At 48.0% G+C, this 57,671-nt stretch carries 46 protein-coding genes and 4 pseudogenes (2 of these 50 only partly in view); 19 read left to right on the top strand and 31 right to left on the bottom strand.

The features are described from left to right. The 3 genes in view from OK023_RS08735 to OK023_RS08725 are tightly spaced (at most 47 nt apart) and all read right to left on the bottom strand, a layout consistent with a single transcriptional unit that may run on beyond the window. On the bottom strand, positions 1-151 hold the beginning of the coding sequence (locus OK023_RS08735) for a DNA-binding transcriptional regulator YciT (RefSeq protein WP_317696991.1). 596 nt of this gene lie to the left of the window's left edge; 151 of the gene's 747 nt are visible here — the first part of the coding sequence; it begins with the start codon at positions 149-151; the stop codon falls past the left edge of the window. A gap of 47 nt (positions 152-198) precedes the next feature. Then, entirely contained in the window at positions 199-2,631 is a 2,433-nt protein-coding gene (locus OK023_RS08730) for a formate C-acetyltransferase/glycerol dehydratase family glycyl radical enzyme (protein WP_317696989.1), read from the bottom strand. Between the two features lie 4 nt (positions 2,632-2,635). After that, positions 2,636-3,538 (bottom strand): glycyl-radical enzyme activating protein, encoded by a 903-nt coding sequence (locus OK023_RS08725; RefSeq protein WP_317696987.1) that lies wholly within the window; start codon positions 3,536-3,538, stop codon positions 2,636-2,638. Between the two features lie 192 nt (positions 3,539-3,730). On the opposite strand from OK023_RS08725, the gene fsa reads away from it, so the two are divergent. Next, positions 3,731-4,396, top strand: coding sequence for a fructose-6-phosphate aldolase (gene fsa / locus OK023_RS08720; protein ID WP_317696985.1), 666 nt, complete (start codon positions 3,731-3,733; stop codon positions 4,394-4,396). 65 nt (positions 4,397-4,461) lie between these two features. Here fsa and OK023_RS08715 read toward each other — a convergent pair. The 9 genes and pseudogenes from OK023_RS08715 to pspF form a co-directional block, all read right to left on the bottom strand. Then, positions 4,462-4,980: pseudogene (locus OK023_RS08715) on the bottom strand (IS1 family transposase); the annotation flags it as partial. A gap of 130 nt (positions 4,981-5,110) precedes the next feature. Beyond that, entirely contained in the window at positions 5,111-7,045 is a 1,935-nt protein-coding gene (locus OK023_RS08710) for an exoribonuclease II (RefSeq protein ID WP_317696983.1), read from the bottom strand. A 182-nt stretch (positions 7,046-7,227) separates the two neighbouring features. Continuing rightward, entirely contained in the window at positions 7,228-9,534 is a 2,307-nt protein-coding gene (locus tag OK023_RS08705) for an FdhF/YdeP family oxidoreductase (RefSeq protein ID WP_317696981.1), read from the bottom strand. Between the two features lie 423 nt (positions 9,535-9,957). Continuing rightward, entirely contained in the window at positions 9,958-10,770 is an 813-nt protein-coding gene (gene sapF, locus OK023_RS08700) for a putrescine export ABC transporter ATP-binding protein SapF (protein ID WP_317696978.1), read from the bottom strand. A gap of 1 nt (position 10,771) precedes the next feature. After that, positions 10,772-11,764, bottom strand: coding sequence for a putrescine export ABC transporter ATP-binding protein SapD (gene sapD, locus OK023_RS08695; protein WP_317696976.1), 993 nt, complete (start codon positions 11,762-11,764; stop codon positions 10,772-10,774). Continuing rightward, positions 11,764-12,654 (bottom strand): putrescine export ABC transporter permease SapC, encoded by an 891-nt coding sequence (gene sapC, locus OK023_RS08690; protein ID WP_317696973.1) that lies wholly within the window; start codon positions 12,652-12,654, stop codon positions 11,764-11,766. Before sapC ends, sapD begins: the two co-directional genes overlap by 1 nt. Continuing rightward, on the bottom strand, positions 12,641-13,606 hold the full coding sequence (sapB, locus tag OK023_RS08685) for a putrescine export ABC transporter permease SapB (RefSeq protein ID WP_317696971.1): 966 nt from the start codon (positions 13,604-13,606) through the stop codon (positions 12,641-12,643). Before sapB ends, sapC begins: the two co-directional genes overlap by 14 nt. Beyond that, complete coding sequence (sapA, locus tag OK023_RS08680) at positions 13,603-15,255, bottom strand: ABC transporter substrate-binding protein SapA (RefSeq protein WP_317696968.1); 1,653 nt, start codon at positions 15,253-15,255, stop codon at positions 13,603-13,605. The genes sapB and sapA overlap by 4 nt, the downstream gene beginning before the upstream one ends. 118 nt (positions 15,256-15,373) lie before the next feature. Then, positions 15,374-16,372, bottom strand: a complete 999-nt coding sequence (gene pspF, locus OK023_RS08675; RefSeq protein ID WP_317696966.1) for a phage shock protein operon transcriptional activator — start codon at positions 16,370-16,372, stop codon at positions 15,374-15,376. Positions 16,373-16,557: 185 nt separating this feature from the next. Here pspF and pspA point away from each other — a divergent pair, with 185 nt between their 5' ends. The 7 genes from pspA to tyrR all read left to right on the top strand — a co-directional run bounded on the left by pspA (position 16,558) and on the right by tyrR (position 22,505). Beyond that, entirely contained in the window at positions 16,558-17,223 is a 666-nt protein-coding gene (gene pspA, locus OK023_RS08670; protein WP_317696963.1) for a phage shock protein PspA, read from the top strand. Between the two features lie 58 nt (positions 17,224-17,281). Then, positions 17,282-17,509 carry an envelope stress response membrane protein PspB gene (gene pspB, locus OK023_RS08665; protein ID WP_317696961.1) on the top strand — a complete coding sequence of 76 codons (228 nt, stop codon included), beginning with the start codon at positions 17,282-17,284 and terminating at the stop codon, positions 17,507-17,509. Beyond that, a complete protein-coding gene (gene pspC / locus OK023_RS08660; protein WP_317697584.1) occupies positions 17,509-17,946 on the top strand; it encodes an envelope stress response membrane protein PspC in 438 nt (145 codons plus the stop codon). The genes pspB and pspC overlap by 1 nt, the downstream gene beginning before the upstream one ends. Positions 17,947-18,028: 82 nt before the next feature. Next, positions 18,029-18,271: a phage shock protein PspD gene (locus OK023_RS08655; protein ID WP_317696959.1), complete on the top strand. Its 243-nt coding sequence runs from the start codon at positions 18,029-18,031 to the stop codon at positions 18,269-18,271. After that, positions 18,252-19,649 carry a YcjX family protein gene (locus OK023_RS08650; protein WP_317696957.1) on the top strand — a complete coding sequence of 466 codons (1,398 nt, stop codon included), beginning with the start codon at positions 18,252-18,254 and terminating at the stop codon, positions 19,647-19,649. Before OK023_RS08655 ends, OK023_RS08650 begins: the two co-directional genes overlap by 20 nt. Then, complete coding sequence (locus OK023_RS08645) at positions 19,646-20,710, top strand: YcjF family protein (protein WP_317696954.1); 1,065 nt, start codon at positions 19,646-19,648, stop codon at positions 20,708-20,710. The genes OK023_RS08650 and OK023_RS08645 overlap by 4 nt, the downstream gene beginning before the upstream one ends. Before the next feature lie 226 nt (positions 20,711-20,936). Beyond that, a complete protein-coding gene (gene tyrR, locus OK023_RS08640; RefSeq protein WP_317696952.1) occupies positions 20,937-22,505 on the top strand; it encodes a transcriptional regulator TyrR in 1,569 nt (522 codons plus the stop codon). Positions 22,506-22,593: 88 nt separating this feature from the next. Here the strand turns inward: tyrR and tpx are convergent, their stop codons facing one another. After that, positions 22,594-23,097 (bottom strand): thiol peroxidase, encoded by a 504-nt coding sequence (tpx, locus tag OK023_RS08635; protein WP_317696950.1) that lies wholly within the window; start codon positions 23,095-23,097, stop codon positions 22,594-22,596. A 329-nt stretch (positions 23,098-23,426) separates the two neighbouring features. Between tpx and ycjG the strand changes: the two genes are divergently transcribed. Beyond that, a complete protein-coding gene (gene ycjG / locus OK023_RS08630) occupies positions 23,427-24,392 on the top strand; it encodes an L-Ala-D/L-Glu epimerase (RefSeq protein WP_317696949.1) in 966 nt (321 codons plus the stop codon). 23 nt (positions 24,393-24,415) lie between these two features. Here ycjG and mpaA read toward each other — a convergent pair whose 3' ends face one another. Continuing rightward, entirely contained in the window at positions 24,416-25,123 is a 708-nt protein-coding gene (gene mpaA, locus OK023_RS08625; RefSeq protein ID WP_317696948.1) for a murein tripeptide amidase MpaA, read from the bottom strand. Between the two features lie 152 nt (positions 25,124-25,275). On the opposite strand from mpaA, the gene OK023_RS08620 reads away from it, so the two are divergent. Together OK023_RS08620 and OK023_RS08615 are read left to right on the top strand one after the other, a co-directional pair. Next, on the top strand, positions 25,276-25,626 hold the full coding sequence (locus OK023_RS08620) for a hypothetical protein (RefSeq protein WP_317696946.1): 351 nt from the start codon (positions 25,276-25,278) through the stop codon (positions 25,624-25,626). Positions 25,627-26,307: 681 nt separating this feature from the next. After that, positions 26,308-27,942 carry an ABC transporter substrate-binding protein gene (locus OK023_RS08615; RefSeq protein WP_317696944.1) on the top strand — a complete coding sequence of 545 codons (1,635 nt, stop codon included), beginning with the start codon at positions 26,308-26,310 and terminating at the stop codon, positions 27,940-27,942. A gap of 64 nt (positions 27,943-28,006) precedes the next feature. Here OK023_RS08615 and OK023_RS08610 read toward each other — a convergent pair. From OK023_RS08610 to nifJ, 6 genes and pseudogenes are all read right to left on the bottom strand, one after another. Further along, positions 28,007-28,202: pseudogene (locus tag OK023_RS08610) on the bottom strand (IS4/IS5 family transposase); the annotation flags it as partial. Between the two features lie 42 nt (positions 28,203-28,244). Then, positions 28,245-28,643 (bottom strand): VOC family protein, encoded by a 399-nt coding sequence (locus OK023_RS08605; RefSeq protein ID WP_317696942.1) that lies wholly within the window; start codon positions 28,641-28,643, stop codon positions 28,245-28,247. A 141-nt stretch (positions 28,644-28,784) separates the two neighbouring features. Beyond that, positions 28,785-29,726: a tRNA 2-thiocytidine(32) synthetase TtcA gene (gene ttcA, locus OK023_RS08600; protein WP_317696940.1), complete on the bottom strand. Its 942-nt coding sequence runs from the start codon at positions 29,724-29,726 to the stop codon at positions 28,785-28,787. Between the two features lie 48 nt (positions 29,727-29,774). After that, a pseudogene (locus OK023_RS08595) lies at positions 29,775-30,125 on the bottom strand (tyrosine-type recombinase/integrase); the annotation flags it as partial. A gap of 311 nt (positions 30,126-30,436) precedes the next feature. Then, a pseudogene (locus tag OK023_RS08590) lies at positions 30,437-30,535 on the bottom strand (DUF1493 family protein); the annotation flags it as partial. 258 nt (positions 30,536-30,793) lie between these two features. Beyond that, a complete protein-coding gene (nifJ, locus tag OK023_RS08585) occupies positions 30,794-34,327 on the bottom strand; it encodes a pyruvate:ferredoxin (flavodoxin) oxidoreductase (protein WP_317696938.1) in 3,534 nt (1,177 codons plus the stop codon). A gap of 241 nt (positions 34,328-34,568) precedes the next feature. Between nifJ and OK023_RS08580 the strand changes: the two genes are divergently transcribed. Further along, positions 34,569-34,901 (top strand): SMR family transporter, encoded by a 333-nt coding sequence (locus OK023_RS08580; RefSeq protein ID WP_317696936.1) that lies wholly within the window; start codon positions 34,569-34,571, stop codon positions 34,899-34,901. Between the two features lie 82 nt (positions 34,902-34,983). On the opposite strand, the gene OK023_RS08575 is transcribed toward OK023_RS08580, so the two are convergent. After that, positions 34,984-35,640: an MgtC/SapB family protein gene (locus tag OK023_RS08575; protein WP_317696934.1), complete on the bottom strand. Its 657-nt coding sequence runs from the start codon at positions 35,638-35,640 to the stop codon at positions 34,984-34,986. 203 nt (positions 35,641-35,843) lie between these two features. Between OK023_RS08575 and OK023_RS08570 the strand changes: the two genes are divergently transcribed. Continuing rightward, the gene (locus tag OK023_RS08570) at positions 35,844-36,107 is read left to right on the top strand and encodes a DUF333 domain-containing protein (protein ID WP_317696931.1); all 264 of its coding nucleotides are present in this window, start codon (positions 35,844-35,846) and stop codon (positions 36,105-36,107) included. A gap of 124 nt (positions 36,108-36,231) precedes the next feature. Here OK023_RS08570 and OK023_RS08565 read toward each other — a convergent pair whose 3' ends face one another. Further along, positions 36,232-37,218: a 2-hydroxyacid dehydrogenase gene (locus OK023_RS08565; RefSeq protein ID WP_317696929.1), complete on the bottom strand. Its 987-nt coding sequence runs from the start codon at positions 37,216-37,218 to the stop codon at positions 36,232-36,234. A 269-nt stretch (positions 37,219-37,487) separates the two neighbouring features. Between OK023_RS08565 and OK023_RS08560 the strand changes: the two genes are divergently transcribed. From OK023_RS08560 to OK023_RS08550, 3 genes are read left to right on the top strand one after another with little or no spacing between them, the layout of a single operon-like run. Continuing rightward, positions 37,488-40,097 carry a YdbH family protein gene (locus OK023_RS08560; RefSeq protein ID WP_317696926.1) on the top strand — a complete coding sequence of 870 codons (2,610 nt, stop codon included), beginning with the start codon at positions 37,488-37,490 and terminating at the stop codon, positions 40,095-40,097. Continuing rightward, complete coding sequence (locus OK023_RS08555) at positions 40,094-40,291, top strand: YnbE family lipoprotein (protein WP_411569398.1); 198 nt, start codon at positions 40,094-40,096, stop codon at positions 40,289-40,291. The genes OK023_RS08560 and OK023_RS08555 overlap by 4 nt, the downstream gene beginning before the upstream one ends. 8 nt (positions 40,292-40,299) lie before the next feature. Next, a complete protein-coding gene (locus tag OK023_RS08550; protein ID WP_317696924.1) occupies positions 40,300-40,638 on the top strand; it encodes a YdbL family protein in 339 nt (112 codons plus the stop codon). A gap of 75 nt (positions 40,639-40,713) precedes the next feature. On the opposite strand, the gene OK023_RS08545 is transcribed toward OK023_RS08550, so the two are convergent. Beyond that, complete coding sequence (locus OK023_RS08545; RefSeq protein WP_317696921.1) at positions 40,714-41,319, bottom strand: FMN-dependent NADH-azoreductase; 606 nt, start codon at positions 41,317-41,319, stop codon at positions 40,714-40,716. Between the two features lie 277 nt (positions 41,320-41,596). Here OK023_RS08545 and hrpA point away from each other — a divergent pair, with 277 nt between their 5' ends. Further along, positions 41,597-45,484 carry an ATP-dependent RNA helicase HrpA gene (gene hrpA, locus OK023_RS08540; protein WP_317696919.1) on the top strand — a complete coding sequence of 1,296 codons (3,888 nt, stop codon included), beginning with the start codon at positions 41,597-41,599 and terminating at the stop codon, positions 45,482-45,484. Positions 45,485-45,927: 443 nt separating this feature from the next. Beyond that, on the top strand, positions 45,928-47,058 hold the full coding sequence (locus OK023_RS08535; RefSeq protein ID WP_317696917.1) for a pectate lyase: 1,131 nt from the start codon (positions 45,928-45,930) through the stop codon (positions 47,056-47,058). 189 nt (positions 47,059-47,247) lie between these two features. Here OK023_RS08535 and OK023_RS08530 read toward each other — a convergent pair whose 3' ends face one another. The 8 genes from OK023_RS08530 to ydgH all read right to left on the bottom strand — a co-directional run bounded on the left by OK023_RS08530 (position 47,248) and on the right by ydgH (position 56,317). Continuing rightward, positions 47,248-48,078 (bottom strand): serine protease, encoded by an 831-nt coding sequence (locus tag OK023_RS08530; protein WP_317696915.1) that lies wholly within the window; start codon positions 48,076-48,078, stop codon positions 47,248-47,250. Positions 48,079-48,494: 416 nt separating this feature from the next. Beyond that, the gene (gene asr / locus OK023_RS08525) at positions 48,495-48,731 is read right to left on the bottom strand and encodes an acid resistance repetitive basic protein Asr (RefSeq protein ID WP_411569397.1); all 237 of its coding nucleotides are present in this window, start codon (positions 48,729-48,731) and stop codon (positions 48,495-48,497) included. Positions 48,732-49,174: 443 nt separating this feature from the next. After that, positions 49,175-50,671, bottom strand: coding sequence for a carboxypeptidase M32 (locus OK023_RS08520; protein WP_317696913.1), 1,497 nt, complete (start codon positions 50,669-50,671; stop codon positions 49,175-49,177). 101 nt (positions 50,672-50,772) lie between these two features. Beyond that, positions 50,773-52,068 carry a two-component system sensor histidine kinase RstB gene (gene rstB, locus OK023_RS08515; RefSeq protein WP_317696911.1) on the bottom strand — a complete coding sequence of 432 codons (1,296 nt, stop codon included), beginning with the start codon at positions 52,066-52,068 and terminating at the stop codon, positions 50,773-50,775. Then, entirely contained in the window at positions 52,068-52,790 is a 723-nt protein-coding gene (gene rstA, locus OK023_RS08510; protein ID WP_317696909.1) for a two-component system response regulator RstA, read from the bottom strand. Before rstA ends, rstB begins: the two co-directional genes overlap by 1 nt. Before the next feature lie 70 nt (positions 52,791-52,860). After that, a complete protein-coding gene (folM, locus tag OK023_RS08505) occupies positions 52,861-53,583 on the bottom strand; it encodes a dihydromonapterin reductase (RefSeq protein ID WP_317696907.1) in 723 nt (240 codons plus the stop codon). 144 nt (positions 53,584-53,727) lie between these two features. Continuing rightward, a complete protein-coding gene (locus tag OK023_RS08500; protein ID WP_317696905.1) occupies positions 53,728-55,125 on the bottom strand; it encodes an amino acid permease in 1,398 nt (465 codons plus the stop codon). A gap of 241 nt (positions 55,126-55,366) precedes the next feature. Then, positions 55,367-56,317, bottom strand: coding sequence for a DUF1471 family protein YdgH (ydgH, locus tag OK023_RS08495; RefSeq protein WP_317696903.1), 951 nt, complete (start codon positions 56,315-56,317; stop codon positions 55,367-55,369). A 539-nt stretch (positions 56,318-56,856) separates the two neighbouring features. Here ydgH and pntA point away from each other — a divergent pair. Beyond that, on the top strand, positions 56,857-57,671 hold the 5' portion of the coding sequence (gene pntA, locus OK023_RS08490; protein ID WP_317696901.1) for a Re/Si-specific NAD(P)(+) transhydrogenase subunit alpha. It continues 715 nt past the right edge of the window; 815 of the gene's 1,530 nt are visible here — the first part of the coding sequence; its start codon is at positions 56,857-56,859; the stop codon falls past the right edge of the window.

Here is a 57,671-nt window from a genome sequence, read left to right as displayed (position 1 = left end):
GGACACGCTTGAGATAGTTGCGTTTCTCCAACAGATTGAGGTCTTGACGGATCGTGACCTCAGAAACCCCAGAGGCGCGAGCCAGTTCGCCTACGCTAATGCGGCGACGCTCATTAACCAACTGCAGAATGGTTTGTTGTCTTGAATTCATAAAGGCCTGATAGACGACCACCGAATGGTGGCCGCCATTTTTACTGATTAAAGAGTATGTTCGGTTCGCGCGATAATATCATCCTGCGCATCTGGGGATAATGCGGTAAAGAAGGCAGAATATCCAGCAACGCGTACCACTAAATCGCGATATTGGTCAGGATGTTGTTTTGCTGCCAGTAATGTTTCCCTAGAGACAATGTTGTACTGCACGTGCCAGCCATGGTAAGTCTCAAAAAACGTGCGCAGCATCAGCATCAGTTTTTCTCGGTCGTGTGGATTTTCCAGCGTTGAGGGATTCAGTTTCTGATTGAGCAACACACCACCAAGAATCGACTCGGTGGGCAGTTTGGCCAGAGAGTTGAAGACTGCCGTCGGTCCTAGGTGGTCGGTACCAGAGGCGGGGCTGGCACCTTCAGCCAATGGTGTATTGGCTTTGCGGCCATCTGGCGTTGCCATAGTAGCAGCACCGAATGGGACGTTGGCAGAGATGGAAGACGTCCCGGCATAGTAGGTTCCCCCTATCGGGCCACGGCCAAAACGCGTGTTATGGTATTTCTTCAGTTCATCAATATAGGTTTGGTAAGCGCGAACCAGCAATTGGTCGACATCGTCGACGTCATTGCCATACTTGGGCGCAGTGTTGATCAGACGTTGACGTAGTTGCTCACCCTCTAATCCGGCAAAGTCATTCGCCAAGGCTTGTGCTAACTGTCGCTGTCCGATCGCTCCCTGCTCGAAAACCAGTTTGCGCACGGCCTCGAGGCTATTACCCAAGTTGGCAATCCCGACTTGCAGGCCGGAAACCCAGTCATATTTCGCACCGCCTTGTTTGATACTCTTACCGCGCTCAATACAGTCATCCACCAATGCTGAGCATATGATATCGTAGGCATTCTCTTCCAGAACGGTATCCACCACGCATTCAATTTCAATTGACTTACGGGTGTAATAACGGATCTGTGTGTCCCAGGCATCCAGCACTTGGTCGAAGTGACTAAAGTTACCTTCGGATAAGGCCAACTCCTGTGGCAGGAAAATCTTGCCGGAGGAGGCGTCTCGTCCTTGTTCCAGCGCAGCGAGCATCACACGGGCAAAGTTGATGAAACTCATGCCGGTGCAACGATAGCCCCACTTGCCGCCTACAGCGGTTTCGATACAGCCGATTGCGGCGTAATCGTAAGCATCCTGCGGTTCGACTCCCAACTTGATAAACTCAGGGATAACAATCTCATCGTTGTTGAAGGCTGGCATGCCGAAACCACAGCGGATAACCTGCACGCAGGCATCAAGGAAATCGTTACTGACGCCGGCATGATAACGCACGCTGAGGTTTGGCTGTGTGGAACGCAAGCGGCCACAGGATTCCAGGATTGTGTAAGAGAGTGGGTTAACTGCGTCATTTATTTCGCCATTCACCCACTTTTGGCCACCGATAGTCACGTTCTGATAGAGTGGGCTACCCGCTGAGGCTTTAGAGTGTGATCCAGAGCGGATCTTGTTGACTTCAAGAAGTTTTAACCAGCAGCTATGCAGCATCTCAATGGCTTTTTCACGCGGCAGGTTCGGTTCCAGTTCAACGTCACGACGGTACCAAGGGTAGAGATATTGATCGAGACGGCCAAAAGAAACTGAGTGTCCGTTGGACTCAATCTGCAGGAATAGCTGAATAAAATAACACAGCTGCAGTGCCTGCCAGAAAGTTTGCGGTGGCTGATGGGCGATCCACTCACAGTTGTCAGTCATTGTCAGTAGTTCTTCGCGACGCCAGACTCGCGTCTCTGCCTGCGCCATTTCTCTTGCCAGTTGGGCAAAACGCAAAATATGTTCGCTCAGGGCAGCCAACGAGATGTCGATGGCTTTAAGGAGTTGCTCTTTGTGCAGGTCTTCCCAATCGGTCAGTTGCAGACGTCCACGGCGTTCAGACACTTTTGCTCGCAGGCCATCCAACCCTTTCTCCAGTAACAATGCATAATTGACCGCCAGGTGAGCATCGCCGGAGGTCATATTGCCTTCGGCCTTGATAATCCCGGTGGCTAACAGCGCCTTTTGTTCGTCGGTAAACATGCCGTAACAGCGATCCTGCACTGTTTGGCCGCGCCACCATGGACAAAGGCCGTGTAATACCGCTTTGTCTTCTTCGCTGATTGAGAAACCCGCACCGGGGCGATCTGCCAGTTCGTCAATTTCACTCTCTATCCAACTGACGGTGTACTCGGGGAAAATAGGGGCGGCACGTAACTGACTGGCCTGGTTGCCGATGATCAGCTCATCGTTCTTGATCCAGATCGTCCGTTTGGCCAGATGATTTGCGAGGGCTAAAGCGCGTCTTATCGGCAGAGGTTTGTCCTGATGTTGCTGGTAGGTTTCGGTGTAGTGCTGAGCTCGCTCGGTACAGATAGGAGGCTTAACGATGTGAATTAGCGTGTTTTTGTGTGTCTGTGTACGTTCGGTTAGGGTTGTCAGATCCAGCATTGTCATTATGTTATCCTCGCAAAATAGCGGTAAGACCTTTAGCGCTGGCATAATCTTCTGCATAAGCCAGCAATTCAGGATCATTCAGTGAGGTATGGGAAGCGAAATAAGGAATGTCAAGCAGGTTGTACTTATTGATCCCCAGCGTGTGATAAGGCAAAAAGTGGATTTCTTTTACGCCGATTTCATCAGCAGCAAAGTCGACAATGCTATTAATCGAAGCGTGGTCGGCATTGAATCCAGGGATCAAGGGAACGCGTACCGTGATCGGTATGTCAGCGATTGCCAAACGGCGGAAGTTATCCATCACACGTTTGGCAGAACCGCCGGTCCATTCTTTGAAACGAACCTTATCGACATGTTTGAGGTCCGCCAGCATTAAATCCAGCCAAGGTAAAGACGGTTCAATGTAGGACCAGGGTGTATGCAGACAGGATTCCACTGCAGTGTGGATGCCCGTTTCACGCCCGCGCCTAAGCAACTCTGCGGCGATCTCCGGCTGCATGAAGGGCTCGCCACCTGAAAGTGTCAAACCGCCACCGCTGCGCAGATAAAAGGGTTTATCGCGCATCACTTCGGCCATAACACTATCAATATCGATAGCCGTACCACAAACGCTGAGTGCGCCGGTTGGGCAATAGCCGGTTAATACCTCATAATCGGCGTCAGTGAGCAGTGTGCGCTGCAATTTCAGTGTGGAGTCGTCAATGCGAGTAATAGCATGCGGGCAACGTTCACTACACAGGTTACAACCCGTCAGGCAAAGGCGACCATCAAACAACATATCTTTTTGACGGGAACGGCTTTCTGGATTTTGACACCAACGGCAGCTAAGTGAGCATCCCTTTAGGAACACTACACTGCGTATACCTGGTCCGTCATGTGTTGAGTAGCGCTGCAGATTAAAAAGCATTTTGTCACCCGTGAGATTTTCCTTACGAAAACTAAATAACTTTCGAATGAAATTTGATTTGATTGTGATCAAAAAATAGCAATTTAAATGATCTATTATTGTTCACATTGCAACCTTGCTGATGCTCAAACGTTACAATTGCTGTAGCTTGAAAGACAAAGTATATCCACCGATAAAAATAAGGAGAATAATATGGAACTTTATCTCGATACTGCAGATGTTTCTGCTGTAAAACGTCTGGCACGTGTATTGCCGCTACATGGTATTACTACCAACCCAAGCATCGTTGCAAAAGAAGGAAAGCCAATCTGGGAAGTCCTCCCGGCGTTGCGTGATGCATTAGGCGGAACCGGTAAACTGTTTGCGCAGGTGATGGCCAGCAATGCTGAAGGCATGATTGCGGAAGCTGTACTGCTGAATCAGCGTATACCGGGTCTTGTGGTGAAGATCCCTGCCACAGCAGAAGGGCTGGCGGCCATCAAAAAGTTGAAATCCATGTCGATCCCAACGTTGGGTACCGCTGTCTATGGTGCAGGCCAGGGATTGATTGCCGCATTGGCAGGGGCTGAATATGTTGCACCCTATGTTAATCGTCTTGACGCTCAAGGCGGTGACGGAATTGAAATGGTACATGAATTGCAACAATTGCTGATGTTGCATGCACCGCACGCCAAAGTGTTGGCAGCCAGCTTCAAAACGCCACGTCAGGTCTTGGAATGCCTGCTGGCCGGTTGCCAATCGATCACCTTACCGGTTGATGTGGCAGAACAGTTTGTTGCAACGCCAGCGGTGCAGGCGGCGATAGAGAAGTTTGAACAGGACTGGCAAGGCGCTTTTGGTACTAAACTGCTGGGTTGATGTTCGAAGTAGTACTTGGGGCAATATACGCGTGTTCCGGTCGTGTATTCAATGTGTAGATTTGGTCATTGCAGGTAATACTCACGCTCGATGAATATACCGATAATTTTGTCATGTATTTCTACTGATTTTGAGTCTCCGAGAGTCTTATAATTTAGCCGTTTTAATCGGTTGCGAAGATTCAGATTTTCACGCTCAATTCGTTGTGTATAAAGCGCACCTATGATGTGCTTTTCATTCGGCAGCATGTCGTAAGCGCTGACGTTATCTGTGCACCAGAAGGCAACATTAAAACCCACTGACAGCGTCAATAACTTACGAAAAGTCTTTTTACTTCGGCAACCCAAAGCATGGGCAACAATACGTTTGAGACGGGGTTCCCATGCATACGACAACCAGCGCTGTTGCTTCTTGCTGCCTACAAATGCCCCCATCTCATCCACTTCGCAGATGAGCTGGATTTACAGGTTGTCCAGTGGCAGCGTAGTTACACATCGCGGCGAGAGTTTTTTTAAGGCGCGCAGAACAGCATTGATACTGATATGCAACGTCCGTGCGGTATCGCGGATAGCTGAGTTGTTCATAAGTTGTTCATAGAAAGGTCAACGATTTGCTCTAGTAAGCAAAAAGACGATACCCAGAAAATTGCAAAGGGTATCGCCTTGGTGGGCTGTGTTTACCTGAAATGTAAGGTATACGGCATACGAGCAGAGTTTATGCCACCGGTTTGGCGATCACGCTGCGGGTCTCCATACGGACTTCGGTAATGTTCACTTGCAAGCTATCGCTCTGGCGATAAACCACTTCACCTTTAATCTGAACGGTGCCTGTTTCTTGGCTACATACCAACTCATCGCGCACCGCATGAATGAACGGTGCAGGGATAAACGCGACCGCACCGTTATCCAGTAGCCGTACACGCAGGCCACCACGTGTCACATCAATGATCTCAGCGTCGAAACGCGCGTCTGTACCGGCTTTATCTTTTAGGAACTGTGCATACAACCAATCACCAACATCGCGTTCTGCCATACGATTCAGGCGACGTCGTTCGGCCAACTGTAGTGTTATCTCATCCTGTGGTTTTTCGGCAGATTGTTCATAGATGATGCTTTTCAGCAAACGATGATTGACCATGTCGCTGTATTTGCGAATAGGCGAGGTCCAGGTGGCGTAAGCTTCTAACCCCAGACCAAAATGTGGGCCTGGAACAGTGCTAATTTCAGCAAAGGTCTGGAAACGACGGATGCGACCATCCAAAAATTGAGTAGGCTGAGCATCAAGATGGCGGCGTAGTTCGCAGAATCCTTGTAGCGTTAGCAGTTTTTCAGCCTCAGCCTCGACATTGTTGGCTTGTAACACGCTGATTGTTTGCTCTATCAGTGCAGGATCAAAACCGTTGTGAACGTTGTAGATGCCAAAGCCTAGACGATCGCGCAGTACGATAGCAGCACACACATTGGCAGCTATCATGCATTCTTCAACGATGCGGTTGGCGATACGGCGTTGCTCAGTAACGATATCCAGCACATCGCCTTTTTCCCCAAGCACGAAACGATAGTCAGGACGTTCCTTAAACACAAGCGCATGTTGATGACGCCAGGCATTGCGCACATCACAAACCTGCTTAAGCAAGGTGATCTGCTGGGCGATGGCTTCACTGGGGGGTTGCCAGCCAGTAACCCCTTCCAACCAGTCAGATACCTCATCATAAACCAGCTTGGCTTTGGACTCGATCTCTGCAGTGAAGAAATGAATGTCATTCCCTAACGCACCGTCTGCGGTTACAGTGACTCGGCAGGCGAGGGCGGGTCTACGTTCATTAGGGCGAAGGGAACACAGATTGTCGGATAAATCGCGTGGCAACATGGGAATGTTAAAACCGGGCAGGTAATTGGTGAAAGCGCGTTTGCGTGCGATATCATCCAGATTACTGCCTTGTTCCACGTAAGTCGTCGGGTCGGCAATGGCGATGGTCAACTGTATTGACCCGTCGCCGTTATCCTGAACATGTAGCGCATCATCCATATCTTCAGTACTCGCGCTATCAATAGTCACAAAGTCGAACGCAGTAAGGTCAACACGGGTGAGTGAGGTATCATGTTCGGTAACGGGCACCATTTCTGGCGCTTCTTTTTCAAGATTATGACGTGCCAGCGTTACCCACCATGGTGCGAAATGATCGTCACCATCAGTAATGAACTGAGTTAAATCGGCATAGAAAGCACGATCGCCTTTCAGCGGATGACGACGCATTTCTGCTACCGCCCAATCACCGTTTTGGAAGGCATGGTTCAGTTCACGCGCAGGACGACATTGGATAGCTTCTTTTAATAAGGGGTGGTCGGGGACGATAGACAGACGATCATCTTTCTTTTGTACGCGGCCAACAAAACGTGACAGAAAAGGCTCAACCAGAGTTTCCGGCTCAGCGATTTCACGCTCTTTTTCCGTATGCAGGGTGGCGACGATACGATCTCCGTGCATGACTTTTTTCATGTATGGCGGAGGAATGAAATAGCTCTTTTGACCGTCGACCTCTAAAAAGCCAAAACCTTTCTCAGTCCCTTTGACTACGCCTTCAACACGTGGGGTTTGAGAGTGAAGTTGCTGTTTAAGCTGCGCCAGCAGCGGGTTATCTTGAAACATATCGTCCAGTGAATGGGTTGTGAGTGGCAAGATTTGCGGCAGACAGTTTTACGCGAATCACCTGCTGCGAGCAAGCCTAACCTCACACTTTTGACACGCAGGCTGGTGATCAGCACTTTCAACGAACAATAAATGATTAACAAGCCAGGGCTAAAGCAGCAATGGTTTGTTAATCGCCAGCCTCAGACTATGCGCTGTGTCGGCTTAAGAGCACAGCGCCTAATCGCCACAGGAATAGACTTGGAAGTAGGGGTACCCGTGCCATCGCCAAAGCTGGCCAGCGGAACCAACGGGTTGGTTTCCGGATAATAGGCAGCCAGATTTCCGCGCGGAATGGCGTAGCTGACCAGCTTGAATCCAGAAACCTTCCTGATCACACCGTCGTTCCATAGGGTTTCAATTTCTACCAGCTCACCCTCCTGTAGGCCAAGATCGGCTAGATCCTGCGGGTGGATAAATAGTACCTCACGTTGGCCGTAAACACCGCGATAGCGATCGTCGAGCCCGTAAATCGTGGTGTTGTACTGATCGTGTGAGCGCAGTGTCTGTAGCACGAATGGGGGGGATTCAGACGTACTCTGCGGGAATAATGACTCAGGTAACCGGGCAGCACTAAAATGCGCCTTGCCGCTTGGCGTAGCAAAACGGAGTTCTGCAGCTGCATTACCCAGATAAAATCCCCCCGGTTGTTCGCAACGTTGGTTAAAATCGTCAAAACCCGGGATGGTGGCCTGAATGTGCCGCCTAATCAGGGAATAGTCATCTGCCAGAGCCAACCAATCCAGTTTTTTGTTACCCAACACTGAATGAGCAATACCGCAAACAATGGCTGTTTCTGAACGTTGTGTAGTCGCCAAGGGTTTGGCGATACCTTCAGAAGCATGCACCATGCTAAAAGAATCCTCCACCGTAATATATTGAGGGCCAGTAGCTTGTATATCCAATTCTGTACGCCCCAATGTTGGCAGGATTAATGCGTCTTTGCCGGTGATCAGATGACTGCGGTTCAACTTGGTGCTGATATGAACCGTTAAATCACAGCAACGCAGTGCTTGAGCCGTTCGTTCAGTGTCCGGGGCCGCTGCTGCCAGATTTCCCCCAAGCGCGATCAGCACCTTGACCTCGCCACGCAGCATTGCTTCTATCGCTTCAACCGTGTTATGGCCAATAGTGCGGTTTGGCGTAAACCCAAAGTGTTGTTCTAGGTTGTCAAGCAACGCTTTGGGTGCTTTTTCGTCGATGCCCATCGTACGATTGCCTTGTACATTACTATGACCTCGAACTGGACATAGCCCAGCACCTGGTTTACCTAACTGACCGAACAGGAGTTGCAGGTTGGTAATTTCGCGGACTGTTGCCACTGAGTGCTTGTGCTGCGTGATCCCCATGGCCCAAGTGCAGATAATCCGGTTTGCGTCTTGATAGATTTTAGCCGCATGGCGTAATTGGGCTTCCGTTAAACCTGATTGTGTGGTGATTTGTCGCCAAGAAGTGGCATCGACCTGAGCCAGGTACTCATCAATGTCCACACAGTATTCATCGATAAATCGTTGGTTAAATATACCCGCTTTGTTGGCAGCCAATCGTAGGCGGTGGTTTTCTAATAGGGCTTTTACCATCCCGCGAACCGCCGCCATATCTCCACCGAGATTAGGTTGGAAGTAAGCAGAGCTGATAGGCGATGATTTTGGTGTCAACATATGGATTGGGCTTTGCGGATCGGCAAATCGTTCCAACCCTGGTTCACGTAGGGTGTTGAAACTGACGATGTGCGCGCCGCGACTAGCGGCCTGCCTCAGGCTGTGTAACATCCGAGGATGATTGGTACCGGGGTTTTGACCAAAAACAAAAATAGCATCGGCTTTTTCAAAATCCGCCATACGTACTGTGCCTTTACCCACGCCAATACTTTGCTTGAGTCCTATACCGCTTGCTTCATGACACATATTGGAACAATCAGGAAAATTACTGGTGCCCAGCATGCGACCAAACAGTTGATAAAGATAGGAGGCTTCATTGCTGGTTCTGCCTGAAGTATAAAGTTCAATCTGGTTAGGGTTATCCATGTTATGGATGTGATGAGCAATGAGCGCCAAGGCATCTGGCCAATCGATCGGACGGTAACGGTCCGTTTTGGCATCATAACGCATTGGATGCGTCAGGCGACCCTGGTATTCCAGAAAATAATCACTTTGTTCGCGTAGACTGCTGATGCTATGGCTAGCAAAGAAAGCCGGTTCGACGGCATGACGAGTGGCTTCCCAACTGACCGCTTTAGCACCGTTTTCACAGAAGCTGAAAATACTCTGGTTGTCATCGCCCCATGCGCACCCTGGGCAATCGAAACCGCGTGTTTTATTCGTGTGCATCAGGTTGCGCAGATTTATCAGGGCTTGCTTGCTGTCGAGCACATAGCGGGTGGTAGCTTCTAAAGAGCCCCATCCGCCAGCTGCTCCGCGATAGGGTCTGATTGACGGTTTGAATTTCATGGTTTTTTTCGCAAAGGATAGTTGTAGCTAAAAAGTAAGTGATTTTTTAGGCAGTTTGAGTGCTTACGTTACAAGTCTAGGAGTGAAGAGGTTTGGCGTCTAATCGAATAGAGCGATGGTTCATGAAAAGAGTTTATCGTCTGTATCTGTGTGAATGCGTCTACCCGACGTAACAATCATTCTGCTGATTTATCCCCATGGCTGTTCAAGGTACAGCGGTTATTGACGAGCAGTATTGCGTTAATGCTTGAAATAACGGCTTTTGCCGCCTCTCAGAGGCCGTTTTGGACATTTTGCCCGCACAATAGAAAGGTGGTTTTAGCAAAAAAGATGGTGAAAAGGTCATTGACGCGCATGGACAGCGAATAGCTAAGTCTCAGTAGCCGCGTTTGCCAGGCAATGATCTGCCTGACTTGTTCTGCTCTAGTTCCTGCTACCATCACGCCGCCAGGCATCAGCAGTCAGTGCTTCACCAAAATGACTGTTAATCAAGCGTTTAGTAAGATCATGCAGTGGGGCAGCCAAAACTTCAGCCGTGCTGCCGCGTTCGACGATTTTACCTTCATGCATCACCATTACCTGATCGCTGATGTGCTTCATCATGCCCAAATGTTGCGTCACATAGATATAGGAGATGCCATGCTTTTCCTGCAGCTCTAGCATCAGATTAATGATCTGCGAGCGCATCGACATATCCAGTGAAGCGAGTGCTTCATCTGCAATAATCACTTTAGGCTGTAGTATCAGCGCTCGTGCCAACGCTACGCGCTGCTTTTGACCTGAAGCCAGCATGTGCGGGTAATAATTGGCATGATCCGGCAACATACCCACTTGGCGCAAGGTCTGGTTAATTCGCTCCTCTCGGGCTGCAGTTTCAAGTTCAGTATTCAACCTTAACGGCGCATCAAGCAACTGACCGATGCGTTGACGTGGGTTGAGTGAAGTGCTGGGATCTTGAAATATCATGCGGATTAGCTGACTACGGTAGCGGTAATCACCAAACTCCAGTGGGTGATCATCAATCAGTATTTCACCGGATGAAGGTTCGACCATGCCGGAGAGCATCTTTGCCAAGGTTGATTTTCCAGAGCCGTTTTCACCGATGATCGCCAGCGTTTGCCGCTCACGTAGGGTAAAGCTGACGGGGTGAACTGCTTCGATATGTTGTCTGCGAAACAGCCCGGTTCGGTAGCGGTAGGTCTTGGTCAGGTTGCGCACTTCCAACAGTGTTTCCATGTTATTGCTCCTCCATGTTTAACGGGAAATGGCAGGCGAACAAGCGATTCTTCACCGCTCTTAGGAGTGGGGTTTCAATACATTTTTTCTGTGCGTAAGGGCAACGTGGACCCAGACGGCAACCTATTGGTAAATGTTCCAGTGATGGAATGGCACCCGGTAACGTATTCAAGCGGCTCTTATGCGGTAGTGAACGGCCAAAATCAGGCATGGCACGGATCAGCGCTTGGGTATAAGGGTGATGAGGTGCGGCGAGCAGATCTTCACATTGTGCGCTTTCAACCGTTTGGCCACAGTAGAGCACGTTGACCTTGTCCGCCCACTTGCTCATCATCTGCAAATCATGGCTGATCAGCAGGATAGTGGTGTTATTGTTCTGATTCAGACGTGCCAACAGCCGGAAAATCTGCGCTTGTGTGGTTGGCTCCATGGCGTTGGTCGGCTCATCAGCAATCAACAACCTTGGCTGGTTGGCCAAAGCGATGGCGATCATCACTTTTTGACATTCACCTTCGGTTAACTCATAAGGGAAACTGCCCATGGCATCCTTATGATCTTTGATCCCCACGCGGTGTAAAAGCTCAATAGCTCGGCGTTTACGCCAGTTAAAACGTTGCCACCAACGGCCTTTGAAGGTCGAGCCAGGGATAGCCTGTGCCAACTGGCGCCCAATGTTTTCAGAAGGATCTAAACAGGATTGTGGTTCCTGAAAAATCATCGATACGTTTTGGCCAACTAGCCTGCGTCGTTCGCGCGGCGTCAGTTGCAACAGATCGATATCATCAAAACGGAAGCGGTCAGCGGTAACGCGCCAGTTATCTTTGGTCACGCCACAAATGGCTTTGGCGATCAGACTTTTTCCTGAACCAGATTCTCCCACTAAACCACGTACTTCACCTTCGGTTAGTGTCATACTGACGCGGTCAACGGCTTTGACGGGACCTTCAGCAGTCATAAATTCAATTGTCAGATTGCGGATATCGAGTAACGGCATTATTCCACCCCCGCATTAATTGCACGGCGCATTCCATCACCCAAAAGGTTAACCAGTAATACGCTGAGCAAAATGGCCACGCCGGGCAGCATCACTGCCCAAGGTGCGACATACACCAGCTCTAGCGAATCACCCAACATTGCACCCCATTCAGGTGAGGGCAGTTGCGCACCCAAATCGAGGAAGCCCAGTGCGGCGATATCGAGGATCGCCATCGATAGCGCTCGCGTGAACTCGGTGACCAGCACTGCGGCAATATTGGGCATCACTGCGTACCACAGGATTTGTAGCGTTGAAGCACCATCTAGGCGAACAGCGACGACATACTCTTTTTCTAACTCATCATGTACGGCGCTATAGATGGTGCGCACCATACGGGGTAAAAGCGCTAACCAGACGGCCAACATGGCATGTTCGAGTTTTGGCCCGAGAAACGCCACAACAATAATCGCCAGCAGCAATGAGGGAATGGAAAGCAGGGTATCCAGAATATGGTTCAACACCGCGGAAAGCAGACCATGAGTGACCCCGGCAAATACGCCAAGGATCACACCACAGGCAGCGGCAGCCAAGGTGACGATCAGCGCTGAACCAAAGGTAGCAGCGGTGCCGCTTAGCAGGCGGCTGAGGATGTCCCGGCCCAGATCATCAGTTCCCAGAAAGAATGACACATTCCCGTAATGTGACCAGGAAGGTGGTAGTAGTTGATAACCAAGAAATTGCTGATCCAGAGCGTAAGGTGCCAGCAGGCTGCCAAACAGAGAAAGCAGGACCAGAGCCAAAACGCCATAAAATCCGACCATAGCGAGTGTATCAGCGTAAAAGATCCGCCAAGTATAAAGTAGAGGACTTGGCATTTTCTTTTCGCGGTATACGTTATCGAAGTGCATACCATTCCTTATGCTTCAGCGGGCTCATTGCGGCACCGAGAATATCTGCAAGGACGTTGATGGTGATCACCAACGTGCCGATGACCATCACTCCGGCAGAAATCGCCGCATAATCTTGCTGTCGGATGGCGTTAATCAGCCAGCGTCCCAGTCCCGGCCAGCTGAATACCACCTCGGTGATCATCGCCAGCGTGAGCATGGTGGAAAACTGCAACCCGAGTTTCGGGATGATCGGTGGCAACGCATTATGCAACACGTGTCGGCGGATAATGGTGAACCGCGAAAGACCGCGGGTAGCGGCCGCTTTTATGTAGTTCTGCTCAAATACATCGTCTGTGCTGATACGCATCAAGCGGATCACTTCGGTGATAGGGGCGACAGCCAGTGCAGCGATGGGTAATACCATATGGCGTAACGCGCTGCTAATCATCTCGGTGCGATAAGGTGAGTCAGAGAGCCAAGCGTCGATCAAGGCAAAGCCTGTCACGGGTTTGACCTCATACAACAAGTCGAAGCGGCCTGAAACCGGTAGCCATCCTAAATAGAGTGAAAAATAGAGCATTAATAGCAATGCCAGCCAGAATACTGGCATTGAGAAACCCAGCAATGCAAAGGTGCTGATGGCTGTATCCTGCCATTTTCCACGCATCACTCCAGCAATAATGCCTAACGGTATACCGATGAACAGCGCTAGAGAGAATGTCAGAATGCAAAGTTCCATGGTGGCCGGGAACACTTCACGCAGCTGTTCGCTGATAGCCTGACCATTAATGCTGGAGACGCCGAAATCCCCATGCAGCAGGCTGAAAAAATAGAACCGATAGGCATCCAGTAAGGCAGCTCCGTTTAGCGGGGCTCTCGGGGTAAAATAGTTCAGACTGAAGCTGACCAGTGTGAGGAAGAACAGCGTAATCAGCAGTAACAGCATACGGCGCAGGGTAAAGATAATCACTTTTTCACCTCTTCTGCCGGTTCACGGTACACGCCAGCAAACGACGCATTACCAAAGGGGCTTAATACCAGCCCTTTGATATCATAACGATAGGCTTGCAGACGAAGGGATGATGCTAATGGCAGTAATGGCAGTTGTTCTGCAAGAATTTTCTGCGCCTGTTGATATTTATCGATACGTTGTGACAGTTGTTGGGATATTAGTGCATCCTGCAACAACTCATCGAATTCAGGATCACACCAGTGAGCATAATTCGTTTGAGAACGGATAGCCGCACAGCTCAACAGAGGTCGGAAAAAACTGTCTGGATCGTTACTGTCCGTTGACCAGCCGGTGAGTGTTAAATCGTGGTTCATTTCCATCAGGCGAGCTTCCTGGAAACGGCCTTCTACCGGAACAATAGTGAGGTTGATACCCACCTGTGCTAAGTCAGCCTGCAGCAATTCTGCCATTTTCAAGGGACTTGGGTTGTATGATTGCGATGCTGTCGGTACCCAAAGCTTCAGATTCAGGGATTCAATACCTGCTTCGCGGAGTAGTTCACGCGCTTTGGCTGGGTTGTACTCCGTTACACGAGCATCACTATCATATGCCCAGGAGGCTCGTGGCAGGATAGACGCGGCTGTTTCTGCCGTACCGTAATAAATCGATTGCATCAAACGCTGATTATTAATCGATAGCGCAATAGCCTGGCGGACTTTCAGATTATCGAGTGGGGGTTTGCGGGTATTCAAGGCCAGATAGGCAACATTCATCCCGGGCCGCAGCGTTAGACGTAATCGTGGATCGTCGCGTAGGATCGAGAGTTGGCTGGCGGCAGGATATGCCAGCACATCGCACTCACCGGTCAGTAACTTGGACAGCCTGCCTGTACCACCGGCACTCATATCGATCACCACTTGTGGCATGCGTGGTTTCCCTTTCCAGTAAGCTTCATTACGCGCCAGACGAATATATTGCCCAGAACGATATTCACTTAAGAGGAATGGGCCGGTGCCCACGGGTTCGCGATCGATCATTTCTGGTGAACCGCTCTGTTTCAGGTTAGCCGCGTACTCTGCCGATAATATCGGGGCGTAATGTGTTGCCAGATGCCACAGAAACGACGCATCCGGTGCTTGAAGACGGAATTCCACAGTGAAATCGTCCAGTTTCTTCACACTTTGTACCGATTCTGCGAACTGTAAACTGTCGAAATATGGGTATTGACCACCGTTTACATCGTGAAACGGATGTTGTGGGTTAAAAACCCGCTCAAAACTGAATACGACATCATCAGCATTCATTTTGCGTGTGGGTTGAAACCAGGCCGTAGTCTGAAAAGGCACATCACGGCGCAGATGGAAACGGTAGGTGGCACCGTTATCCAAAACCTCCCAGCGTTGCGCCAGCTCAGGCATAAGACGGTAAGTATAAGGATCAACGTCCAGCAACCGATCATACAGCTGGGCTGCGAGGGTATCGACAATTAGACCACGGCTGGCCATCTGTGGATTAAAAGTATTCAGGATGCCACTGACACAATAAACAAAACCGCTCTGCCGGATATCCGTTGGCGGAGGAGGTGTGTTTGATGTAGTCGGTGTTGAAGCCAAAGCAGAGTTTGCCAGGCAATACAGTGACATTATCCAAAGGGGGAAACCACGCATAGACGCTTCATGGGTTATTAAGCAATAACATTAGTGTATCGCACTCTGGCGAACAGCCCAATCTCTTGAACAAAATGACTGAAATTTTAGTGTTGTGGCTGAATTTTGCTCAATAAGGTCAGTCCTGCTCATTCGCTGGTAATAGCGCATGCTTTTTTAACATGCCGCGCAATTGATGATAGGTCAGTCCCAGTTGCGCTGCCGCTTTGCGCTGGTTGAATCGGCTCTGTTGCAATGCCTTTTCCAGTAAGGCTTTTTCCTGCTGGTGTTGCCAGTGTTTAAAATCTAATGGCAATGTAGGCAAATCACTGGTTTTCTCTGGCACCTTATCGTCTGGTATTGAGCGCTGTAAAAATGGGTTAATGATGATGTTATCCAGCATATCGTCGCTTGTACCGTGCCGGTAAACAGAGCGCTCCACTACATTTTTCAGCTCACGCACGTTGCCAGGCCAGCTATAACTGAGCAATGTGGCTTGGGCATGTTCGCTAAAACCGGGAAACAGTGGCAACAACAGTTCGCGGCACATGCCGATGGCGAAATGTTCTGCCAGCAACATGATGTCTTGCTGGCGTTGCCGTAACGGAGGCAATTGCACAACGTCGAAGGCCAGGCGGTCCAACAAATCGGCGCGGAATTTACCGGTTGCAGCCAACGCAGGAAGATTGTCGTTAGTGGCACAGACCAACCGGACATCTACTTGTAACGGTTGGCTACCGCCAACACGTTCCAGATGGCCATATTCGATCACCCGTAACAGTTTCTCTTGCACCAGCATCGGCGCAGTCGCTAATTCATCCAGAAATAAAGTGCCGCCATCTGCGCGTTCAAAGCGACCAAGATGGCGTTTCTGTGCACCGGTGAATGCCCCTGCCTCATGACCAAACAATTCTGAATCCAGCAGGTTTTCGTTCAACGCTGCGCAGTTAAGGGAAATAAACGGACCTTGCCAACGATTGGAAAGGTAGTGCAAACGGTGTGCTATCAGTTCTTTACCGGTCCCGCGTTCGCCGAGCACCAGCACTGGTTTGTTCAGCTTCGCCAATTGTGAAACCTGCTCTAATACCTCAACAAAGGTATTCGCTTCGCCCAACAGGTTCTCTAACGGTCCGCTCATGATGAAATTCGCCAATGTTTGGTGAAAACACTCACTCTACAGTAAGCGCAGCGAGAGTCAAAAAATAAATAGTCTTTATTTTTCAATCAAATAAAACTTGGCATGCTTCTTGATATAGGTTCTACGACAAGCAGTATCACTAACGCGGCGCTTCATACGCCATCATAATCAAGAGGAAGTAAATTATGGGCATTTTTTCTCGTTTTGCCGACATCGTGAACGCCAATATCAATACTCTGTTGGATAAGGCAGAAGACCCCCAAAAGCTGGTACGTTTGATGATCCAGGAAATGGAGGACACGCTGGTAGAAGTACGTTCTACGTCAGCTAGAGCCCTAGCAGAAAAAAAACAGTTATTACGCCGTATTGAACAAGGTGAAAACCAGATCAATGATTGGCAAGATAAAGCCGAACTGGCATTACGCAAAGACAAAGAGGATCTGGCGCGTGCTGCGTTGATTGAAAAACAGAAAGTGGCCGATCTTATCGCAACATTGAGTCATGAGGTTGCTACGGTAGAAGAAACCCTGGCCCGCATGAAGAGTGAAATTGGCGAATTGGAAAACAAACTGACTGAAACCCGTGCGCGTCAGCAGGCGTTAACGCTACGTCATCAAGCGGCTTCTTCTTCACGCGATGTTCGTCGTCAACTGGATAGCGGTAAACTGGATGAGGCAATGGCGCGTTTTGAGCATTTCGAGCGCCGGATCGACCATATGGAGGCGGAAGCTGAGAGTATTAGCATTGGCAAAAATAAAAGCCTAGACCAGGAATTTGCTGAACTGAAAGCGGACGATGCTATCAGTGAGCAAATTGCAGCATTGAAGGCCAAAATGAACCGCTCAGAATAATGCACACGCGGCCACCCAAGTGTGGTCGCCATATCACGGTTAATATGAAGGAATTAAAATGAGTGCTCTATTACTTGCCATCCCATTGACCATCTTTGTGCTGTTTGTCGCGCCGATTTGGCTTTGGCTGCATTATAGCAACCGGCAACAGAATGGTATCCAACTAAGTCATCATGAAATGCAACGGTTGACTCAGTTGACCGAGGAAGCAGTGCGTATGCGTGAGCGCATACAGGCACTGGAAGATATTCTTGATGCGGAACATCCTAACTGGAGGCAATCGTGATGAGAAAGCACCAGGAAAGAGAGAACTATGGCGAGCGTAACGATCACTCATACAACAGCAATGGAAACGATTCTTTCAAGGGCAATACGTTAGCGAATAAAAAGCTGTATCGCGTTCCTGAAGAAGGGATGCTGAAAGGCGTCTGTGCTGGTCTTGCCCACTATTTTGACGTGCCGGTACGTTTGATCCGGGTGATTGCCGTACTATCATTGTTCTTCGGGCTGTTTTTCTTCACGATAATCGCTTATATCGCGCTGGTTTTCATGCTGGATGAAGTCCCTGCAAGCCGTTATCGGGATGAACATCAAGCGACACCGCGTCAATTGTTGGATCAACTGGAATTCGAACTGGGTCGTGGTGAACAGCAACTGCGTCAAGTCGAACGCTACGTTACGTCCGATACTTTTGGCGTACAAAGCCGTTTTCGCCAGTTATGAACTATTTGAATGCGGTACTGGCCTGCGTGTTCCGCAGGTCATGTACTGCACCTACCGTCTTTTCCCCATTAGGACGTTTGTCATGACCAAATCCTCCGCATTCAAACAAGGCGCAGGTAAAGTATTGAAAAAATTACCCAACGTGATCATCATTGCGTTGATGAGTTATGGTCCTACCAGAGCAACATCGTGGCTACTAAAAGCGGTCAGCCGTAAGCCACTTCGCTTTGTGTTAGCCATGTTGCTGGAACCGCTGTTCCGCAAAGGGTTGGGCAGAGTCTTTGGGCGATATGCCAAGGAGAGTAATGAAAAGACTGAAAAATGAGTTTACTTCGCTGGTCAACCGCGGAATGGATCGCAATTTGCGTCTGGCGGTAACCGGCCTGAGCCGAAGCGGTAAGACCGCATTCATCACTGCGTTGGTCAATCAGTTGCTTCATGTTAACAGCGGTGCGCGCATGCCGCTGTTTTCGCCTGTGCGTGAAGATCGCCTACTGGGCGTGAAGCGTATTCCACAACGTGATCTCGGGGTTGCGCGTTTTACTTATGATGAAGGGTTAACGCAACTTTATGGCAACCCACCAAACTGGCCAACACCAACGCGTGGTGTCAGTGAAATCCGCCTTGCCATCCGCTATCGTTCTAACGACTCCCTATTACGTCACTTCAAAGAGACCTCTACTCTCTATCTAGAGATCGTGGATTATCCCGGCGAGTGGTTGCTTGATTTACCTATGCTGGAGCAGGATTACCTGAGCTGGTCGCGCCAAATGACCGGTTTATTAAAGGGCGATCGTGCCAAATGGGCTGAACCCTGGTTATCTCTATGCCGCGATCTCGATCCGTTGGCTGTTGCAGATGAAAACAAACTGGCCGCTATTGCCCAGGCCTACACGGATTATCTGCTACGTTGTAAAGCGGAAGGGTTGCACTTTATTCAACCTGGGCGCTTTGTATTGCCCGGCGAGATGGCCGGAGCGCCTGCGTTGCAGTTTTTCCCATGGCCAAATGCAGAGACCTTGGGGGAGTCGTATCTTGCCCAAGCAGACAAACAGAGCAATATCGGCATGCTGCGAGACCGCTTTACTTATTACTGCCACGCTGTTGTCAAAGCCTTCTATAAAGAGCATTTCGTCCGTTTCGACCGCCAGATTGTGCTGGTGGATTGCTTACAACCCCTTAACCGTGGGCCGCATGCGTTCAATGATATGCGGCTTGCCCTGACCCAACTGATGCAAAGTTTCCACTATGGCAAGCGAACGCTATTCCGTCGCTTGTTCTCACCCACAATTGACAAGCTGATGTTCGCGGCAACCAAAGCGGATCACATTACCGCCGATCAGCACGCTAATCTGGTGTCCCTTTTACAACAACTGGTGCAGGAAGCCTGGCAGAATGCGGCGTTTGAAGGCATCAGTATGGACTGTGTCGGTTTGGCTTCGGTACAGGCAACGGAGAGCGGGATGGTTGAACACAATGGACAGCGTATTCATGCACTGAAAGGCCAACGTTTGAATGATGGAACACCTCTGACCGTATTTCCAGGTGAGGTACCGGCACGTTTGCCAAGTCAAGCATTCTGGCAGCAACAAGGGTTCCATTTTGAAGATTTTCGCCCAAGGACAATGAGCGTTGATACGCCGTTGCCACATATCCGGCTTGACGCGGTGATGGAGTTTTTACTGGGAGACAAATTACGATGAGCGAGCCGCTAAAACCGCGTATCGACTTTGAGGAACCTCTACAGACGCCGCAAGAACCAGTGTTGCGTGCTGGGGTAGCGTTTAATGAACGACAGGCTGAGACATTTTATCCGGCGGTTCCTGAAGCAGAGCGGGAAGAAGAAGAGGAAGGGCGTGCCGAAGGGATCATTCACGCCGCGCTAAAGCCGCAGCTAAGCCTATGGCGCAAGATGGTTAATACCGGATTGGCTCTGTTTGGTATTAGCATCGTTGCTCAAGGTATCCAGTGGGTACATACCTCTTGGGTACAGCAGGATTGGATAGCGCTGGGCGGCGGGGTCGCTAGTGGATTGATTATTTTTGCCGGTATTGGCTCAGTGGTGGGTGAGTGGCGGCGACTGCATCGTTTGCGGCAGCGTGCGCAAGAGCGCGACGACGCCCGAGAGTTGTTGCATAGTCACGGTTTAGGAAAAGGGCGTGAGTTCTGTGAAAAACTGGCGCGTCAGGCCGGTATGGATCAGGGACATCCGGCGCTGCAACGCTGGCGGGCTTCATTACATGAAACGCAAAACGATCGCGAGGTCGTGGCCCTTTATGCCAAGCTGGTTCAGACGGTATTGGATAACCAGGCTAGACGGGAAATCAGTCGCTCAGCCGCGGAATCTGCTTTGATGATCGCCGTCAGCCCTTTGGCATTGGTGGATATGGCATTTATCGCCTGGCGAAATATTCGTCTGATTAATCGCATTGCGGCATTGTATGGCATAGAGCTGGGCTATTTCAGTCGTATTCGTCTGTTCCGGTTGGTATTGCTGAACATCGCCTTTGCTGGTGCTTCAGAACTGGTGCGGGAAGTGGGTATGGACTGGATGTCGCAAGATATCGCTGCACGGCTCTCAGCACGCGCTGCTCAAGGTATTGGTGCCGGTCTGTTGACGGCTCGTTTGGGTATTAAAGCGATGGAGCTTTGCCGTCCGCTGCCTTGGTTAGAGGGCGATAAGCCCAGACTGAGTGATTTCCGTGGCCAACTTGTCGGTCAGTTGAAAGACGCGATGAAGAAGAGTGAAAGCCAGGCTAAGTAGAACGTAATCCGCGTAGCCCTGCAGATTAGAGGGGCTACGTTACTCTGCTTCACTGCGTCAACCAGCACGGGTACAGATATGCGTCATGTGACGGTGTTTAAATTCATCAAACACAATGCAAAAACATAATTTTGTCAACTTTTACTGACAGATAGCTTCTTCCATTCGGCAGGAGAGAGTATCATCAGCAGTCATCCCTGAACCCGCAGAGATAAGGCTAATACTGATGCGTTTGGAAGTATTTTGCGAAGACCGTCTCGGTCTCACCCGAGAACTACTCGATCTCTTGGTATCGCGCGGCATCGATCTGCGTGGCATTGAAATTGCCCCTACCAGCCGTATTTACCTGAATTTTTCCCAGTTGGACTTTGATACATTCCGGGCCTTGATGGCTGAAATCAGACGGATTAATGGTGTCACCGACGTTCGCACGGTCAGCTTTATGCCGTCAGAACGTGAACATCGGGCATTGCGTGCATTGCTGGAATCGATGCCGGAACCGGTATTTTCTATCGATATGAAAGGCAGAGTAGAGTTGGCCAACCCAGCTGCTCAGGCATTGTTCAATTTCACTGAAGATAAACTACGTAATCAAACGGCTGCTCAGCTTATTGGTGGCTATAACTTTGGCCGCTGGCTAGAAAATGAAAATGCGATACCACATGCCGAACGAGTGGTGATCCGTGGTCAGGATTTTCTGTTGGATATCACGCCGATCTATCTTGAGGATGAACAGCAGATGCAGGCAACGGTGGGGGCTGTCGTGATGCTTAAATCTACCGCGCGTATAGGACGGCAACTGCAGGAACTATCGATAAATGACGATGCCGAATTTGACCATATTGTTGCAGTGAGTTCTAAGATGCGTCATGTGCTTGAGCAGGCACGCAAGCTGGCAATGCTTGATGCACCGTTGCTCATTGTGGGCGAAACTGGCACGGGAAAAGATATTTTAGCCCGTGCTTGTCATCTGCGTAGCCCGCGTGGCAAACAGACTTTCTTGGCACTGAACTGTGCTGCGTTACCAGACGATGTGGTTGAGAGCGAACTTTTTGGTCACGCAGCAGGTGCCTATCCGAACGCGTTGGAAGGCAAGAAAGGCTTTTTTGAACAGGCTAATGGCGGTTCGGTACTATTGGATGAGATTGGCGAGATGTCACCGCGTATGCAAACTAAACTGCTGCGTTTTCTCAATGATGGTACGTTCCGACGGGTTGGAGAAGAGCATGAAGTTCATGTGGATGTGCGGGTGATTTGTGCCACCCAGAAAAACCTGACTGAACTGGTACAGCGCGGCGAATTCCGTGAAGATCTTTATTATCGCCTTAACGTGTTGACGATCACAATTCCGCCGTTACGCGAGCGCCCACAGGATATCCTGCCACTTGCAGAATTGTTTGTGGCACGTTTTGCCGATGAACAGGGTGTTGCGAGACCAAAGTTAGCTAACGATCTCAATAGTTTTCTCTGCAAGTATGGGTGGCCAGGTAACGTACGTCAGTTAAAAAATGCTATTTATCGTGCACTGACCCAAACTAACGGTTATGAACTGCGTCCGCAGGACATCATTCTGCCGGAGTTCGAGGTAGAACTATCGCTGGGGGATGAAGTGTTGGAGGGGTCACTGGATGAGATTAGTAAGCGTTTTGAACGCTCAATTTTGACACGTCTTTACCGAACTTATCCAAGCACACGTAAATTGGCCAAGCGCTTAGGGGTTTCCCATACGGCAATTGCCAATAAACTGCGTGAGTACGGTTTGAGTAATCGTAAATCTCTAAAAGAAACAGAATAATAACGCTATCCAATGGATAAACAGCCCGGTGCAAAAAGACCGGGCTACTGCGATTGGCATTGAGCTGTGTGGCCTAATGCCAACAAGCTTACTTCAGTGCTTCCAGCGCAGCGTCGTAATCTGGTTCATTAGTGATTTCGTTCACCAACTCGCTATATAGCACTTTATCTTGGCCGTCAAGCACAACGACGGCGCGAGCTGTCAGACCGGCTAGTGGCCCTTCAGCAATCTCTACGCCATAGGCCTGTTTAAATTCGGTGCCACGAAGAGTTGAAAGCGTGACCACGTTGTTTAGGCCCTCTGCACCGCAAAAGCGAGACTGCGCGAATGGCAGGTCAGAAGAGATACATAACACCACGGTATTATCAAGGCTTCCTACCAGTTGGTTAAATTTACGAACTGATGCTGCGCATACACCGGTATCAATACTTGGAAAAATGTTCAAGACTTTACGCTTACCAACGAAGCTGCTCAATGCAACGTCTGAAAGGTCTTTAGCCACCAAGGTGAAGTGTTTTGCCTGTTCCCCTTGTTGCGGTAGTTGGCCCGCGACAGTGACAGGATTGCCTTGAAAGTGTACGGTCTGAGTCATTGTTAGGTTCCTTTCAACGATGTTTATATAAAGACGTATACCCAGTTTCGTCCAAATTGCAGGTAGGTGACGATTATGTAGTCTACAAGCTTGATCAACACCGCTGCAGTTTGAAGGGTGATGGGTATAAACCTGATTAACATAAGATTCACATCAGCGGCCAGTTTAAGTCAACAATCGTTCCTTGGATATAAAGTTTGTTAATTAATTGGTTACGCAAGGCTGGTTCCTTAATTGCCCGTGATGCCGTTGTCGCTGAAAAAGATCATCATTAAAGCGAGAGGAACGGGTTTCAAGCACGAAATATGTTTTCTTGTTCAGGAGCCGTTATGCGAAGCATGCATTTTTACGCTGAAGCCTGGCCGTTGCATACGGCATTTGTGATCGCTCGTGGTAGCAGGACCGAGGCGAAAGTGGTGGTCGTGAAGATCGAACAGCAGGGTATGTATGGCGTCGGGGAATGCACACCGTATGCACGTTACGGTGAGAGTGAGGCCTCTGTCATGCAACAGCTTGCTGAAGTGTTGCCTGCAGTATTACAAGGTGCCACTCGACAGGATTTACAGCGATTAATGCCCGCTGGCGCGGCACGCAATGCTGTCGACTCGGCTTTGTGGAACTTGGAATGCCACCTGAATGGTCAGGATCTGTGGCAACTTAGCGGTATTCAAGCGCCTCAACGTGTCGTTATGGCACAAACGATCGCCATTGGCACTCCAGAAGCCATGGCATTCGCCGCCAGGGAGCAGGAAATTAAGGGGGCGACGCTGCTTAAAATCAAGCTCGATGATCGTTTTATCCGTGAGAGACTGGTCGCGATCCGTGCCGCTGTACCTCGGATGAGCTTAATTGTTGACGCCAATGAATCGTGGCAAGCGAAAGGGCTGGAGGAGCGCTGTCAACTGTTGACAGATTTAGGCGTAGCTATGCTTGAGCAACCGCTGCCAGCAACAGACGACAGTGCGCTGGAAAATTTTGTCCATCCATTGCCGATTTGCGCCGACGAAAGCTGCCATACCAGTGATGATTTGGTCAGATTGTCCAGGCGTTACCAAATGGTCAATATCAAGCTGGATAAAACAGGTGGCCTGACGGAAGGGCTGAAACTAGCCGAACAAGCCCGTTTGCAAGGATTCGATATCATGCTTGGTTGCATGCTTTGTACTTCAAGGGCTATTGCGGCAGCATTGCCGTTAGTCCCAGGAGCCCGTTTCGTCGATCTTGATGGTCCAACCTGGTTGGCTAACGATATCAAACTCGGTTTGGCCTTCGCATGCGGTGCAATAAATCTTTAATGGCACTGCACGTTGGCTAATGTTCAGTCAGAATAGGTAAGCAATCTTACCATGGCATTCAGATATTTCTCACTCGCTGCGTCGGCGGAGATCGGTGGAAATTCGGCTGTAATACAGGGTAAAGACAAGTCTGCACACCAACTACCAAAAGATCCAGGAGTTTCATAGCCAACGCTGGTGACTAATGGTAGGGCGAAGCGGTGTGCTAACCAAACGCCTAACCTGGAATTATCTGGGTCCTCAATACAGGCCAGAGGTTCATGGAATGAGACCACCCAGTTTGGTTTTACGCGATGGATTAGATGGCATAAAGCTTGGGTTTCTGGTTCGGAACCCGGCCTGCCACCGGTGGATAGCTTGACATCGCGAGTTTCTGACGCACAGTTCCAACGATAGATTGTGTCGCCAGCGCGCCAGTTGGCAGACGGGAAATTGCGATTTAGATCGACTCCATTGGCGTTAGAGCGTAATCCCAGCTGGCAACCATCGGGATTGATTGCCAAGATCACGTCGTGTAGTAACTGCTCGTGGGCAATACTGCGTAATGCGCAGGACAATGTCACTAGGGTGGCATTTTCGTCCCCATGGGTACCTGCAATCACTAATCCAGTTTCGGCGCTACGGGTTGCTGCCGGGAAATAGAGCAGTGGTGCTCCCAGGTGCGATTTACCGTAACTTTCAGCGGTCATTGCCAGTTGGCCACGTTCACTACGCGGTTTGTATTGGATCATGGTATGAGTTCCGTTATGCCAAGCGATCGTCGATTGCTATTTTATTCAGTGTATTACGCTTTAACCTTTCTTTCCCAATCCATTGAGAGAGTAAAGCAACGGCTGTTGTTATACTATCAACAGAAGTTAACGAACGATAAAGAGGATTTGACATGCCAGTTGCTAGAGTTGTTGCACGTTACAGCGAAAATGAAAAAGACACTATCACGTTACTGTGCGGCGTTGATTCTGAAAATCAGATCCGCCAAGGGGAATGGTTTGGTGTGGTGAAAAACGACGACGGGCGTGGTGATGAATCTAACTACCCGTTTACGTTGCATATAGATCATCAAAAAGGTAGGTTTTTCCTTGATTATGGCTATGACGATGTTGACTCACGTCAGTTGCAGAAAACGGATATTCAGCTCAATCCATTGGCTGAAAAAAGTTTTTTCACCATTTTTGATGAAGAGGAAAATGAAGAGTTCAGCTATCAGATCGTCAGTATTCATCTTTACGATTGATTAAAATGGGTTGGTAAAGCCCACATTGCCCACAAGGCTATGGGGGTTTTTTATTTTCGCCGGGCAGCAGGGGAGCGTTATCACCCGGAGAACAATTTTATCTATTGGCTGCGCAATTGTTGCTAATTTGCCTACGTTAGGATACTTGAGCATTATCGAAGAGAAAACTCAGCGCTAAAAAACTTGTTAAATTTAATTAAGGTACATCATTGAATTTATGGGTTTCGTTAATGTCGCAATTAAATTCTGAGGGTGGCTTTCAGTATTTTATTTTAATAGTGATATTTCCGGCGTCTGATGTGTGGTTTTATATTTTCCCTTTTATTTTTCAGTAATAGATTTAACGAATAATTTCGATTTTAAGTGTTAGCCAATAAATATTTTCTGTTTTAAATAATAATTAACTGATTGGCGTTAGATAATGATGATTTAAATTCTATTGAGTAAAAATAAAGCAACATTCAAGGGGGGAGATAAAAAAATAGCCTCAGCCCGAAAGGACGAGCCCCAAAATCCGTCCTCTGTTTTCGGGTTTGAACAGAGGCTCACTGTGTGCCCTCAGCGCTCCGTCTTGAATGACGATTTTTTGGGCTGCGGCTGAACGACGAGCAATTAAGGAACACAGCTAGGGGCTTGTGCTATATAATAAAAAATTCAGATAAGTAACTGGGGTATTTAATAATGGCGAAAAGAAAAATTCATCAGGGTTTTCGTTTAGCGCTTTGCACAATAGCAATTGTTACATCTATGAATTGTGCAATGGCTGCTCAGGTTCCCCCAGGTACTCCACTGGCGGAAAAGCAAGAGATTGTTCGTCATATTAAAGATGAACCCGCTTCTCTTGACCCTATAAAGGTCGTTGGGCTGCCAGAAGCGCAAGTAGCAAGGGATCTGTTTGAAGGACTGGTTAATCAAGATCCTCATGGCAAATCGATTCCGGGTGTCGCTTCGCGTTGGCAGACCAACGATAACCAAACCTATCTTTTTACTTTGCGCAAAGACGCGCGTTGGTCAAACGGTGACCCTGTCACGGCAAATGATTTCGTCTATAGCTGGCAGCGTTTGGTCGACCCGAAAAATGTGTCCCCTTTTGCCTGGTTTGCTCAATTAGCAGGTATTCAGAATGCTGAAGAAATTATTACCGGTAAATTACCCGCAGATAAACTCGGTGTTGTGGCTGTAGATGACTATACTCTGAAAGTTAAGTTAAATAAGCCTGTGCCCTATTTTGTCAGCCTGACAGCCAATTTTAGTTTATTTCCGGTACCCAAAAACACAATCGAGAAATTTGGTAACGATTGGACCAAGGTGGGTAACCTGGTTGGCAATGGCGCATTCAAATTGAACGATCGCGTAATAAACGAAAAATTGGTATTGGTTCCGAATAAACACTATTGGGATCATGCACATACTGTTCTGACTAAAGTCACCTTCGTGCCAATTAATCAGGAGTCCAATGCGACCAAACGTTATCTGGCTGGTGATATCGATATTACAGAGTCCTTCCCTAAACCTCTGTATAAGAAGTTACTGAAGGATATTCCTGGGCAGGTATATACCCCAGATCAACTAGGGACTTACTATTACGCTTTCAATACCCAGCGTGCACCAACTAATGACGTACGTGTGCGTAAGGCTTTGTCGTATGCGATCGATCGCGAGGTTATTGCAGTTAAAGTGTTGGGTACTGGTGAGAAACCTGCCTATCATTTTACACCGGACGTTACGGCCGGGTTTAAACCGCAAACCAGTCTATTGCAGCAACATTCTCAAGAAGAGTTGAATATGCAAGCAAAGGCACTGATGCAGGTCGCGGGTTATGGTCCTAATAATCCACTTAAATTAACCTTGTTGTATAACACTTCTGAGAGTCATCAAAAAATCGCTATTGCCATCGCATCTATGTGGAAGAAAACTCTGGGTGTAGACGTTAAGTTACAAAATCAAGAGTGGAAGACCTATATCGACAGCCGTAATACCGGCAATTTTGATGTAGTGCGTGCATCTTGGGTAGGCGATTATAATGAGGCATCGACCTTCCTTTCGCTGCTGATATCATCACACAGTGGCAACATCGCTAAATTCAAAAGTCCAGAATACGATCGTTTGTTGGTGGATGCCAGCCGTGAAACTGACCTAACCGCGTTGAATGCCTATTACAATAAGGCCGAGCAGATGATTACGGACCAAGCACCGATAGCACCGATTTATCAATATACCAATGGTCGTTTGATTAAGCCGTGGGTGAAAGGGTACCCTATTACTAACCCTGAGGACGTTGCCTACAGTCAGGAAATCTATATCCTGAAACATTGACTTTCAGGACTGCGTTATCCCTGATAACCCCGTTGATGCACTGAGGTATTCCCATAAATCAGCGCTAATAAACCAGCACCATATTCCGGTAGGTTTTGGCGAGGTGATTAAGAACGGTGCTCAGCACCGTTCGCTTTAATAGTCGCGGCGAGTGTCGAAGGACATATCTCAGCTAACGTCATAGACGAGATTTCCCGCCTCGATTTAATACTGTTGGCCTGGTATCTCAGATGTCATTCTCGGTTTTCAGCATGATAGCTAATAAAAGAACTCATAATTACTCCCTATGTTGATAAACGTTTTTAAGCTGCGCTTTCATCCCAGAAACTGGCCTCTATTTTGTGGCCATCCAGATCACGAACGAAACAACCATAATAAGGTGCACCGTAATGGGGGCGTGAACCCGGAGAGCCTTCATCTCTAGCACCTGCTGCCAAGGCTTGTTGATAAAACTCATCAACCTGCTTTTTACTGGTAGCAAAAAAACCGATATGTACCCCGTTTGCTGTTCCGGCGCGTTTACCGTCTATCGGTACCTGTAGCCAGAATTCTGGATAATCGCGGCCATAACCAATCGAACCAGGATGTTCCAGGACACGTTGGCAACCTAGAGCAGCGAGAACGCGATCGTAAAACTGCGCTGCGGCATCAAAATTGTTGGTTCCCAGTGATACATGGGAAATACAGGGGGTAATGTTCATCTACACGCTCCTTATATACTGTTTTAATATACAGTATATAAGGTAATGCTCCTTGTCAGGCACTTTATGCGTTAAATGTGAGTAGGATCGAAAATGACCAAATAGCGATAATCCGCCTGTAGGTACAGGCGGAGGAGGGAGTTACTTGATTTCCAGCACGTTCAGGCGTTCAAATGCTGGCGCATTGGTATCATCAGCATCTTCCGGTTGCCAGCTTACCGGTTGCAGCGGAATATCTTCACGGTCAAAGGCCAGATCTCCCCCATCAACCACTTCGCTACCGTGATGAATCCCTTTAAAGTCAAACAGTGTCGTATCGCATAAATGGGAAGGCACCACGTTTTGCATAGCGCTGAACATCGTTTCGATCCGGCCTGGATAGCGTTTATCCCAGTCGCGCAGCATGTCGCCGATCACTTGACGCTGAAGGTTGGGTTGGGAACCACAGAGATTGCACGGGATGATCGGGAATGCTTTGGCTACCGAGAAACGTTCTATATCTTTCTCACGGCAATAAGCCAGTGGACGGATCACCACGTGTTTACCATCGTCACTCATCAACTTTGGTGGCATTCCTTTCAGCTTACCGCCATAAAACATGTTGAGGAAAAGCGTCTGAAGAATATCGTCACGGTGATGACCGAGAGCAATCTTGGTCGCCCCCAGTTCTGTCGCGGTGCGGTAGAGAATGCCTCGACGCAGGCGCGAACATAAGGAACAGGTGGTTTTGCCTTCTGGTATTTTATCTTTGACGATGCCGTAGGTATTTTCCTCAACGATTTTATATTCCACCCCCAAGTTTTCTAGATAGGTTGGCAGAATGTGTTCAGGAAATCCTGGTTGCTTTTGATCGAGATTAACGGCAATCAGTGAAAAGTTTACTGGTGCGCTTTGCTGCAGGTTACGAAGGATCTCCAGCATGGTGTAGCTGTCTTTACCGCCAGACAGACAAACCATGATGCGGTCACCTTCTTCGATCATGTTGAAGTCAGCGATCGCTTCACCTACGTTACGACGTAGCCGCTTTTGTAACTTGTTTAAGTTGTACTGCTCTTTAGGTTTAACTTGATGATTTTCATTCATTTTTTTACTTCTCAAATCTCAAAAGGGGCAAAATTGGGACAAAACGTATTACTGAGCCAGCCTGGCGTTGAGCATGCTCACTTGTTCATTATTCAGTTCTTTGATCCATGTTCCGTAAATCTCGTACACCCTCTGTGCGTTATCATGCCCCATCTGATTAGCAATAAAAGAGGGGTTTGCACCGGCCGACAATAACCAACATGCGAAAGTATGCCGTGTATGGTACGGATTACGCCGCCGAATACCAGCGTGTTTTACAGCGGCATTCCATCTGGCACCGATAGACGATAATGAGTAATACGCTTTTTGCTCCCCTTTAGCCGGGCGCGGCATGAAGACAAAGTGCAGTTTCTGGCATTCTGTATGCCCGTACTCACGGTGGTGGTAAGTGATTTCAGTCGTTGGTTAGGTTGGTGGAGATCGGCTCAGAATTGAAGCGAATCAACCATGCACCCTACCAAAAAGCGTTTAAGCTTGACCAAGCATCATGGGAGGCGTACAGAAAAAATCGTTGTGCGTATGTCACTTCAGGGATAGATAAAAATTCGAATAATCATCAGTATCGTTTTGCTCTCTGTGAGGCATCGGAAAACTATAAGATACTGGAAATCCTAAAAGGAGAACCGTCATTTTCATAATTGAGTGGCCAGTAGCGCCGGATTAAAAACGGGGCCGGGAGATACCCGGCCTTTTGGTAGCAACGGGTTTGATCAATCGTAAAGCCAACGGCCAGCCTTGGCGGATTCGATGAGCATGTTGACAGTTAGCGTTTCTGGTTTGTGATGGTCTGTCTGAAGATATTTTGGAAGACAAGTCATCAGTTAAATATATATTAACTCCGATAATAAAAAGAAAGAGCATCATCAAAAGCATTCCTAAAGAAATTATTTTAAGTTGTTCGATTGCGGTTTTAAATGAAATATTGTTTCCGAGCGGGCCTTTTTTATGGATAACGCAATGACAGCATCGATCCAGGGTAAAAATGGCGGTGCTGACAGTAGCCACACTCACGTTGGGTCACAAACCCCTGTCATAAAAAGGGCGCGAACCTGTCGCGCCCTGAAGTGTTACTCTGATACGTTCTTTTCTGCTTTACCTGCCAGCAAGCTGAGGAAATCGTACTTTTCCTTTAATTCCTGTTCTGCCGCTTTGTATAGCGCAGCGGCGACTTCAGGCTGTTGCGTATTCAGGCGGCGAAAACGCTGCTCTTTATTCAGGGTTGCTACCAGTTCGCTGTTTGGTGGCCGTGAATCTAACGCCAATGCGGGTTTACCTTCTAGCGTACGGCGAGGATCGAAGCGGTACAACGGCCAGAAACCTGTTGCGGTTAATTGCTTCATTTGGTCATGGCTGAATGCCAGATCGTAGCCGTGCTCTTCACAAGGGCTATAGGCGATGATCAGCGAAGGGCCGGGGTAGGATTCTGCCTCCTGAATTGCTTTCACCGTTTGGTTAAGCTGTGCGCCAAGAGAGATCTGTGCGACATAAACATGGCCATACATCATCATGCTGACACCCAGATCTTTGCGCGCCTTACGTTTACCATGTTCACCAAACTTGGTCACTGCGCCGAGTGGCGTCGCTTTTGACTGTTGCCCGCCGGTATTGGAATAACATTGGGTGTCCAGCACCAGAACATTGACGTTCTCCGTCAGGCTTAGTACATGATCTAATCCACCAAAACCGATGTCATAAGCCCATCCATCTCCTCCGATCAACCAGATGGATTTATCCACCAAATAGTCGGCATCTGTAGCCAGTTGACGGGCATCGTTACCTTCGATAGTCGCCAAAAGCTGTCGAAGTTCGGCAATCTGTTCGCGGCGCGGAACAGCAGCCACCTCTTCAGCCCGGAGTGAAGCAACCAGGCGGTCGGGTAATTGCGGTGCTAACGTATCAAGCAGGCGCAGTACACGGTTGCGGTGCTGGTCTACCGTCAGGCGGAAACCCAGACCAAATTCGGCATTATCCTCAAACAGCGAGTTTGCCCATGCTGGGCCACGGCCATCGGCATTAGTGGTGTAAGGCGTGGTCGGCAGATTGCCGCCGTAGATTGAAGAGCAACCAGTGGCGTTGGCAATCAGCAGGCGGTCGCCATAAAGTTGGGTGAGTAGCTTTATGTATGGTGTTTCTCCGCAACCCGAGCAGGCGCCAGAGTACTCAAACAGCGGTGAGATGAGCTGTGAGGTGCGGATATCGATACGTTCAATCTGTGCAGGGTCGATTTCCGGCAGTTGTAGAAAGAAATCGTAATGTGCTTTTTCCTCTTCCAGATGTTGGAGGCGAGAAGCCATATTGATCGCCTTGATTTCTGGGTTCTGGCGATCTTTCGCTGGGCAAACTTCTACACACAGGTTGCAGCCTGTGCAATCTTCAGGGGCCACTTGCAGGACATATTTCTGGCCCCGCATATCACGCGCTTTTACGTCCAAGGAGTTTAACGTGATGGGAGCCTGTTCCATAGCCGCAGGCGGAACCACCTTGGCTCGTATGGCGGAGTGCGGACAGGCTGCAACACAGTGGTTGCATTGGGTACATAAATCCGGCTGCCAGATGGGGATCGTTTCAGCAATATTGCGTTTTTCCCACTGAGTGGTGCCTACCGGCCAGGTGCCATCCGGCGGGAAGGCTGAAACCGGCAATGCGTCACCCAATCCGGCCAACATTGCGGCGGTGACGGTTTTGACAAAGTCTGGTGCAGCGTCAGACACTACCGGCGGCCGCATTGGGCTGAGATTATTGACCGGTTGCAGCGGGATTTCCGTCAAGGCACTCAGCGTAGCCCCCAAGGCTTGACAGTTACGTTCAACAACTTCCTGACCTTTATTGCTGTAACTGAGTGCGATAGCATCCTCAAGCTGCTGCAGGGCGGTATCACCGGGTAGGATCTGTGTCAGATGGAAGAACGCCATTTGCATCACGGTGTTGATACGCGCACCGAGTTGGCATTCACGCGCCAGCTTGGCCGCGTTGATGATAAAGAATTTAGCCTGGCGCTGATGAAGTATCGCCTGCACTTCTTGTGGTAAGCGAGACCATATTTCTTCAGCGCTATAAGGGGTATTCAGCAAGAAAATCCCACCAGGCTTCAACCGCTCCACCATCTGATATTTGTCAATAAACTGCCACTGATGGCAGCCCACAAAGTCTGCGTGGTTGATCAGGTACGCTGAGTTGATCCGGGTATCGCTAACACGCAAGTGGGAAACCGTCAGGCCCCCGGCTTTTTTCGAGTCGTAGACAAAATACCCCTGGGCAAACATTGGCGTACTGTTGCCAATAATCTTGATATTATTTTTGGTTGCAGAAACTGACCCATCGCTACCCAAACCATAAAATAGCGCCTCTAGCGAAGCACGCTGTGGCAGGGCTTCTGTACCAAGCGGTAAGGATAGGCCAGTAATGTCGTCAAAAATACCTACGGTGAAACGCGGACGCGGTTTGTCGAGAGTCATCTCATGGAAAACCGCCAGTGCGCAATCCGGGCCAAACTCTTTAGATGAAAGCCCATAACGTCCACCAATCACGAGTGGCAGCGTAGAGCGCTCACCCCTACTGAAGGTCTCTGCCAGCGCGGTCATCACATCCAGATACAGCGGTTCAGCCAATGCACCAGGCTCTTTGGTACGGTCCAATACGGCAATTCTTTTTACGCTTTGCGGCAGTACGGCGATCAGATGTTTGGCCGAGAAAGGGCGGAATAGACGTACTTTGACTATGCCAACTTTTTCACCACGCGTCAGAAGATGGTCGATCACCTCTTCACAGGTGCCAACAGCTGAACCCATCAGGATCACTACACGTTCGGCCTGTGGGTGACCGTAATATTCGAACGGTCGATAAGTTCGGCCAGTGAGATGGCCGAATTTTTCCATTGCTTCACTAACGTGCTGGTAGGTGTTGTCGTACCACGGATTCGTTGCCTCACGCGCTTGGAAGTAGGTATCAGGATTAGCAGAGGTTCCCCGTACTACGGGATGATCGGGTGACAACGCGCGGCTGCGATGTGCATCAATAGCACTCTGCGGCAGCATTTGTTGCAGCGTTTCGTCACTGAGTGGGGCGATCTTATTGATTTCATGCGAAGTACGAAAACCATCAAAGAAATGAATAAAAGGCAGGCGGCTGTTTAGCGTGGCGGCTTGGGCGATCAATGCGAAATCTTGCGCTTCTTGCACACTGCTGGCGCACAGCATCGCGCAGCCTGTTTGCCGCACGGCCATCACGTCGGAATGGTCGCCAAAAATTGATAAGGCATGGGTTGCAACGGTTCGAGCTGCAACGTGCAGTACAAAAGGCGTAAGTTCCCCGGCCAATTTAAACAGCGTCGGGATCATCAATAACAATCCCTGAGAAGAGGTGAAACTGGTCGACAGTGCGCCGGTTTGTAATGCACCGTGAACAGTAGCGATAGCGCCGCCCTCAGACTGCATTTCCACCACGCGAGGCACGTCTCCCCAAATATTTTTTTTGCCGTTGCTACTCCAAGCATCGGCCTGTTCTGCTATGGTGGAGCTGGGGGTAATAGGATAAATGGCAATCACTTCACTAGTGCGGTAGGCTACTGATGCGACAGCATTATTACCATCTGTAGTAATCATTTAAAGTACCTTTCTGTGCTCACAAAGCTCGCCTCTCATATTGATTGCTGAAGTTTAACAGAGGCATATATTCTCGCTTTATCGCATTTGTGTGGAACACAATAATCTGATGTAACGTGATATTTCGCTGGATAATAATTATTATTGATTGAGTAAAGCAGAAGTATTGCCGAGATTTAACGATAATTTAATGCCTGTGTTTCATACTGAAAAAACGTCATAACCATGGAAAAACAAACTGATGAATGGGTTTATGTATTTAACAATGGCGATCGTCGCTGAAGTGATCGCCACTTCTATGCTAAAAGCATCGGAAGGTTTTACGCGCTTATGGCCTTCGCTACTGGTTGTTGTGGGTTACGCTATCTCATTTTGGGGGTTGTCAATGGTGGTTAAAACAATGCCGTTGGGTATTGTCTATGCCATTTGGTCTGGTATGGGGATCGTTCTGGTTTCTATTGCTGCAGTGTTTATCTATCAGCAAAAGCTGGATCTTCCTGCCATATTTGGCATGGGGTTAATCATTGCAGGAGTGCTGGTAATTAATTTGCTGTCAAAATCCTCTGTACACTAATTGGATTTTTTATCGCGGTAAAAACTACCCTACAAATCCGATGCACGTTGCAAAATGGTGCATCGGTTATCTTTTCACTCCCTCAGCTAATATCCAGCGAATGTACGCCAGGTACTGCTATGATTTTTTGGTAAATATCGGTAATTTTTCGCCGTGATGAAAGTGTCACATCCAGTGACAATTCACAATTTTCAGGTTTACCTTCTTGCTGGGTGACGGACAGACTGGCAGGGCGGATGCGCATTTTCTGCAATTCCAACAGTACGGCTGGTACGCTTTGTGATGTCAGTCGAAGTAACACGAAGTGGTGATGCCCGAGTAGCCGATTACTTAACTGACGAAAGACCTCCAGTACCACTAATGTCATTATTGTGCCGTAAAGGCCGATTTCATATAAACCACTCCCGATAACCAATCCAATTGCGGCTGTAACCCAAAGCCCTGCGGCTGTGGTGAGTCCTTTGACAATCTGTTTCTGAATAATGATGGTACCTGCACCGAGAAAACCCATGCCACTGACGACTTGTGCTGCTACACGGCTCGGATCTAACTCAACGTGTGACAACTTGAGTAAATCGTCAAAACCATATTTGGAGACAATCATAAACATCGCACTGCCGATACCCACTAAAATGTGGGTGCGCAACCCCGCTTCTTTAGCACGTAATTGTCGTTCAAGGCCGATCAAACCACCGAGTGCGCCCGCCAGGGCGATACGAAGGAGCAAATCTGTAATCATAAGAGAAATCCTGTAGTAATACGGCAACCTGAGAATTTTGGTTACCCAATCTTTTTAGGTCAAAAAATCGGCAAAATAATGTTTGTTCGTATTTGCATTATTAACCTAACAGGCTAGATTAAACAGGTTTTTAGCTGTCACGTGTAAGCTGCCTGTTATGGTAAATGTTACACTGTGTGATTTGGGGAGTAGGGAGGAGGATAATGATTACGGCAAAATGGCTACTTACTGCCACAGTAATGGTTTTGGCTGCCTGCAGCAGTCATAACAATGAAGAACCACTACAAATTGCAACGAGCGCCAATATTGGTGTAATACCGACCAGTGCAGAGTGTGCCAGCGTTGGGGGCGTAACGGCCATTGCTCATACACTAAACGGTGATGCGATCAGAATGTGCCAGATGCCGAATGGTAAGCAGTGTGAGGAGATCTCGCTGGCCGGTGGAACCTGCGCCAACGTGCGATGAACTTTCTAACCGGGCTATGATTCAGCCCGGTTATGGGCGTTTTATAACATACCGTCTTTCAGGATACATTGGTGAGTTTCAAAATGGCGTTTGCAATGCAACAGCTTACTGAAAAAACCAGATGTTATAGCTGATTCTGGCAAGACTCTCCGCGAGAAAGCTGGTCGATATTCTTTAGCGTGGTTTGCGAAATACTGGTCAGCGCTTCTTCTGTCAGGAATGCTTGATGGCCGGTAAACAGCACGTTATGGCAGGCTGAAAGCCGGCGGAAAACATCATCCTGAATAACGTCATTGGATTTGTCTTCAAAGAACAAATCGCGCTCGTTTTCATAGACGTCCATTCCCAGTGCGCCGATTTTCTGCATTTTCAACGCGTCGATAGCGGCAGACGAGTCGATCAAACCACCTCGGCTGGTATTTATCACCATCACTCCGTTTTTCATCATTGCAAAAGCGCCTGCATTTAACAGGTGATGGTTTTCGGGGGTTAAAGGGCAGTGCAAGGTAATCACATCAGATTGGGCGTACAGCGTTGCTAGGTCGACATATTCGGCACCCAGTTCAAGTGCTTGTTCACTTGGGTAGGGATCGTAAGCCAACAGTTTCATGCCAAATCCTTTTAAGATGCGCATTGCAGCCACGCCAATCTTGCCAGTACCTATAACCCCAGCGGTCCGGTTATGCATATTGAATCCGATCAACCCCTCCAGCGAAAAGTTAGCATCACGTGTGCGTTGATAAGCTCTATGAATACGGCGGTTAAGGCACATCATCATACCTATGGCATGTTCGGCGACAGCTTCTGGGGAATAAGCGGGGACACGAACTACCTTGATACCTAATTCGTTGGCAGCATCCAGATCGACGTTATTAAACCCAGCGCAGCGCAGCGCGAGGATCTCGACTCCAATCGCTGCAAGTTCCTTCAGCACTTCTCGGCTACCGTCGTCATTCACAAAGATACAAATTGCTTTACAGCCTATCGCGGTCTTGGCGGTTTTCTTGCTGAGAAGAAAATCGAAGAACTCCAGTTCGTAACCAAATTGCTGATTTACCACTTCAAGATACTTGCGGTCATACTGTTTGGTACTGTAAATCGCCATTTTCATCGTGATTTCTCCCCTGGAATTATGTGTTCAAGCTAACATATTTTGTCCAAATACAACAATGGATTAGCTAACGCTGCGTACCGCTGCATGCTAAGAAACAGCGCATCTGTATTTTCATAATATTTAGTATAACTAACAAAAACGAGTAACTTGATAATGGTCATGCAGAACCTTCACCTGCTGGCGGTTCCGTGCCATCATTAGGTTATGATTTTACAGTAATTGCCTTGTGTCTCATCGATGTTTATCAGGAATAAAGCCAACGCGTAATGACAAAGAGATCAAAAATATCCTTAGGGCTTATAGCCTGTATTGCCCTTCTGTTTATCATGCTTTGGCAAACTTTACCCAAATGGTTGCCACGATTAATAGCTCCGTGGCTTCCTGAAGGTAGCCACGTTGTTTTACAAGGGCCATTGCGTTGGCAACATGGGGCATTGCGTATTGACGCTGTCAGCTTCAGTGCGCAAAAGTGTGTGATCGCTAGCGTGAACGGTTTAAGTTTGTCTTATCAGCGTAGTGTCTGGCGGCTCAATAGCGAACGTGCCAAAGTAGATACTGACTGTTTTTCAAAATTATCGGCCAAAGAGAGCCAAACCCCATTTTCACTTGTTCGGCTGCAAAGCCAACTTCCACTGTTTGATCTGACAGTAGATCAACTCATTATTACTCCCTGGCAGTTTTATGCTGGAAAAGTGCAGGTATTGTCTTCGATTTTGGGTCTGCAGCTGAATTACCAGGGGCAAAACCTTAGCGCTGCGGCAAAACTGGATATGCATCAGCAGTTGACGCTTTCTCGTCTCAGTATTACACCACCTAACGGCGGTACACCGATAAATCTGACGGGTAAAACGACAATACCGTTTGATTTTACGCAGTTGCCAACTCAGGGCGTGTTACAGGGGGAAGTGCAAACCACCTATTTGCATAAGCCGCTGTTACTGGATTTTCACTGGCAACAACGGCAGGGGACGCTGGTCTTAAAAGAGAAGGGGAGTGACCAACCCTTGGCGAGATTACCGTGGAAAGTTGCGCATCAGCAACTTCTTATCGAGAAAGGTGAATGGCATTGGCCTTATGGTGTTCAACCGCTCAGCGGAGGCGTAAATCTTGCGTTGCGTGACTGGAAAGAGGGGTTTGCTGAAAGCGAGATTAGCGCACGCCTGAATGTGATTACCTCTGGCAATAGTGGTAAAGGCAATGCTGTATTGACGTTAGGGCCTGGAACAGTAAGCCTGACCAATAGCAATCTCAATTTTCAGTTTACCGGTCAGGCTAATTTGGCAAATTTATCGCTCACTGCTTCAATACCAGGAAAAGTTACTGGCTCTCTACTTGATCCTACCTTGGTGTTACAACCAGGTTCTTTACTGCGAGCTTGGGGACCGTTGGCAACGGAAATGAAATTAGAAGAAGCGCGCTTACCTCTCGCTGGGATAAAAATGTCCGCCGAGGGGATCAGTGGACGTTTACAAGCAATTATTCGCGTCAGCGACAGCTACTGGGGGCGGCTCAAATTACATCTGGATGGGCAGGCACAAACATTTTGGCCAGATCGGGGCCGTTGGCAGTGGCGCTATTGGGGGCAAGGTAAACTCTCCCCGCTGCAAGCCCGTTGGGATATTTCTGGCAATGGTTTGTGGCAGGATTCAACGATTAGGCTGGAACGCCTTTCGACCGGTTTTGATCAGCTTAGATATGGTTTAGTCAAAGTGTTGGCTCCGCGTATTACGCTTAGCCAGCCAATCGTATGGCAGCGTAATGCTAAGGCTGCGCAACTTACAGGCCGCGTACAGCTGGTGGCTAACAAAGTCCATTTCGGTGATGGTGGGTACTTGCCGTCTTCGGTACTGGATTTGCAACTGGATGGTCAAAATCCGAACAGTTTCCAATGGCGAAGTACACTGCAAGCCGAAAAAATAGGGCCAATTACTTTACATGGCCGCTGGGATGGACAGAGGTTACGAGGGGAAGGCTGGTGGCCGAAGCAATCACTGATCGTATTTCAACCGCTGATTTCGCCAGAGTTTGATATTAAATTACGCGATGGGGTGTTTTACGCGCAGTCAGCGTTTTCTGCTGCTCGTGGGCAGGGATTTGAAGCCGGCGGTCACTGGGTCGTGCACAATGGCGGCATGTGGTTGAGAGACGGTGAAATGAGCGGGGTAGACTTTGTGTTGCCCTATCGATTGAAAAACCACCGATGGGAGCTTGGGTCTAAAAAGCCGGTGATGTTGCGCATCAAGTCATTCAGTAATTTGTTTGATATACAAAACATTAGTGCCGATCTGCAGGGAGCTTATCCATTTAACGAAATGCACCCGCTTACGCTAAGTCATGTTGGCATGGATACACTGAATGGCCATATCAGCCTGTCGGCATTGCGCTTGCCACAGCACGATGCTGCAGTACTCAAGCTGGCAAAAATTGACCTGAGCGTGTTGTTTACCGTGTTAAGTCCGAAGCAATTTGCTATGTCGGGCCGTGTCGATGGAGAGCTTCCACTCTACCTGAATCATCCTGAATGGTTGGTTCGAGATGGCTGGGTCGCTAATGCCAGCTTACTGACTCTGCGGCTGGATAAAGATATGGCCGATGCAATTGGTCGCAATAACTTGGCGAGTGGCGTAGCCATTGATTGGTTGCGTTATATGGAAATTCATCACTCGAAGGCGAGTGTTAGTCTCAATAATTTGGGTGAGCTAACGTTAAAAGCACGTATTAAGGGTGTAAATCCGCAGAAAAATACCAAACGTGAGGTTATCCTTAACTATATTCATCAGGAAAATGTGTTTCAGCTTTGGCGCAGTCTGCGTTTTGGTGACAATTTACAAGAGTGGCTGGAGCAGACCCTCTCTAAATCTGGGGAACAACAATGAAAAGTGCATTGAGGCCATTGCTGGCAACCATACTCGTTACTTCTTTACTAAGTGGTTGCGTACCGCGTATTGAGGTGGCAGCGCCCAAAGATCCCATTACTATCAACATGAATGTTAAAATTGAACACGAAATCCGCATTAAAGTTGATAAGGACGTTGAGAATCTGCTGAAAGATCGCAGCGATCTTTTCTAGGAGCCAAGATGAAAAAACATTATCGCTGGTTGCTTGTTATCTTTTGGGGAGTCGGTGGCGTAGTTCACGCCTTGACGTTGGATGAAGCGAAACGGCAGGGACGCGTTGGCGAAACGTTGAGCGGTTATATTGCCTCGGTGAAGACAGATGCAGAAACTCAGGAATTAGTTAACCGAATCAATACCGAACGTTCCGAAAAATATCAGGAAGTAGCGGAAAGTAACCATATTGCTACCGATGAAGTCGCCCGTGTGGCAGGGCAAAAACTCGTGATGCGAGCTTCCGTTGGTGAGTATGTGCGAGGCATTAACGGTCAGTGGTTGAAGAAACAAAAAAGCGCGCCATAGGCGCGCAAACAGGAATATACTCGTTAATTATTATAGGTTATGCAAGCTTTGCAGAAGCTAGAGAGTCAATATTTCTTAAGCCGCGACCACGTCAAGTAGCACAGCTTTGGCGCTTTCCTGTGCTTTGGTTGCGGCTTCTGGGCCATAAGCGATGCCTTCAGCAAACACAAACTCGACATCAGTAATGCCGATAAACCCAAGGAACAGGCGCAGATAAGGTTCAACCAGGTCGGTAGCAGTCCCTTTATGAATGCCGCCACGGCTGGTGAGAATGATGACACGTTTACCTTTTACCAAACCTTCTGGGCCTTTCTCGGTATAGCGGAAAGTGACGCCTGCACGGGCAATCAGATCAAAATAGTTTTTTAGTTGAGTTGGAATGTTGAAGTTGTACATCGGTGCGGCCATAACGATGGTGTCGTTGGCTTGCAACTCGGCAATCAATTCGTCGGAGAGAGCCAGTGCTTCTTTCTGGCGTGGTGTTAGTGGCGCGTCAGAAGGGCGTAAAGCACCAACCAGTTCACCATCCAGCACAGGGATTGGTTGTGCAGCCAGATCGCGAACGGTAATGGTATCGTTGCCGTGAGCCTTGGACCACTGTTCAACGAGGAAATCCGCCAATTGGTTAGATTGAGAGTAATTTGCCAGAATGCTTGATTTAAGTACTAATACTTTGCTCATTGTTAATTCCTTTCATTATTACAGAGTACCTTCAGGGCTGCCGCCCGCCGCATGAGTCATACTCTATTTAGATTTTTAATATAGGGATAGTGGAATATTTCGAGATTTTCATTCGATTTTATTGAATGAAAACGAACGATTAAATGGATGGATTATGGGGAAAAACCCCATTGTGGTATCCTGCTGCGCTTCGTCAAAATATGACAAACCTAATTTAAAACCGTTGCTATGCGCGTTTACTCTGACTAAAGCAGCGAAGAAACAAGGAATACCGAACGTGAAATCCCCGCTCGCGGTATTGTCATCACAATTAGATGGCTTGATGCTCCGTGATCAGCAGCGTCTGCAACGCCGGTTGCAGGGTGCTCAAAAAGTCAAAAAACCCGACGCTCAGCAGGCGATTGCTGCAGAGATAGAAAGTGACATCCGTCTGGCATTACAGAAGGTGCAGTCGCGGGTGGCCTCATGCCCGAAAATTATCTACCCGGAAAACCTGCCGGTCAGCCAGAAGAAACAGGATATTCTTGCAGCGATCCGCGATCATCAAGTCGTTATTGTGGCAGGTGAAACGGGGTCGGGAAAAACCACCCAGTTACCGAAAATCTGCCTGGAGCTGGGGCGTGGTGTCAAAGGGGTGATCGGCCACACACAGCCACGCCGCCTTGCCGCTCGGACTGTTGCCAACCGTATTGCCGATGAACTGGAAACCCCACTGGGTGGCAGCGTGGGTTATAAAGTCCGTTTTAACGATCAGGTAGGCGAGAATACCCTGGTTAAACTGATGACCGACGGTATTCTGTTGGCAGAGATCCAGCAGGATCGGTTGTTGATGCAGTATGACACCTTGATCATTGATGAAGCGCATGAGCGTAGCCTGAATATTGATTTTATTCTGGGCTATCTGCGGCAACTGCTGCCAAAGCGCCCGGATTTGAAAGTGATCATTACTTCCGCCACCATTGATCCACAGCGATTTTCCCATCATTTCAACAATGCGCCAATTGTTGAGGTTTCTGGCCGTACCTATCCGGTAGAAGTCCGTTATCGACCGGTAGTCGATGATGCAGATGACACTGAACGCGACCAGCTACAGGCGATTTTTGATGCTGTTGATGAATTGGGGCGTGAAGGGCCAGGCGATATCCTTATCTTTATGAGTGGTGAACGTGAAATTCGTGATACGGCGGATGCGTTGACCAAACTCAATTTACCACATACCGAAGTGTTGCCACTGTATGCTCGCTTGTCCAATAGCGAACAAAACCGTGTGTTTCAGTCGCATCATGGTCGTCGTATTGTGCTTGCGACTAACGTGGCAGAAACCTCGCTAACCGTACCGGGTATTAAATATGTTATCGACCCGGGGACGGCACGGATCAGTCGTTACAGCTTCCGTACCAAGGTTCAGCGTTTACCGATTGAGCCGATTTCACAGGCTTCCGCCAACCAGCGTAAAGGTCGTTGTGGTCGTGTTTCTGAAGGTATTTGTATCCGGCTATTCTCAGAACAGGATTTCCTTTCACGCCCCGAATTCACCGATCCGGAAATTCTGCGCACTAATCTAGCTTCAGTCATTCTGCAGATGACCTCTCTGGGATTAGGTGATATTGCGGCTTTTCCTTTTGTCGAAGCTCCTGATAGTCGTAATATTCAGGATGGTGTTCGGTTACTGGAAGAGCTCGGAGCTATCAAGACCGCTGAGAACGGTCATTACCAGTTGACGCCGCAGGGTCGTCAACTGGCACAGTTGCCAATAGATCCGCGTTTGGCGCGCATGGTTCTGGAAGCACAGAAAAGTGGCAGCGTGCGTGAAATGATGATTATCACCTCGGCATTGTCGATCCAGGATCCGCGCGAAAGGCCATTGGATAAACAGCAGGCATCCGATGAGAAACACCGTCGTTTTGCTGATAAAGATTCTGACTTTATGGCGTTTGTTAACCTGTGGGACTACCTGAAAGAGCAACAAAAGGATAACTCCGCCAGTCAGTTTCGCCGCCTGTGCCGCAACGATTTTCTGAACTATCTGCGTGTGCGTGAATGGCAGGATATTTATACTCAGTTGCGTCAGGTTGTTAAAGAATTAGGATTGTCTATTAACAGCGTGCCTTCTGACTATCGTAGTATTCACACGGCGTTGCTGAGTGGTTTGCTTTCGCACATTGGACAGAAAGATGCTGATAAGCAAGAGTTTACCGGTGCTCGTAATGCACGTTTCTCTCTTTTTCCGGGCTCTGGGTTATTCAAAAAGCCGCCTAAATGGGCGATGGTTGCCGAACTGGTAGAAACCAGCCGTCTTTGGGGACGCATAGCTGCGCGTATCGAACCTGAGTGGATCGAACCTATGGCTCATCATCTGGTCAAGTACCATTACAGCGAGCCTCACTGGTCTAAGTCCCAAGGGGCGGTGATGGCCAGTGAAAAGGTCACGCTGTTTGGTTTGCCGATTGCCATGGCTCGCCCAGTGAATTATAGCACCCTCGATCCTTTGCTTTGCCGCGAATTGTTTATCCGCCATGCACTAGTGGAAGGTGACTGGCAGACGCGTCATTCGTTTTTTGCCGCCAACCTGAAATTGCGTGCTGAAGTAGAAGAGTTGGAACATAAATCGCGTCGTCGCGACATCCTGGTGGACGACGAGACACTGTTCAGTTTTTACGATCAGCGCATCCCGACGGATATTGTCTCTGGACGCCATTTCGACAACTGGTGGAAAACGGCCCATAAGCAAACACCTGAACTGCTTAACTTCGAAAAAGCGATGTTGATGAAGGAGGGGGCCAATAAGGTCAGTGTGCTGGATTACCCGAACGTCTGGCACCAGGGCGATCTCAAACTGCGGCTCACCTATCAGTTTGAACCGGGAACTGATGCTGATGGTGTCACAGTTCATATTCCGTTGCCTATCCTGAATCAAGTGGAAGAAGCGGGTTTTGAATGGCAAATTCCCGGTATTCGTCGGGATTTGGTGATTGCACTGATTAAGTCTTTGCCAAAGCCAGTGCGCCGGAATTTCGTTCCGGCACCTAACTATGCTGAAGCGTTTATTGACCGTGCAAAACCTTTGGAAATGCCACTGTTGGATTCGCTCGAACGTGAGCTACGCCGCATGACTGGAGTGACAGTGTCACGTGATGATTGGCAGTGGGATCAGGTGCCCGATCACCTTAAAATGACGTTTCGCGTATTGGGTGATAAGCATAAAACCTTGAGTGAAGGTAAAGATCTCGCTGCACTGAAATTGCAGCTAAAGGAGAAGGTGAAGGAGACATTGTCTGCGGTTGTCGACGATGGTTTGGAACAAAGCAATCTCCATATCTGGAGTTTTGGCCAACTACCGACATTTTATGAGCAGAAGCGTGGCAGTTATTCGGTTAAGGCCTATCCTGCATTGGTGGATGAAAAAGACAGTGTAGCTATCCGCCTGTTTGATAGTGAACAGGAACAACAACAGGCTATGTGGCAGGGTACCCGCCGTTTACTTTTGTTAAATATTCCATCACCTATCAAATATTTGCATGAAAAGTTACCTAACAAGGCCAAGCTTGGGCTGTATTTCAATCCGTATGGCAAAGTTATGGATCTGATCGATGATTGTATATCTTGCGGTATCGACAAGCTGATTGCAGAGCATGGTGGCCTGGTCTGGCAGGAGGATAATTTTGCACGGTTGCAGGAAAAAGTTCGTGCAGATCTGAATGAAACAGTCGTTGACGTGGCGAAGCAGGTCGAGCAGATATTGACGATGGTATTCAACATCAACAAACGCCTGAAAGGGCGTTTGGATATGTCGCTTGCGCTAGCATTTTCAGATATCAAGGCCCAACTAGGTGGTTTGATTTATCGCGGTTTTGTGACACATAACGGTTGGAGTCGTTTGCCGGATACCTTACGTTATTTGCAAGCTATTGAACGCCGTTTAGAAAAGTTGGCTGTCGACCCGCACCGAGATCGAGCCCAGATGTTACGGGTTGAACAAGTACAACAGGCCTGGCAACAATGGTTAAATAAGCTGCCGCCGAAACGTCAGCAGGATGAGGACGTCAAAGCGATACGCTGGATGATTGAGGAGTTACGTGTCAGCCTATTTGCTCAGCAATTGGGCACACCTTATCCAATTTCTGATAAGCGAATTTTGCAAGCCCTCGAGCAATTTTCAACGTAAGAGCCTTGATCCGGTGTGACAACACTACACAGGATAAGCTGTGTCCCTCAATTTCCAGCGGCGCTGATGCGTAATTGAGGGGCACACACCCTGCTATTTTCAATATAAATCATTACCTTAACTAATATCATATTTAATGTAATAGACCCTTTTCTACGTTATTCCCTCATGTCGCGTTCTAAAAATTTACACGGTCTCAAAATCCTGTACTAAGCTTTAATTTAATTATTTATTGAAACAATGTTTCAATAAATAAGTTAGGCGTAGTTCATTTCTTCATCTTATATGAGGACGGTATATCTAAGCTCTTGTCTTTAAACGCTAATGACAGCAGTGACATGATGAATTGATTAGTACTCGGAATACAGGGGCTGATTTCTCCGTGTTTTTTCCTACACCTAAAGTTATCCACTTCTTTTAAAAATAAAATGGAGATTTTCTAAATGAGTTCAATTAATAATGTGCCACCACATGAAACCTGGTATGAAACGCCTATTGGATGGGCTTCTGAAGATGGAGGAACTACAGGGGGAGGAAAGAATCCACAACTTTTATACTATGTGAGAAATATAGAAGAACTTCGGCAAGCCATAGCCGAGTCAGGCGACCGACCAAAATGTATTTGGATAGGAGGCGTGATTGATGCCAGCGGTGGTATACCCTACACGAACCGCCAGGACCAATCAAAGCGCGGTCGTATATTCATTGGCAGTAATACGACATTAATTGGCATGGATCACAACGCCAAATTCATCGCGAGTGCTCTGTTTATTCAGGATGCTAACAATGTCATTGTTCACAATTTATTTATTGAAAATCCTGTTGATGTTGAACCACAGTTCGAAGAAGGAGATGGTTGGAATGCGGAATGGGATGGCTTGAGCATTGTCAACTCTCATCATGTATGGGTCAATAATGTCACTTTTAGTGATGGCCGCTTCACTATGGATATGTATAAGACTGTTGACGGTTGGAAATACGTCCAACACGATGGTTCCCTAGATATCAAGCGAGCATCGAACTATATCACTGTGTCACATTGTGTATTTACTACGCATGATAAGACGATTCTGATCGGCCATAGTGACAGCAATGGAGAGCAAGATGCAGGCAAGTTGCGAGTGACGTTTCACGATAATTTATTCACTAACGTTGTGCAACGTACTCCACGCGTACGTTTTGGCAATATCCATCTTTTTAACAACGTGTTTGATAACGATATAGCAGCTCCTGTCTACAAATATCAATACAGCTTTGGTGTTGGTAAGGAGTCTAGGATCTTGTCAGAATTGAATATTTTTAAAGTTAAAGGACTGACTGAACATTGTAAATTGTTCAAGGAATTTGGTGGAGTATATCTATCTGATTCGGAGTCTACTTTTAATAAAATACATTCTGATGATGAATGGGGAACAGACCGGCCACCGCTGAGTTTAAATGGCTGTGGCTTTAACAGCACCTCTGTCGATAGACCCCCTTACAATTACTTCCCACAGCAAAATTTGACTGAAGACGTTGAAAATTCAATTCGTGATGCGGCAGGTAACCAATTTAATTATCGAGTCTTAGTCTAAGAGAAATGGTGAAAGCCGGGTAACCCCGAATAAAGATTTTAAGATGCAATTCTGTTAGTTGTGTTACTCGGCACAGCCGTGAGCCTCATTGTTGAGGCTCAGTTGCAGATTCCCCTTTATTGGAGAATTACCATCCTCGATGGATCTTAGCGAATTTTCTTATCATAAATGCATACAGTAAATAGCATGTCATCTGTGTTTCTCTTCATGCGACAGGGTCTTCAGGGCACTCCTGATAGCGGTGATTGAAAGTGCTCGGTTATCGGCTAGATAGCGATCTTCTGCAGCAGGTGCAGAACTTTGAATAGCAATCAACCGCCAACCGTCCGTTGTTTTCAATAGTAGTGGGGAGCCACTGTCACCTGGTAATGTATCACATTGGTGCGATAGTACTCCCTTCTGAGCCCAGCCTGTAATTTTGCAATTGGAGTGGCTATACAGCTCGTCCAAATTGTCTTCTGGATAACCCGCCTGAGTAACCAGATATTTTGCCTGTTTTAAAACCTGCATTAGTGTCTTGCTGTCGCCTTGCCACAACGGCAGTGGTTCAATGTCTGGCACGGTTACATCTTTCAAACGAATTAACGCAAAGTCATAAGCGGCTGCAGCAGGTGGAACGATCCAACCGTCGCCGTCCGATTTAAGTTTCTTACCTAACGATCTATCGACTAGTGTTTCGATATTTTCTGTCTGATACTTCCAGCCCTTGTCGCTGGAAATAAAACGCAACGCTATCGCTTTATCAACATTACCGGGTTGTGCTAGTACGCAGTGCCCAGCGGTAAGCGCAAAATGAGAGGAAATTAGTGTAGCGGTACACAGATTGCCACTGGCTGTTTCTACCTGACCAATCGCTTGCCAAGGCCAAATGTCGGTTTCCTGAATTTTGGCGCGATCATCTTTACCGAAAAATAGACGGTTTTGCTCTGCAACAGACGCCTCAGGATGGCTATCGGCGTTTGCAGTCCAGGAAGAGAGCAAGGAGATTGAGTACAACAACAGCAAAACGGGAATTCTCATAAGTTTATTGCCTGAAAAGTTCGGATTTCAATAAACGCGCGGAAGCTAACTATAAACTGATTAATACCTATCGTCATTCAAGCTGCAAAGATGCACGGCTACGCTCATGCACTGGGTCACATAGTGATTAACTATGGCTTTTACACTTACTAGTTGCAGCCTGAATTGAACCTGGATACAGCTTCAGTATGGATGAACTGTCAGCAATTTTTCATTAATAAGGTCCTGAAGCGACACCGTCAGGAGACTAAAAGTAAAAGAAAGTGGCGATGAGGCCACAAACGATCAGGGTGCCAAAGATTATTTCAAACAGATACTGTTTAAGCATAGACAACCCCAATCAAAAAACACCCGGTGAACCGGGTGTTGAACAAACCTTATAGAACAGGTGAGTTGCGTCTCACATTGATTTGCTATCAAGCCGTCGGAGCTGCTGCTTTGTTGCTGGATTTTTTATGGTGTTTCTTGGCTGCTTGAGCTTTTTGTTCAGTCGTTTTCTTCATATGATGTGTCTTCATATGCGTGTTTTTGGCCGGAACGGGCTGTGTGGATACATTCGATGCCACTACAGGCGTAACGGCTTGTACGGCAAATGCAGCAGAAGAAAGACCCATAACAGCGGCAACAATCAGAGCGAATACTTTTTTCATCATTAATTCCTCATATTTCTGTTTGCATTTCAACCCCACAGTGGGGGCGTTGAAAGGATCTTATGCAAACTTTGTGATGCTTTCCGTGAGTGATTAGTTTCGACTTGTAACCTAATGTACAAACAGCGCATATGTCGACATGGCAATGCACATAACTAAATGACACACTTTTTAGTTACAACATACATTTATTGGTAATTGCAAAATCAGTGTCTATAACAAGGCTAAACAGATGAAAAGAAAACTCGTAGAAACGGTAACCTGGGAGCAGGCATACATTTCTGCGGCGCTGAGATCCGGTGTGGACGACTAAACTACAGGGAATTTTTTACAGTGCCCGTTTACCCATTAATTATCGTTATGTGAGAACCGCATCAGCTAATTACGGCCGGATATGAGGTGGGAAGGAGTTCATTGTCCTTCCCACCCGCATTAAACGCGGCTATCTAGAGGTAACGATTTTCCAAGTGTTGCCGGAAATAGCATGGATTCAGAGATTCACCTGTGGCCTTGGTAATTAAGGTCTCTGTTGGATAACGACTACCGTGTCGCCAGATATTTTGTTGTAGCCAGTGGAACAACTGACCCAAATCACCCGCCGAGATAGCCTTACTCAAGTTTGGTAATGCGTTACGAACGCTTTGGAATAGCTGGGCTGCATACATGGCTCCAACCGTGTAGGTAGGGAAATAACCAAAAGCGCCATCTGTCCAATGGATATCTTGCATACAGCCATTACGATAATTACCCACGGTATCTTGGCCAAGATAGCTGAGCATTTTCTCATCCCACAAAGCCGGAATATCCTCTACTTCAATTTCTCCCTCGATCAGAGCACGCTCTATTTCATAGCGCAGTATTACATGGGCAGGGTAGCTAACCTCATCAGCATCGACACGAATCAGTCCAGGTTTTACGCGCTGATTCAGGCGAATAAAGTTGTCTTCTTCCAATGCAGGTTGTTCACCAAACTGATTGACGATCAGAGGGCGTAAAATCTTCAGGAAGTCCGCGCTGCGCGCCAACTGCATTTCGAAAAATAGGCTTTGTGATTCATGGATGGCTGTCGATCGTGCCAGCGCAACAGGTTGACCTAGCCACTCACGCGGCAAATTCTGTTCGTAACGGGCGTGACCGGTTTCATGGATGATACCGAGCAACGCTGTCAGGAACTCTTTTTCGTTATAACGTGTTGTGATGCGCACATCTTCAGGAACGCCACCGCAGAAGGGATGGGCGCTCACATCAACCCTACCACCGTCAAAGTTAAAGCCAAGCAACGCCATGACGCTCAAACTGAGTTTGCGCTGTGAATCCACATCAAAGGGGCCTTGCGGTGTAAGGCAGGGTTCTTGTTGTTGCTTAGCGGCAACTTTTTGCAACATATCAGGCAACCAGGTTTTCAGATCGGCAAAAATTCGATCTAGATCGCTGCTACGCATACCTGGTTCATAGAGATTCAGCAATGCATCGTAACGGGTTGAACCGGCTGCATGCGCACGGATCTGCGCTTCTTCGCGACTCAATTTGACCACTTCACGCAGGTTGCCGCTAAAACCAACCCAATCGTTAGCTGGGCGCTGAGTTCGCCATGCATGTTCACAACGCGCTCCAGCAAGCGATTTAGCCTCGACGAGAGAATCAGGAAGCAGTACTGCGTTGTCATACTGACGACGCATTTCGTGCAGATTGGCACGCTCAATCTCTTCAAGCGATTCCTGTTGCGCACGTTCAAGCAAAGCGCCGGTTTTTTTGTTCGTTAAAAGTTGGTGCCGTAAGACACTCAGTTCGGCTAAAGCTTCAGAGCGTGCTTTATTGCCTCCTGGCGGCATCATGGTTTGCATATCCCAACCGCTAATCGCTGACAGGTGATCAAAACGTGAAAGACGGCTAAAGAGCGTACGTAGCTCTTCATAGGCAGATGAGTGCAGTGCTGACGTCATTACTCAAAACTCCATATTGGCTTCCTTGGTCTCACTGCTGTACTAAGAATAGTCACAGAGCAAGACTCAGAGGGTTATCTCGGATAAGAGGGTTATTCTCGTTAACTTTTTACGTTGTGGACGTGCTTCACAGGCCAACAAAAGCGGAAGCTGGCGCCGCCTAGAGAGCTGGCTTCTACATAAGCGTTGCCCTGATAGGCTACCGCGATAGAGTGCACTATGGCTAAGCCGAGTCCGCAACCTCCTGTGGCACGATCCCGGCTTGGATCGAGACGGACGAAGGGTTCGAAAACCCGCTCACGTTCATCGGGTGGAATACCAGGGCCGTCATCTTCAACTTGCAGACATGCCCCGTTGTCATCAAACCATAAGCCGATGCGCAAACGCTGTACAGAATAGCGCAGTGCATTGTTGGCCAGATTGTCCAGCACGCGCTCCATCAAACGCAGATCAACGCCACCAAAATCACCCGCATGTGGAATGTTGATCTCAATATTGTGATCCGGGTGGATCAATTGCAGATCGGCAACTTTGTCGTGCAACCAAGCAGGTAAATCGATAGTTTCAATATTCAGTGCTACTTGTGGGCGATCCAACCGAGCATAGGTTAATAATTCATCTATCAGCGACTCTAACTGACTAATATCACGGTTTATTGCCTGCTGCTCGTTCTCTTGAAGATTATCTGCCATCGCTAACCGGTAGCGCAAACGAACCAAAGGTGTACGTAATTCATGCGCAATGCCATCAATCAACTGTTTTTTACTGACAATAAGCGTGTTGATATTATCCGCCATCTGATTGAAGGCGATGCCAAGCCTGCTTAGGCTAGAAGTTGGTTCAAAAGAGGTGCGTTCATCAAGATGGCCATTTCCCAAGCGTTGAGCGGCGTTTTCCAGTTTCAACAAATCCTGCCAGTGTGGTCGCATCCACAAAAATACGGGTAGGGACAAAGATAGACCGATAAATATCAGTAATACCAAATCCAGTATCCGCATCTGGTGTAGATAGAACAGGTAGGGGATTGGGCCGACAACCAGTACATAGTGGCTACGGGGAATGCGTTGCATAAAGGTGTAACGATCGTCTAACGCAATAATTTCGCCTAAACGCAGCCGCTTGGTGAGATTTTCCCCTAGGTTTTGTTTACCGAGAGGTTCAATATGTAATTGGAAAGACAGGTTTAAGTCTAGCGTTTCAATGGTTTTGTTCCAGTCCTTCATTGGTGTTTCACGCAGTTCACTACGCATCAGGTACAGGGAACTTTTCATCAGGTCGTCCATTGATTGGCGCCCAGCACGTTCAGCAGTGACCTTATAGACCAAGCCAACCAACATTGCCATCACCAAAAAACAGACAAACAGCAGCAAAAAAAATTGAATAAACAATTTTTTCATTACTGCACCGATGCCCAGGCATTAGGCGCGAAAAGGTAGCCTTTGTTACGCACTGTCTTGATACGGAAGGGTTCCAAAGCGCTATCATAAAGCTTACGACGCAAGCGTGATATCGCAACATCGATACTGCGATCCATGCCGTCATAGCTGACTCCACGCAGGTTTTTAAGTAATGCTTCACGGTCCATGATCTGCCCGGCATGTGTAGCCAATTCCCATAGCAGATCGAAATCTGAAGTGGAAAGGGTAATTATTTCTTCTCCCAACGTTACCTGACGGTTGACCGGATCGATACACAGTAAGTTAAAGCGCAGGGCATTGTGCTGAATGATCGATTGCGTCTGTTCTTCTTTCGGCTGATTACTATGCTGGCGCAGGTGTAAACGTAGACGAGCCAGCAATACGGCAGGAGGTGTCGTTTTCAGAATGTAATCATGTGCGCCCATCTCCAGCGACAGAATATGGTTCATATCGCTGTCGAGAGAAGTGAGTAATACGATAGGCCCTGGATAGACAGGGCGTAGATCGCGACACAGTGTCATACCATCTTTACCAGGCAACATGATGTCTAGCAATACTAAGTCGGGTTGCTCGCGTTCAATGCAAGCTTGCGCTGTGTCACCACGTGATTCAATAATAACGTCGATATCGTGTTTGCCCAGATAGGAGGCAATCAGTTTCCCAACTTCCGGATCATCTTCTACAAAAACAATTTTAGTCATTTTGAGCGGTTTTATTCAAAAAACGGTATTCAGCATAGCGCGTCAACGGGCGTTGTACCATGAACATTATCTAACGCAATGGGCGCCCACCATCAACTGCGTAGGTTCGCCCGGTGACATAGCGACTGTTCATCAGATAATCCACCAGATTGATGATTTCACGTTCACCAGGTGCTATCTTCATCAGCGATTTCTCTAACGCCTGTTGGCGATACATTTCATTGTCGTCCGGTTTGAACATGATCAACGCGGGAGCAATGGCATTAACCTTAACTTCTGGTGCCAGTTTTCGTGCAAAAGAGCGAGTCATATTATCTAATGCAGCTTTACTGGCGGCGTAGGCAATGTGTTTGTCGCTACCTTTCTCTACAACGTAGTCGGTAATATGAATGATGTCGGCACCAGCATGCCCTTGACCAAGTAAGCAAGGTTCCAGTAATTGGTTTAGTAGATAAGGTGTGTAAACATGAACTTGCAGCATCGCTGACATCACTTGTTCAGCAGGCACAGCGGTTGACTCCGCCATCCAGGTACTGGCGTTATGAACCACTGTGCGCAATTTTGGAGCAACTTGCTTTATCTGTTCAGCAAAGTGGTAGATACCTTCATGGGTAGAAAAATCCCCTTGGAGGCAAATTGCTCCTAATCCTTTCAGATGTACTAATGCAGGAGTCTCGCTGCGATAGCTAATGATTACAGGGATATTACGTTGCAAAAACGATAGGGCGAGTGCCAGCCCAATTCGGCGTGCACCACCGGTAATCAGCACTGGTGCCGAGTCATGATATGCCATTGATAAATTTCCTGAACCTGCCTGCAAACATTAGAATAATTATGCCATTATACTCAATAAAACGATTAATGCTTCTCATCGATAATTGGTGCATAAAGTACTGTTGCTGTTTCATGATTAAGTAAGGTCATCCGGCTCTAATTTCTAAGAATAATGCAGCATAAACCAGCTTGCGGGAACGGTTGCAGCTAATAACACGCAAATAACCACTTTCTCGATATTTTTCAGAAAACCAACGTCTTCATTTTCGCAGCGCGTGTACATAAATACCAGTAATCCGGGTGCATACAGCAGTACTGACATCAGTAGGTGTGCCAAACCAGCAGCGTAAAGCAACCAAAGCCCGTATAGACATGCACCGATAGCGGCGATAATTAACCTTGTATCCTGGAGCTTGAGAGCGACCTTAAAAAGAAATGCCCCCACCAGAAAATAAGGTACGAGTATCATTTCTGATGCGATGGTCAACAACGAATTATAATTACTGCCTGTCAGCCAGATAATCACCAGAGCAATTTGCACGGCGCCATTGGTCAGCCATAATGAAGCGGAAGGGGCATGGTTTTCGTTTTGTTTGCGCAATATCTTCGGGAATGCGCCATGCTGAGCTGCTAACAAGGGAACCTCTGCGGCCATAATGGTCCAACTTAGATAGGCTCCGCAAACTGAAATAATCAGGCCTGTTGCAATGATTACATCTCCCCAGGGGCCAATTAAGTCAACCATTAGCACAGCCATTGAAGGATTGCGCATTCCTGCAAGTTCACTGCGCGGAACAACGCCAAGGGAGAGTAGGGTGACAACCAGATAAACGGCTAAAGCTGAAATCACCGCCAACAGCGTTGCGCGGCCTACATCCTTTTTGTGTTTTGCCCTCGCTGAAACTACCACCGCACCTTCAACGCCAATAAATACCCATAGGGTGATCAGCATGGTGTCCTTAACCTGTTGCCAAACGGGTGTACCAAGTGCAACGCCGTGGAAATCCAGAGTGAACACATCCAGTTTGAAGGCGAAAGCGGCCAATACGGCAAACAAAGCGAGCGGGAGCAATTTAGCCAAGGTGGCGAACAAATTGATACTTGCTGCAGTCTGCACCCCACGTAACACCAGTGCATGTACCAACCACAGCAGCAAGGACTCGGCGATTAGCGCCTGCCAGGTATTGCCGTCACCGAAGATCACACTACCGCTGCGGTCGGTAAAAAGGCTCAGAGCTGCGAATACAATCACTAGATAAGAAACATTGGCAATCACTGCGCAGAGCCAATAACCCCAGGCTGAACAGAAACCGACTAATTCGCCAAACCCTTCTCTGGCATAAGTGAAGATACCTCCATCAAGATCGGGGCGTAGACGTGTTAATAGCAGCATGGCTAAGGCTAGGGAAAAAATACCGATACCGGTAATAGCCCAACCAATCAACAATGCCGATGGGCTGGCAACTTCAGCCATATTCTGCGGCAGGCTAAATACGCCAGCCCCTAACATTGAACTAAGGACTAAAGCGGTTAATGCGGTAAGCCCAAGTTTTCTTTCCAATGATTACTCCTCGATAAGATAAAAATCCTATTTTATATTTTTTATAGTGATATTTAGATGTTTATGGCTTTTTAATTAGTCAATAATGCTGAAATATGATGAGGATTTTACGGAGTGATACTTTCAGATGCAATGCTTGATTATGCGGATTTGGTAAACATTTATTCAGTAAATAAAGAGTGCGGAAAGATAGAAAAAAGGCAGCTTAATTGCTGCCCGATAATAAAGCATTGCTTGATTGTTATTTAAACAAATCAGCGCTTACGGTTAGGTTGCCACCGCTCTGATTCTGCCACTGGCGCGTGAGGTGGTAGTATTTGGCACCTTTAGCCGCTGCGCGTTTGGCGACTTCATGGGAAACGTCTGTCATGCTGTTGAAGTGGCCAGTAAAGCTTACGGAATCAAATGGAACCATCTGTGCCGCGGTCACGTTATTCACTTCCTGGATTTTTGTGCCATCAGGCAGTGTTACTGTATAACGCTCACCGGTTGAAGATTGAGTTTCAAAAAAGCGGCCAATAGCGCGGCTTGGTGAGCCTGAAGAAGCAACTCCTGGGATCTCAACCTTGGCGGCTTCTGCACCACCCGCAGCCAATAACGCTCGTCCGGCTTCAGAGTCCGCAGGAACAGCGTCTGGACTCTGAACGATGCGTTTAGGGGCGTCGGCTTTGTAAATGAATGCGGTAATGAACTGATTGCCGCCCTTATTGGCATCAACCTGACGAACGATAAAGAACGAAGCGGCACCTTTTTTCTGTGCTGCTTTGCTGATGGAATCATTGATATCTGGCTGGCTGCGGAAGAAACCGCTGATGGTAACAGTATCGTAAGGTTCAAGCAGGAAGGCTTCGTCTTTCGGCAACTCTTTTACGCCATTAATAACTCGATACTGGGTTTCTTTGCTTACTTCAGGTGCATCTTTATGGTAAAGGTCTGCGGTGACCCGCCAGTTACCACCACTGTTGCTGCTGTTCATATCCTGAATATAAAAAGCGTCGGCCCCCAGTTTATCTGCCCGGCGCGAGACTGCATCGACAGCTTCATAGATAGCATTAAAGCGGTCTGTAATGGTAATGCGGTCAAACGGCTTGATAGCCGCTGCTTTTTCAGGGGTTAGCTCCTGCGCGGCATGTACAGAAAGCGCAGTGAGTGATAACAAGGCTGATGCGATGATCGTGGTCTTCAGCTTCATAAAAAATCCTTTCGCCTAGCGCAGTAACGTTTGTAATGTGCTGAACAGTGTGAGTGTAATCAGCCGCAGATTATTACATGTAATCTTGCCCGGTGTCTCAGCATTTTATCTTCTGGAATGGGGCAAGTCAGTGCCAGAACCAGTTATCGTACGACAGACATCAGAATATAAGTTATCGATAATAAAGCATTTAGCTTCATTAATGTCATATGTTCACAATTTTATAACTTTTCAAGCCTGATGCAGTGTTTTAAAACAGATTACTGTTCATACAGTTTGCAATAAAGCGTCTTAAAAAAGGCCAGCGAGGGAACTTTCCTACATAAATTTGCGATTAGTCATATCCTTAGGTGGGTTTTTATGTAAAAAATGCAGAGCAAGCGTAAGCAATTATGGATCACAGGTCACATTTTCAGTAGGTTATGGAGGGCACTTTAATTTGTTCGCTAACAAGTCGAAATAAATCTTGTTGGCCGGTGCTCTTACTTTGGGTAGAAAAGATAATAAATATCATCAAAGACAGGTGAGAAGGGAACATTATGCGTATTGGTGTACCAAGAGAACGGTTGGCCAATGAAGCCCGTGTTGCAGCAACGCCGAAAACGGTAGAACAACTGCTGAAACTGGGCTTTACCGTCGCGATCGAAAGTGCGGCGGGTAAACTGGCAAGTTTTGAAGATGCTGCTTATCAAGCCTCTGGGGCGATAATTACCGATACTGCCGATGTGTGGCAGTCGGATCTCATCCTGAAGGTTAACGCGCCACAAGAGGATGAAATCACGTTAATGCGTGAAGGGTGCACGCTAGTCAGCTTTATCTGGCCTGCGCAAAACCCCGAATTGATGGCGAAACTGGCAGCCCGCAAAGTGACTGTCATGGCTATGGATTCCGTGCCGCGAATATCGCGCGCGCAGTCCTTAGATGCATTGAGTTCAATGGCCAATATCGCGGGTTACCGCGCTATTGTTGAAGCTGCTCACGAGTTTGGTCGCTTCTTTACCGGGCAGATTACCGCGGCAGGTAAGGTTCCACCAGCGAAGGTGATGATTATCGGTGCTGGCGTAGCCGGCCTTGCTGCTATCGGTGCAGCGGGCAGTTTGGGTGCCATCGTTCGTGCCTTTGATACCCGTCCGGAAGTTAAAGAACAAGTCCAGAGCATGGGGGCAGAATTCCTCGAGTTGGATTTTGAGGAAGAAGCAGGCAGCGGCGATGGTTATGCCAAGGTGATGTCTGAAGCCTTTATTAAAGCAGAGATGGCCCTTTTTGCTGCTCAGGCGCAGGAAGTAGATATCATTGTCACCACCGCACTGATCCCTGGTAAACCTGCACCCAAGCTGATTACTAAAGAGATGGT

The organism is Serratia sp. UGAL515B_01, assembly GCF_033095805.1.
Taxonomy (GTDB): domain Bacteria; phylum Pseudomonadota; class Gammaproteobacteria; order Enterobacterales; family Enterobacteriaceae; genus Chania.
The sequence above is the reverse complement of the archived record's forward strand: the minus strand, read 5'-3'. Positions and strand labels throughout refer to the sequence as shown.

Excerpts from the sequence above, each read along its gene's own strand:
- OK023_RS08730 (WP_317696989.1), bottom strand. The coding sequence starts at position 2,631 with ATGACAATGCTGGATCTGACAACCCTAACCGAACGTACACAGACACAC.
- OK023_RS08725 (WP_317696987.1), bottom strand. The coding sequence starts at position 3,538 with ATGCTTTTTAATCTGCAGCGCTACTCAACACATGACGGACCAGGTATA.
- fsa (WP_317696985.1), top strand. The coding sequence starts at position 3,731 with ATGGAACTTTATCTCGATACTGCAGATGTTTCTGCTGTAAAACGTCTG.
- OK023_RS08710 (WP_317696983.1), bottom strand. The coding sequence starts at position 7,045 with ATGTTTCAAGATAACCCGCTGCTGGCGCAGCTTAAACAGCAACTTCAC.
- OK023_RS08705 (WP_317696981.1), bottom strand. The coding sequence starts at position 9,534 with ATGAAATTCAAACCGTCAATCAGACCCTATCGCGGAGCAGCTGGCGGA.
- sapF (WP_317696978.1), bottom strand. The coding sequence starts at position 10,770 with ATGGAAACACTGTTGGAAGTGCGCAACCTGACCAAGACCTACCGCTAC.
- sapD (WP_317696976.1), bottom strand. The coding sequence starts at position 11,764 with ATGCCGTTACTCGATATCCGCAATCTGACAATTGAATTTATGACTGCT.
- sapC (WP_317696973.1), bottom strand. The coding sequence starts at position 12,654 with ATGCACTTCGATAACGTATACCGCGAAAAGAAAATGCCAAGTCCTCTA.
- sapA (WP_317696968.1), bottom strand. The coding sequence starts at position 15,255 with ATGCGTGGTTTCCCCCTTTGGATAATGTCACTGTATTGCCTGGCAAAC.
- pspF (WP_317696966.1), bottom strand. The coding sequence starts at position 16,372 with ATGAGCGGACCGTTAGAGAACCTGTTGGGCGAAGCGAATACCTTTGTT.
- pspA (WP_317696963.1), top strand. The coding sequence starts at position 16,558 with ATGGGCATTTTTTCTCGTTTTGCCGACATCGTGAACGCCAATATCAAT.
- pspB (WP_317696961.1), top strand. The coding sequence starts at position 17,282 with ATGAGTGCTCTATTACTTGCCATCCCATTGACCATCTTTGTGCTGTTT.
- pspC (WP_317697584.1), top strand. The coding sequence starts at position 17,509 with ATGAGAAAGCACCAGGAAAGAGAGAACTATGGCGAGCGTAACGATCAC.
- OK023_RS08655 (WP_317696959.1), top strand. The coding sequence starts at position 18,029 with ATGACCAAATCCTCCGCATTCAAACAAGGCGCAGGTAAAGTATTGAAA.
- OK023_RS08650 (WP_317696957.1), top strand. The coding sequence starts at position 18,252 with ATGAAAAGACTGAAAAATGAGTTTACTTCGCTGGTCAACCGCGGAATG.
- OK023_RS08645 (WP_317696954.1), top strand. The coding sequence starts at position 19,646 with ATGAGCGAGCCGCTAAAACCGCGTATCGACTTTGAGGAACCTCTACAG.
- tyrR (WP_317696952.1), top strand. The coding sequence starts at position 20,937 with ATGCGTTTGGAAGTATTTTGCGAAGACCGTCTCGGTCTCACCCGAGAA.
- tpx (WP_317696950.1), bottom strand. The coding sequence starts at position 23,097 with ATGACTCAGACCGTACACTTTCAAGGCAATCCTGTCACTGTCGCGGGC.
- ycjG (WP_317696949.1), top strand. The coding sequence starts at position 23,427 with ATGCGAAGCATGCATTTTTACGCTGAAGCCTGGCCGTTGCATACGGCA.
- mpaA (WP_317696948.1), bottom strand. The coding sequence starts at position 25,123 with ATGATCCAATACAAACCGCGTAGTGAACGTGGCCAACTGGCAATGACC.
- OK023_RS08620 (WP_317696946.1), top strand. The coding sequence starts at position 25,276 with ATGCCAGTTGCTAGAGTTGTTGCACGTTACAGCGAAAATGAAAAAGAC.
- OK023_RS08615 (WP_317696944.1), top strand. The coding sequence starts at position 26,308 with ATGGCGAAAAGAAAAATTCATCAGGGTTTTCGTTTAGCGCTTTGCACA.
- OK023_RS08605 (WP_317696942.1), bottom strand. The coding sequence starts at position 28,643 with ATGAACATTACCCCCTGTATTTCCCATGTATCACTGGGAACCAACAAT.
- ttcA (WP_317696940.1), bottom strand. The coding sequence starts at position 29,726 with ATGAATGAAAATCATCAAGTTAAACCTAAAGAGCAGTACAACTTAAAC.
- nifJ (WP_317696938.1), bottom strand. The coding sequence starts at position 34,327 with ATGATTACTACAGATGGTAATAATGCTGTCGCATCAGTAGCCTACCGC.
- OK023_RS08580 (WP_317696936.1), top strand. The coding sequence starts at position 34,569 with ATGAATGGGTTTATGTATTTAACAATGGCGATCGTCGCTGAAGTGATC.
- OK023_RS08575 (WP_317696934.1), bottom strand. The coding sequence starts at position 35,640 with ATGATTACAGATTTGCTCCTTCGTATCGCCCTGGCGGGCGCACTCGGT.
- OK023_RS08570 (WP_317696931.1), top strand. The coding sequence starts at position 35,844 with ATGATTACGGCAAAATGGCTACTTACTGCCACAGTAATGGTTTTGGCT.
- OK023_RS08565 (WP_317696929.1), bottom strand. The coding sequence starts at position 37,218 with ATGAAAATGGCGATTTACAGTACCAAACAGTATGACCGCAAGTATCTT.
- OK023_RS08560 (WP_317696926.1), top strand. The coding sequence starts at position 37,488 with ATGACAAAGAGATCAAAAATATCCTTAGGGCTTATAGCCTGTATTGCC.
- OK023_RS08555 (WP_411569398.1), top strand. The coding sequence starts at position 40,094 with ATGAAAAGTGCATTGAGGCCATTGCTGGCAACCATACTCGTTACTTCT.
- OK023_RS08550 (WP_317696924.1), top strand. The coding sequence starts at position 40,300 with ATGAAAAAACATTATCGCTGGTTGCTTGTTATCTTTTGGGGAGTCGGT.
- OK023_RS08545 (WP_317696921.1), bottom strand. The coding sequence starts at position 41,319 with ATGAGCAAAGTATTAGTACTTAAATCAAGCATTCTGGCAAATTACTCT.
- OK023_RS08535 (WP_317696917.1), top strand. The coding sequence starts at position 45,928 with ATGAGTTCAATTAATAATGTGCCACCACATGAAACCTGGTATGAAACG.
- OK023_RS08530 (WP_317696915.1), bottom strand. The coding sequence starts at position 48,078 with ATGAGAATTCCCGTTTTGCTGTTGTTGTACTCAATCTCCTTGCTCTCT.
- asr (WP_411569397.1), bottom strand. The coding sequence starts at position 48,731 with ATGATGAAAAAAGTATTCGCTCTGATTGTTGCCGCTGTTATGGGTCTT.
- OK023_RS08520 (WP_317696913.1), bottom strand. The coding sequence starts at position 50,671 with ATGACGTCAGCACTGCACTCATCTGCCTATGAAGAGCTACGTACGCTC.
- rstB (WP_317696911.1), bottom strand. The coding sequence starts at position 52,068 with ATGAAAAAATTGTTTATTCAATTTTTTTTGCTGCTGTTTGTCTGTTTT.
- rstA (WP_317696909.1), bottom strand. The coding sequence starts at position 52,790 with ATGACTAAAATTGTTTTTGTAGAAGATGATCCGGAAGTTGGGAAACTG.
- folM (WP_317696907.1), bottom strand. The coding sequence starts at position 53,583 with ATGGCATATCATGACTCGGCACCAGTGCTGATTACCGGTGGTGCACGC.
- ydgH (WP_317696903.1), bottom strand. The coding sequence starts at position 56,317 with ATGAAGCTGAAGACCACGATCATCGCATCAGCCTTGTTATCACTCACT.